The organism is Caballeronia sp. GACF4 (genome assembly GCF_023631025.1).
GTDB lineage: Bacteria > Pseudomonadota > Gammaproteobacteria > Burkholderiales > Burkholderiaceae > Caballeronia.
Window position 1 is genome coordinate 1 of record NZ_JALQDW010000012.1, and the last position, 55,636, is coordinate 55,636.

Consider the following 55,636-nt stretch of genomic DNA (forward strand, 5'->3'; position numbering starts at 1 on the left):
CGCCCCAACCCCGAAAGGTCGGAACCGCTCGCGCCATCAAGTGCCCACACTTATCGGCTGTTAGTTTTTAAAGAGCACATTCGCCAAGACTTCCCGCCAAGCGCACCAAGCATTTTGCTCAGCACCGCTTCGTCTTGCGTCGCTGCATCTGCAGCAGAGAAACGAGATTATGTACGTCGTTTCAGTTACTGTCAACAAGAATTTGAAGCTTTTCTTATTGACTTGCCTTTCAGCTTCTTCAGACCACTACGGAACATACAACCCGCTCAAACCAAACGGGTCGTGCGGACATCGCACGACCCGTCGACGTTAGTCTTGGTGCCGGCTGCAGGACTCGAACCCGCCACCTGATGATTACAAATCAACTGCTCTACCAGATGAGCTAAGCCGGCGAAGGACGGAATTCTACTTCATTTGACGACTTTGAGGTGCGATCGCCCAGATGATTTTGAAGCATCGTCATCCGAGCTTGCCGAAACATCGTCGCTCGACGAAGTCCCGTCGGCGTCGGACAGTTCCTCTACCGCGTCTTCCACGATACTTTCGTCTCGCTCGACCGGATGCGGCGCGGTGCTCGCGCCCGACGCGTCGATAGCCGTTTGCGATGAAGGCTCGACCGGGAACGCCATTCCCTGCCCGTTCTCTCGTGCATAGATGGCCAGCACGTTCGTAACCTGCACTTCGATCTTGTGTGACTTACCCGAGAAACGCGCGCTGAATTCGATCCATTCGTTGCCCATCTGAAGCTGGCTCGTCGCCTCGAAACTGATGTTCAGCACGATTTCGTCGTTACGCACGAACTGACGCGGCACCCGCGTGGCGCCGTCGACCCGCACCGCGATGTGTGGGGTGAACCCGTTATCCGTGCACCACTCATAGAGCGCGCGCAGCAGATACGGCTTGGTGGAAATCTCTTGCATCAACTTTCCTCTACAGGAGCGCGGCGGGCGAAATCCGCGCCGCCGCGCTCCGATGCCCGCAAACTATCGACGCATCACCTTTTCGGAAGGCGTCAGCGCTTCAATATAGGCCGGACGGCTGAAAATGCGTTCGGCGTACTTCATCAACGGCGCAGCATTCTTCGACAACTCGATGCCGTAATGGTCCAGACGCCACAACAGCGGCGCGATGGCCACGTCGAGCATCGAGAATTCTTCGCCGAGCATGTACTTGTTCTTCAGGAAAATAGGCGCGAGCTGCGTAAGACGATCACGGATTGCACTGCGCGCCTTCTCGTGGTTCTTCTCGGCGGCTTTGCCCTTCTCGTTTTCGAGCGTGCCGACGTGCACGAACAATTCTTTCTCGAAGTTCAGCAGGAACAGGCGCGCGCGGGCGCGTTGCACCGGATCGGCCGGCATGAGCTGCGGATGCGGGAACCGTTCGTCGATATATTCGTTGATGATGTTCGATTCATACAGGATCAGGTCGCGCTCGACAAGGATCGGCACCTGACCGTATGGGTTCATGACCGCGATGTCTTCCGGCTTGTTGAACAGATCGACGTCGCGAATCTCGAAATCCATGCCCTTTTCGAACAACACCAGCCGGCAGCGCTGGGAGAACGGGCAAGTAGTGCCGGAATACAGAACCATCATGTCTTTAAAGTTCCTTCAGTAAACTCGAAAGGCCGGCCGCGACGCTTCCCGGGGAAACGCCGTCGTGCCGACCCACGCCTTCTAGGGCGCGCTATTTAATATCTTTCCAGTATGCCGCGTTCAGGCGCCATGCGAGGAAACTCAACAACGCCAGGAACAGCAGGACCCATACGCCGAGGCGCTTGCGAGTCTGCTGGGCGGGTTCGGACATCCACGAGAGGTACGAAACCAGATCGGCCACAGCATTATCATAATCCACGGAGGACATGGAACCCGGGCTAACCGGAGTGTAACCCACGAATCTCTTTACCTTTTCGCCGGTGTGCTCGTCGGTTTCGGTTTCGAATTTTGCATCGCGGATACCCTGCATCGTCCACAGCACGTGCGGCATGCCGACATTCTCATACACGCGATTGTTCCAGCCGGTCGGCCGCGCCGGATCGCGATAAAACCCCCGCAAGTACGTGTACAACCAGTCCTTGCCACGCGCCCGCGCTTCGACCGACAGGTCCGGCGGCGACGCGCCGAACCACGCTTTCGCGTCTTCCGGGCGCATTGCAATGGACATCGTGTTGCCGATTTTGTCTGTCGAAAACAGCAGATTTTCCTGAACGTCCTGTGGCGTGATGCCGAGGTCGGTCAGCCGGTTGTACCGCATCAGATTGGCGCTGTGGCAATTCAGGCAGTAGTTTACAAAGATTTGGGCGCCGTGCTGCAACGAAGCAAAATTGTCCGCGTTATCGGGCGCGCGGTCGAGCACCGCTTCTTCCTGCGCGTACGCCGGCGCACTCGCGCCAAACGCGAACATTGCCGCGCCGATGATTGCCAGGGAACCGAGCCATTTTTTCATTGTGTTTGTCTCCGGACGAGTGCTCAGTGAGGTTTGAAAGTCACTCGCTCGGGCGGCGTCTTGAATCTGCCGCGCGGCGTCCAGAACGGCATGCCGAGGAAAAACGCGAAGTAGATCAGCGCGCAGACCTGCGCGACCAGCGTCCCCACCGGTGACGGCGGCCTCGTTCCCAAGAAGCCCAGCACCAGGAACACGACCACGAAAATGCCGTAGAACACTTTATGGAAAAACGGCCGGTAGCGAATGGACCTCACCGGACTGCGATCGAGCCAGGGCAGGAAAAAGAGCGATACGACCGCCGTGCCCATGACCACCACGCCCCAGAATTTCGACTCCGTCAGCGCCATGAAGACGATCACCGCGAGCGAGAGCACCGGCAAGCCGATCCGCCATTTGCCGCGCGCGCGTAACAGCGCAAAGAGGCCAAGCAGCGCGATGATGACCATCAGCACGATCTTGAACGGATCGGTGGTGGCGCGAAGCATCGCGTAGAAAGCCGTGAAGTACCAGACTGGCGCGATTTCGGGCGGCGTCTGCAACGGATTGGCCGGCACGAAGTTATTCGCTTCCAAAAAGTAGCCACCCATCTCCGGCGCGAAGAAAATGATCGCCGCGAAGATCAGCAGGAAGACCGACACGCCCAGGAAGTCGTGCACCGAATAGTACGGATGGAACGGAATGCCATCGATAGGAATGCCGTTCGCGTCCTTCTTCGCCTTGATCTCGATGCCGTCTGGGTTGTTCGAGCCGACTTCGTGCAGCGCGACCAGATGCGCCACGACGAGGCCAATCAGCACGAGCGGAATCGCGATCACATGGAACGCGAAGAACCGGTTCAGCGTGACGTCCGACACGACGTAATCGCCGCGAATCCAGAGCGACAGATCCGGGCCGATGAAGGGAATCGCCGAGAACAGATTCACGATCACCTGCGCGCCCCAGAACGACATCTGCCCCCACGGCAGAAGATAGCCAAAGAACGCCTCGGCCATGAGGCACAGGAAAATCGCGCAGCCGAAAATCCACACCAGTTCGCGCGGCTTGCGATACGAGCCGTACATCAGCCCGCGAAACATGTGCAGATAGACGACGACGAAGAACATCGAAGCGCCTGTCGAATGCATGTAGCGAATGAGCCAGCCCCACGGCACCTCGCGCATGATGTATTCGACCGATGCGAACGCGAGCGTCGCATCGGGCTTGTAGTTCATGACGAGAAAGATGCCCGTGACGATCTGAAGCACGAGCACGAGCAGCGCGAGCGAGCCGAAGAAGTACCAGAAGTTGAAGTTCTTCGGCGCGTAGTACTCGGAAACGTGCTGCTTCCACGTCGCGGTGAGCGGAAAGCGCCGGTCGATCCAGCCGATCAAGCCCGTCGTCTCCACATCCTTGTCTGCGGTCGCCATTAAGCCTCTCCCTTTTCGTCCTTGCCGATCACGAGTTGCGTCGCGGAAGTGAACATGTACGGAGGCACGTCCAGATTCTGCGGCGCGGGCTTGTTCTTGAAGACGCGGCCCGCCATGTCGTAGGTCGAGCCGTGGCACGGGCAGAGAAAACCGCCGGGCCAGTTATCGGGAAGATTGGGTTGGGCGCCTTCGGTGAAACGCGGGGTCGGCGTGCAGCCCAGATGCGTGCACACGGCCACCGCCACGAAAATGTTCTTGTGATCGGAGCGGGAACGGAACTCGTTGTTGCAGTACTCCGGCAACGGCATCGAGAATTCCATCTTCGATTTCGGATCGGCCACTTCGGTGTCGGCCTTCTTGACGTCCGAAAGCATTTCGTCGGTGCGGTTGACGATCCATACAGGCTTGCCGCGCCACGCGACGGTCATCATTTCGCCGGGCTTGAGTCCGCTGATATCGACCTCGACCGGCGCGCCTGCCGCCTTCGCCTTTTCCGACGGAGCGAACGACCCCACAAACGGAATTACTGTTGCTACACCTCCGACACCACCTGCTACGGTCGTCGCTATCAGCCAGGTACGGCGGCTACCGTCAACGCGCCCATCGTGCTTATCGTCCTTGTCTCGCATCACACGCCCCACTTCTGAGTTGGATTTATACCGTCACATCAGTGTTCCGTCGCTAGTGTGCGCGAATGGAGTTGGCATTTACAAGGCCCGAATAGGAAAAATCACTCCAAGTGATTGTTCTTTCCGGGTTTTCCCGCACGTTTTCGCGCCATCTTGTGAAGCAATCATTTAAGGCAACTGCAAGGCCGATTAAAACGATAATCGGCGCAAAACATTTATACCGGATTGTCGATATCGATAAACACATGCTCGATGTCGAATTCTTCCGACAGGTGATTACCCAGCGCCTGGACGCCGTAGCGCTCGGTCGCGTGATGGCCCGCCGCGATGTAGGCCACGCCCGATTCCGCCGCAATGTGCATGGTCTGCTCGGATACTTCGCCGCTGACGTAGACATCCGCGCCCGCCGCGATGGCTTCTTCGAAGTATCCTTGCGCGCCGCCCGTGCACCACGCGACGCGCCGCAGTTCGCGATCTGAATCGCCGAATACGAGCGGCTTGCGGCCGAGCGCGTTTTCGACCGTTGCAGTGAAATGTTCGAGCGAAAGCGGCATGGTAAGCGGCGCGATCCACCCGAGATCCTGGCCTGCAAAACGGCCGTCCGCGATCAAGCCGAGGCGCGCGCCGAGCTGCGCGTTGTTGCCGAACTCCGGATGCGAATCGAGCGGCAAATGATAGGCAAACAGGTTGATATCGTTGGCGATAAGCGTGCGGATTCGCTGATACTTGCGTCCCGTCAACTGCGGCGCCTCATTGCGCCAGAAGTAGCCGTGATGCACGAGTACCGTGTCCGCGCCCCACTCGAGCGCGGCTTCGAGAAAGGCGAGCGAGGCCGTCACGCCGGTTGCGATCTTCTGAACTCGGCGCGCGCCTTCCACCTGTAGACCGTTCGGGCAATAGTCCTTGAAGCGGCCGATTTCCAGCAGATTGTTCAGATACAATTCGAGTTCGATCCGATCCATGAATTCCTCTATCCCTTCAAATGCTTAGACGCTTCTGGCTATTTTTTGCCCAAGCGGTCACCGTGATTTTGGCCCTGATGTTCATCATCGCGACCTTGAAACCGCAGTGGCTTCAACGTCAGGGCCAATTCGGCAAGCAACTCGCCGAACCAATAGTCGCGCTGCAGGAAGTGGCGCCGAGCATAGGCTCGCGACCGCTTCAATCTTCCTATGCCGAAGGCGCGCAAAAGGCCATGCCCGCTGTGGTCAACGTCTTTTCCAGCAAGGACGGCAATTTGCCGCCGGACCCGCGCGCCAAAGACCCGCTGTTCCGCTACTTCTTCGGCGATAAAAACAAGCGCAAGAGCGATGAGCCGCCAGCGTCGAATCTCGGCTCGGGTGTCATCGTCAGCTCGGAAGGTTACATTCTAACGAACCAGCATGTCGTCGATGGCGCCGATCAAATCGAAGTTGCGCTTGCCGACGGCCGCACGTCCAGCGCGAAGGTAATCGGCGTCGATCCGGAAACCGATCTTGCCGTGCTCAAGATCAACATGACGAATCTGCCGACCATCACGCTCGGCCGCATGGACCAAACGCGCGTCGGCGATGTCGTGCTGGCTATCGGCAATCCGTTCGGCGTCGGGCAGACGGTAACCATGGGCATTGTGAGCGCGCTCGGGCGCAATCACCTCGGCATCAACACGTTCGAAAACTTCATTCAGACCGACGCGGCAATCAACCCCGGCAACTCGGGCGGCGCGCTCGTCGACGTGAACGGCAATCTGCTCGGCATCAACACGGCGATTTATTCGCGCAGCGGCGGCTCACTGGGAATCGGCTTTGCGATCCCGGTGTCGACGGCGCGCAGCGTGCTGGAGAGCATCATCACGACGGGCACGGTCACGCGCGGCTGGATTGGCGTGGAGCCGCAGGACGTGACGCCGGAGATCGCGGAATCGTTCGGGCTCGACCAAAAATCTGGCGCCATCGTGGCCGGGGTGCTGCAAGGCGGCCCGGCGGACAAGGCAGGCATCAAGCCGGGCGACATTCTCGTGAGCATCAACGACGACACCATCACCGACACCACGCGCCTCCTGAACGTGGTCGCGCAGATCAAACCGGGCACGTCGGTGAAGGTTCATTTAATGCGCAAGAACAAGGAACTCGATATCAACGTGACTATCGGCAAGCGCCCGGCTCAACCGCGCGCGCCACAGTTACCGGAAGACGAGGACCAAGGAAACGATCAGGGCGACGAATAAACTCGGTTCTCCGTTGAAAACAAAAAGGCAGCTTCGGTAATCGAAGCTGCCTTTTTTGCGCATCCGACATTTCACTGCCGCGGCAATACGCCGCACCTACTCAGCCGTTGCCTCTTCGCTTTTAATTGGCTGCTTTCCAACCACCAGCCGCGCCGCAATAATCCCCGCTTCGTAAAGAATGATGAGCGGAATGGCCAGGATCAGCTGCGAGAAAACGTCTGGCGGGGTAACGACCGCCGAAATGACGAACGCGCCGACAATCACATACGGGCGAATCTGCTTGAGCTTCTGGATGGACACGACACCCATGCGCGCCAGCAACACAACGACGATCGGCACCTCGAACGTTACGCCGAATGCGAGGAACATCGTGAGCACGAAGCTCAGGTAGTTGTCGATATCCGTGGTCATCTCCGCGCCGAGCGGCGCGTTGTAATGCGCCATCACGCGAAAGATGGTCGGAAACACGACGAAATACGCGAAAGCCATGCCGCAAAGAAAGAGTGCGTAGCTGCTGAACACGAGCGGCGCGACGAGCTTCTTCTCGTGCTGATACAAACCCGGCGCCACGAACGCCCAAAGCTGATACAGCACAAGCGGCAGCGCGATGACGAAGGCGACGAGCATGGTCACCTTCATGGGCACGAAGAACGAGCCGGTCACGTCGGTGACGATCATCTTGCCGTCGGCCGGCAGGTTCTGCATTAGCGGCCGGGCCAGTAACTTGAAGATGTCCGGCGCCCAGTACACCAGCGATACGAACACCACGATAACCGAAGCGCCCGCTTTAATGATGCGGTCACGCAATTCGACCAGATGCGAAATGAACGTCTCTTCGACGGGCTCGTCTTTATTTTGTAGCGGGTCGCTCACGCCGGCCCTCGGTATGGATCATCGATGAAAGGAAGTGGCCCGGATCAAAAAAACCGGGTCGGGCGGCGCAAGGTTTCGGGCGTGTGGCGCGCAACGCGAGCCGCGCCAGATTGAACCCGCGTGCGGCGCAGATTCGTTCGCTTGTACCAGTTGGGGATGGCGCTTTGTTTGACGCGCCAGTTCTTGCGCGCGGCGCGGATGCCCGATGTGCGCATCCACGGTTTGTCCGTGACCGCCGCGCTGCCGCCGATCGCCTCGGCCTCTTCTCTCGCGACACTCGGCGACACGGACGTGCCCTGACTCCACGCGTCGTTCAATTCGGCTTCGTGGCGCTTCAGGTTGTCGTGAATCGACGTTTCGACGTTCGACGCAGCGGTTTCGAAGTCAGTGCGCATCTTCTTCAGCTCGTCGAGTTCCATCTCGCGCGCCACTTCGGATTTGACGTCGTTGATATAGCGCTGCGCGCGCCCGAATAGTGCGCCGGCCGTGCGCGCAACCCCGGGCAGGCGCTCAGGCCCGAGCACCACGAGCGCCACGACGCCGATCAGCGCCATCTTGGTCAGACCGAGATCGAGCATTGAAGAGTGAGTGAAAGATTGCGGTCGATGACCGGATTAGCGATAGTCGCCCGAACGGGTCTTGTCCTTCGCTTCCACGTCAACCGCACCGTTGCGCGGCAGCTCGCGCGGATCGGTGGTCGAAGCCGGCTGCTCACCATCGCGCATGCCTTCCTTGAAGCCCTTGACCGCGCCGCCCAAATCGCCACCGATGTTGCGCAGTTTCTTCGTGCCGAAGACGAGCGCCACGATCAAAAGGACGATCAACCAATGCCAAATGCTCAACGAACCCATGAATGAAAATTCTCCGTAATTCCGCCGCAACGGCTTTGTGCGAACGGAAGATCGGCCTTGCGGCCCGCGCCGAAAAAGTCACTTCGGCTATGAATACCGATTCTGCGCGTCCAATATTGCAATGGAAAGGCGTTTGCCGACAAAATTTGCGGTTTTTCAGCCCATCCGGCGCCACGGACGCTCTCCTGCCAGCAAATGCGCGTGGATGTGATAAACCTCCTGTCCACCGCCCGGCCCCGTGTTGATCACCGTCCGGAATCCCGTCTCGCCACCCGTGTAGGAGACGCCGAGATCTTTTGCCAGACGACCAACGAGACTTACCATTCTACCAAGCAGCGGCGCGTCGCTTTCCGTGCAGTGCGACAGCGTTTCGATGTGCTTCCGGGGAATGACGAGCACGTGAACCGGCGCGGCCGGATTGATGTCGTTGAAGGCGACGAACTCGTCGTCCTCATAGAGCTTCGTGCTTGGCAGTTGTCCTGACGCAATCTTGCAGAAAATGCAGTTGTCTTGGCTCATGAAATTCCCGTGTCTCCTGTTGCCAGGCGTTGCCGTTCAAAACCACGCGCGTGGGTCGAACGTTTTTCCTTCATAAAGATACAGCCAACCTTTGATGACGCGATAAAGCGTCCAGATGCCGACCGCGAAAAGAATCACGAAGCCGATCCCGACGAAAATGAGCGCCGCGCCGACCAGATGTCCGAGGACAGCCCACCAGAACGTGCGGATCTGCCAGGTGAAATGGGCTTCGTAAGGCGTTCCGACGGTATCGCCGCGTTTCAGATAATTGATGATGATCGCGACGAGCACGGTCAACCCGCCCGTCAGCCAATAGAGCGCGTAAAGCGCATACAAGACATGCGTGAGCGTCTTGAGGCTGCTCAGCCGCTGCGGGTCGAGCTGATTCTGATACACCGGCGGCGGGTACTGTTCGTGAGGCGTATTCACGGGGCCCTCCTTCGCAATGGGCGTCTCGTCAGCTGCCGTTTTGCTCGCGCTCGCGCGTTTTGCGCAGCGCTTTTTCTTCGATACCCGACAAACCTTCGCGCCGTTCCAACTCGGCGATCACGTCGGCGGGGCTCAGGTCGAAATGCGACAGCATCACGAGACAATGGAACCACAGGTCGGCGACTTCCCCGACGAGCGCTTTCGGCGCGCCGCCGTGACGCGCATCCTTCGCGGCAAGCACGACTTCCGTCGCTTCCTCGCCGATCTTCTTCAGGATCGCGTCGTCACCTTTATGAAAGAGTCGCGAAACGTAGGATTGTTCCGGATCGCCGCCTTTTCGACCGTCGATAACCGCGGCGAGGCGCAGCAGCGTGTCCTGCGTGGTGGCTTGCGTCATTTGTAAATACTTTCGGGGTCTTTCAGAACCGGCTCGACTGCGACCCACGCGCCGTCTTGCGCCGTTCCTTCGAATTTCTGGAAAAAGCAGGAATGACGGCCGGTGTGGCACGCGATCCCCGATACCTGTTCGACTTTGAGCAGCACGACGTCTTCGTCGCAATCGAGCCGCACCTCGTGCACATGCTGAACGTGCCCCGATTCCTCGCCCTTGAACCACAGGCGCTGACGCGAACGCGAAAAATAGACGGCGCGCTTCAGTTCGATGGTTTTGGCGAGCGCCTCGCGATTCATCCAGGCGAACATGAGCACGTCGTTGCTCGACGCTTCCTGCGCGATCACCGGCACGAGGCCGTTCGCGTCCCAGTTCACCTTGTCGAGCCAATCGGCTTGATCCGTCACCGTCAATTCCTCACCGAAATGCCTTGCTCGGCCATGAAGCGCTTGGCTTCGCCGACCGTGTGTTCGCCATAGTGAAAAATGCTCGCGGCCAGAACGGCGTCGGCGCGGCCTTCCGTGATGCCATCCGCCAGATGCTTGAGCGTACCGACGCCGCCCGAAGCGATCACCGGCACGGGCACGGCGTCCGACACGGCGCGCGTGAGCGCGAGGTCGAAGCCGGACTTGGTGCCGTCGCGATCCATGCTGGTCAGCAGAATTTCGCCCGCGCCGAATTCAGCCATCTTGCGCGCCCATTCGATAGCGTCGATGCCCGTTGCCTTGCGCCCGCCGTGCGTGAACACTTCCCAGCGCGGCGGCTCGCCATCGGCGGAAACGCGCTTGGCGTCGATGGCAACGACGATGCATTGCGAACCGTGCTTGTCGGATGCATCGCGTACGAGTTGCGGATTCGCCACCGCCGACGAATTCATGCTGATCTTGTCCGCGCCGGCGTTGAGCAGGCGCCGCACGTCTTCGACGGCGCGCACGCCGCCACCGACGGTCAGCGGAATGAACACCTGAGACGCGACCGATTCGATGATCGGCAAAATGAGGTCGCGCTGGTCGGAAGTCGCGGTGATGTCGAGGAACGTGAGTTCGTCCGCGCCTTGGTCGTCGTAGCGTCGCGCGATCTCCACGGGATCGCCCGCGTCGCGCAGTTCGACGAAGTTGACCCCTTTGACGACGCGCCCGGCGGTCACGTCGAGACAGGGGATGATGCGTTTAGCGAGAGCCATGTTCCGCCACTGCAGGTCCAAAACGAATGAAGGGCGGCAAGAGCCGCCGCCCGGCGTGCTGCAACGTGCTCGCGCCCGAAAGAGCCTCAGGCACCGTCCGCTTCGCGCAACGCATCCGCGCGAGTTTGCGCCGAAGTGAAGTCCAGGTCGCCGGAATAGATGGCGCGACCGCAGATCACGCCTTCGATGCCTTCGCCCTCGACTTCGCAGAGCGACTCGATGTCCGCGATGCTCGACAGTCCGCCGCTCGCGATCACCGGAATCTTCACGGCTTGCGCGAGCCGCACGGTGGCGTCGATATTGATGCCCTGAAGCATGCCGTCGCGCCCGATGTCCGTGTAGATGATCGACTCGCAGCCGTAGTCTTCGAACTTGCGCCCGAGATCCACTACTTCGTGGCCGGTCAGTTTGCTCCAGCCGTCGGTGGCGACTTTGCCGTCCTTGGCGTCGAGCCCGACGATGATATGCCCCCCGAACGCGCTGCACGCATCCTGCAGGAAGCCGGGATTCTTCACCGCCGCCGTGCCGATGATGACGAACGAGAGACCGTCGTCGAGATAGCGCTCGATGGTGTTCAGGTCGCGAATGCCGCCGCCTAGTTGCACGGGAATCTCGCTACCCACTTCGTCGATGATTGCGCGGATAGCGTCGCCGTTCCTCGGCTTGCCCGCGAAGGCGCCGTTCAGATCGACGAGGTGTAGTCTGCGCGCCCCTCGGTCGACCCAGTGCCGGGCCATTGCCGCCGGATCTTCTGAAAAAATGGTCGCCTGGTCCATATCGCCTTGTTTGAGGCGCACGCACTGACCGTCTTTGAGATCGATGGCCGGAATGAGCAGCATAGGTATCGCGTATTTTCTGGATTGAGTTGATCGAAACGGCCGCGCGTGAGGTCTCGGTGCCTTACAGCGGGCCGCTTCGCTAGTGTAGTACAAGTATTGCAACGCCCGGTTGCGCGCTTTACGGGTTCCAGTGAACGAAGTTGCGATACAGCCGCAAGCCCGCGTCGGCGCTCTTCTCGGGGTGGAATTGCGTGGCGAAGATGTTGTCGCGCGCCACCGCCGATGTGAACGCGGAACCATAAACGGTTTCGCCCGAAGTGTGCGCCGGGTTGTCCGGCACGACGTAGTAACTATGCACGAAGTAGAAGAACGCGCCATCCGCCACGCCGTCCCACACCGGATGCGCTTGCGTCTGATGCACGCGGTTCCAGCCCATTTGCGGCACCTTGAAGCGCGAGCCGTCGTCCTGCAACTGGCCTTCGAGTTGAAAGCGCACGACCTTGCCGGGGAAAAGCCCGAGGCCCTTCGTGTCGCCTTCTTCGCTCCAGTCGAACAGCATCTGTTCGCCGACGCAAACGCCGAGCATCGGCTTGTTGCGCGACGCTTCGATCACCGCATCCTGCAAGCCCGACGCGCCCAGATGGCCCATGCAATCGCGCATCGCGCCTTGACCCGGCAGCACGATACGATCCGCCGCGCGAATGGCCTCGGGCTGATCGACGATCGCCACGTCGGCGTCGGGCGCGGCCTTCTTAAGCGCCTGATACACCGAGCGCAGGTTGCCCATTCCGTAATCAACAATCGCTATCGAAGTTTTCATTTTAAAGATGGCATCAAGGCCTTCAACCCGTTGACGATGAACTCCACCGCCAGCGCGGACAACATCAAACCCATGAGACGTGTGCCGATATTGATACCCGTGCGCCCGACCCAGCGCGCGATCGGCTCGGCCAGATTCAACGCGCCGAAACACAACGCCGCGATGATCGCGCCCAGCACGACGAGCCCGAAGCGGTCGTACCAGTGCTGCGCATTTGCAGCATAGACGATCACGGTGCTAATCGATCCCGGCCCGGTGAGCAGCGGAATCGCGAGCGGCACAACGGCAACGCTATTGCGCTCCTCGGCTTCCATGCGCTCTTCGACGGTCGAGCGCGCGTTGCCGACTTGCGCGTTCAACATGCTGATCGCCATGAGCAGCATGATGATCCCGCCGCCGACTTCGAACGAGCCGACCGAAATGCCGAAGAACGCGATGATCTGCTGCCCGAGCAGCGCGGTGATCGCGATTACGCAGAACACCGAGATCGATGCCACGCGGATGGTATTGCGCTTTTCGAGATCGGATTGTTGCGCGGTCAGGCTAAGAAAAAACGGTATCGCGCCGACCGGATTGATCAGCGCGAGCAAGGATATGAACGACTTGAAGAGATCCATCGCGGGCGAGCCTTTCGTGCGCGACGCATTGCTGCGTCGCTTGGAACGGGCTGATCAGAGACTGCCTTTGGTGGAAGGAATTTGTCCTGCGGCGCGTTCGTCGGCTTCGACGGCCATGCGCAACGCGCGGCCGAACGCCTTGAACACGGTCTCGACCTGATGATGCGCGTTGATGCCGCGCAGATTGTCGATGTGCAGTGTCACGCCCGCGTGATTCACGAAGCCACGGAAAAATTCGATGGTGAGATCGACATCGAACGTACCGATGCGCGCGCGCGTAAACGGCACATGGAATTCGAGGCCCGGACGGCCGGAGAAATCGATCACGACGCGCGACAGCGCTTCATCGAGCGGAACATACGAGTGGCCATAACGGCGAATGCCCTTGCGGTCGCCAATGGCTTTCGCCACCGCCTGACCCAGCGTGATACCGGTGTCTTCGACGGTGTGGTGATCGTCGATATGGAGGTCGCCATGCGCTTCGACTTCGAGATCGAACAGGCCGTGTCGCGCGATCTGATCGAGCATGTGATCCAGAAACGGCACGCCGGTGGCGAGCTTCTGCTTGCCGGTGCCATCCAGATCGAGCTTCACACGGATCTGCGTTTCGCTGGTGTTGCGAACGACTTCCGCAATGCGCATGGTGTTTCCTTGAGGCTTTCGAAGAGTGGAGATTTAGTTGAGCGCGAGCTTTTTGAGCGCCGCGACCATGTGCGCGTTTTCCTCGGCCGTGCCGACCGTCAAACGCACGCAATTTGCCAGCAAAGCATGCATTTTACTCACGTTTTTGACGAGAACCCGCGAAGTCAGCAGGGTTTCGAACGCGACGGCGGCATCCGGCACGCGCACGAGCAGAAAGTTGCCCGCGCTCGGATACACCGTCATGCCGGGCAGCGCGGCGACTTCGCGCGCGAGCACGGCGCGCTGCGCGCGCAGATCGGCGGCCTGGGCGTCGAGGACATCGAGATGATCCAGCAGGAAATCAGCGGTTGCCTGCGTTAGCACGTTGATGTTGTACGGCGGGCGCACCTTGTCGAATTGCATGGTCCACGCGGGCAGACCGACCAGATAACCAAGCCGGATGCCCGCCAGACCGAGCTTCGACACCGTGCGCATGACGACCACGTTGTCATACTCGGCCGCGCGCGGCAGCCACGTCTTTTCCGCGAACGGCTGATAAGCCTCGTCGATGACCACGAGACTCTTCTTCGCCGACGCGATCACGCGCTCGATATCGGCATCGGCGTAAAGCGTGCCGGTCGGATTGTTCGGGTACGCGAGATAAACGAGCGCGGGCTGATGTTCGTCGATAGCCGCGATGAGCGCGTTTGCGTCTAGCGTGAAGTCCGCGTTGAGCGGCACGCCGATGAATTCGAGCTGCGCGAACTTCGCCGACATCTGATACATCACGAAGCCCGGCACCGGCGCCACGACTTTCGCGCCGGGCGTGGCGCACGCCATCGACATCATGCTGATCAGTTCGTCCGAGCCGTTGCCGAGCAGCACGTCGCAGGCTTCCGGCACCTTCATTGCACGCTTGATCTTGGCGAGCAGATCCGCCGGACGCGGCGATGGATAACGGTTCAGCGCCACGCCCGCGAGATGTTCGCCAAGACGCTTGGCGAGATCGGCGGGCAAGGAGTACGGGTTTTCCATCGCGTCGAGCTTGATCAAGCCCGTGGAATCGGCCACGGGATAGCTCGTCATGGAAAGGACGTCGGGACGCAGGATGTCTTGAGGTGTGGTCATGATGTTGCCGACGTCTTTGCGCCGGACATATGGCGGCTCTCAGGCCGCCTTGGTCGTCTAAGCCGGCCAGATTCAGCCGACGTTTTTCATCCGATACTCCGCGCTCTTCGCATGCGCTTGCAAGCCTTCGCCGTAAGCCAGTTCCGCCGCGATCTCGCCGAGCGTCTGCGCGCCTTCCGCGCTCACTTCGATCACACTCGAACGCTTCATGAAATCGTACACGCCGAGCGGCGACGAGAAGCGCGCCGTGCGTGAAGTCGGCAACACGTGGTTCGGGCCCGCGCAGTAATCGCCGAGGCTTTCGCTCGTGTAGCGGCCGAGGAACATGGCGCCCGCGTTGTGGATCTGCGCAGCCCACTGATGCGGATCGAGCGCCGAAATCTCCAGATGCTCGGGCGCGATATCGTTCGCGATCGCGCACGCTTCGGCCATGTCCTTCACCTTGATGAGCGCGCCGCGGTCTTCGAGCGAGCGCTGAATGACTTCGCGGCGCGGCATGGCCGGCAGCAATTCGGCGATGGCTTCTTCGACGCGCCGAATGAACGTCGCGTCCGGACACAGCAGAATGGATTGCGCGAGTTCGTCGTGTTCGGCTTGCGAGAACAGGTCCATCGCGACCCAGCGCGGGTCGGTGGTGGCGTCGCAGATGACGAGAATCTCGGACGGCCCGGCGATCATGTCGATACCGACCGTGCCGAACACGCGCCGCTTCGCCGATGCGACATACGCGTTGCCCGGCCCGCAGATCTTGTCGACCGCCGGCACGGATTCGGTCCCGTACGCCAGCGCGCCAACCGCCTGTGCCCCGCCGATGGTGAACACGCGGTCCACGCCGCCGAGCAGCGCCGCCGCGAGCACGAGCGGGTTCTTGACGCCATCGGGCGTCGGCACGACCATCACGATTTCCTTGACGCCCGCGACGCGCGCCGGAATGGCGTTCATCAGCACGGACGACGGATACGCCGCCTTCCCGCCCGGCACGTAGATGCCCGCGCGATCGATCGGCGTCACCTTCTGGCCGAGCACCGTGCCGTCGGCTTCGGTGTAATGCCAGCTATGACTGCCGCATTCGATGCGTTGCTTCTCGTGATATCCGCGCACGCGAGCAGCCGCTGCTTCGAGCGCCGCGCGACGTTTCGGCTCCAGCCCTTCCAGCGCGGCTTCGAGTTCCGCCACGGGCAATTCGAGCGCCGCGACGCTGTGCGCCTTCAGACGATCGAACTGGTTGGTGTAGTCGAGCACGGCGGCGTCGCCGCGCGCTTTGACATCCGCGAGAATTTGCGCGACCGAGCGCTCTATTGCTTCGTCCTCGCTCGCCTCGAATGCGAGAACCGCGCGCAAAGCTTTCTGAAAACCGTCGGTGCTGGAATCGAGTTTGCGAATCTTGATAGACATGCTGGTTTTCCGTTTGCTGTGGCTCGCCGCGCGACTACGCGGCTGCCCTAATTATCCGTTCCTGCCGATGCGCGCTCGAAAGCGTCGAGATACGGCTTGAGCGCCGCGCGCTTCAGCTTGAGCGCGGCCTGATTCACGACGAGGCGCGACGAAATCTGCATGATCTCTTCAACCTCGACGAGATTATTCGCCCGCAGCGTGCCGCCCGAACTGACGAGATCGACGATGGCATCGGCCAGACCGACGAGCGGCGCCAGTTCCATCGAACCGTAAAGCTTGATCAGATCGACGTGCACGCCCTTCGCCGCAAAATGCTCACGCGCGGTTTCCGTGTACTTCGTCGCGACACGCAGACGCGCGCCCTGACGCACCGCGTTCGCGTAATCGAAGCCAGCTTTCACGGCCACCGACATCCGGCAGCGCGCAATGTTCAGATCAACCGGCTGATAAAGCCCGCTTCCGCCATGCTCGATCAACACGTCCTTGCCCGCCACGCCGAAATCGGCCGCGCCGTATTCGACGTAGGTAGGAACGTCGGTGGCCCGCACGATGATCACGCGCAAGTTCGGATTAGTCGTCGGCAAAATGAGCTTGCGCGAGCTTTCCGGATCTTCCACGACCTCCACGCCGGCAGCGGCGAGCAGCGGCACCGTCTCCTCGAAGATACGCCCTTTCGACAGCGCGAGCGTCAGCGGCGCATTGGCGGCAAGCGAGGACGACGTCTGCGGCAACGAACTCATTGTTCGCTCCCGCTGCCCTTGATACGGCTCACCCGCGCGCCGACCGCCGTCAGCTTCGACTCCATGCGGTCGTAGCCACGATCCAGGTGATAGATGCGGTCGATGAGCGTTTCGCCATCGGCGCACATTGCCGCGATCACGAGACTTGCCGACGCGCGCAGATCGGTCGCCATGACCTTCGCGCCCGACAGCATGTCCACGCCCGAGACGAGCGCCGTGTTGCCGTCGATGGTAATGCTCGCGCCAAGCCGGTTCAGTTCCTGCACGTGCATGAAGCGGTTTTCGAAGATCGTCTCGACGACTTGCGACGTGCCCTTGGCAATAGTGTTCAGCGCCATGAATTGCGCCTGCATGTCAGTGGGGAACGCCGGATATTCGGACGTGCGGATGTTGACCGCTTCGGGGCGCTTGTTCATGCGCACGCGCATCCAGTCGTCGCCTTCCTCGATGCTCACGCCCGCTTCGCGCAGCTTGGCGGTGACGGCATCGAGCAGCGACGGCGTGACGTTGCGCAGCGTGACATCGCCGCCCGCGGCCGCGACCGCGCACAGGAACGTGCCCGCTTCGATACGGTCCGGCACCACGCTATGCTTCGCGCCGTGCAGCTTCTCGACGCCCTCGATGACGAGCCGATCCGTGCCGATGCCATCGATCTTCGCGCCCATCTTCACGAGCAAATGCGCGAGGTCGGTAACTTCCGGCTCGCGCGCGGCATTTTCGATGACCGTCTCGCCGTCCGCGAGCACTGCCGCCATCAGCAGATTTTCGGTGCCGGTGACGGTAATCATGTCGGTGACGATGCGCGCGCCCTTCAGACGCTTCGCGCGCGCTTCGATGAAGCCGTGCTCGATATTGATCTCGGCGCCCATCGCCTGCAGACCCTTGATGTGCTGATCGACCGGACGCGCGCCGATTGCGCAGCCGCCGGGCAACGACACCTTCGCCTCGCCGAAGCGCGCGACGAGCGGACCGAGCACGAGGATCGACGCGCGCATGGTCTTGACCATTTCGTACGGCGCGACGAGGTTGTCTACTTTCGATGCGTTGAGCGTCACGCGGCCATCGCTCGACGCTTCGGAGTGCACGCCCATCTGGCGCAGCAATTTGAGCTTCGTGCGCGTGTCCTGCAAATTCGGCACATTCGACAGATGGACGTCGTCGGCCGTGAGAAGGCTTGCGCACAGAATCGGCAGAGCCGCGTTCTTCGCGCCCGATACGGTGATTTCGCCGGAGAGCTTCGCGCCCCCCGTGATGACCAGTTTATCCATGATGACGTGTCCTTCGACCGAGCGTCCTGCTGCGGAGCCGCTTTCGGCGCCGCGGTTGTCTTGAATGATTCGCACTGTTTCCTGCCGGTGTTGCCGGGTGTTACGGGATGTTGCGTGTTGCGTATTGCTACGAATGTCGCGTATTTACGCGGCTTTGAATTCGTCGGGCGTGAGCGTCTTCATGCTGAGCGCGTGAATTTCTTCGCGCATGCGCTCGCCAAGCGCCGCATAGACCAGTTGATGCCGCGCGATCAGCCGCTTGCCGACGAACGCGTCGCTCACGATGGTCGCGAAGAAGTGCTGGCCATCGCCTTCGACTTCGAGATGCTGGCAGGCGAGGCCGCCAGCAATGTAGTCCTTCACTTGCTCGGGAGTCGGCAACATGAAAGTCTCCTAAAGAATTAGTGACGAAGCTTGAAGCCGCTCGCGAGCAGACGCACGGCAATGAGTGCGAGCACGGCCAGAAATGCAGCGACGATACCCATGCTCACCAGCGGATTCACGTCCGAAAGACCGAAAAAGCCGTAGCGAAAACCGTCGATCATGTAGAAGAACGGATTCAGATGCGACACCGCGCGCCAGACCGGCGGCAACGTATGCGTCGAATAGAACACGCCGGAAAGGAACGTGAGCGGCATGATCAGGAAGTTCTGAAACGCGGCCAACTGGTCGAACTTGTCTGCCCAGATGCCGGCAATCAAACCCAACGTACCGAGGATTGCCGAACCGAGGATCGCGAACGCAATGATGTAGAACGGCGCGGAAAAAGACATCGGGACGAACCATATCGTCACGACGAAAACGCCAAGCCCGACACAAAGTCCACGCGCTACCGATGCCAAAACGTACGCAAAGAACATTTCCCAATGCGCAATGGGCGGCAACAGCACGAACACGAGATTGCCTGTGATCTTCGATTGAATCAGCGACGACGAGCTATTCGCAAACGCGTTCTGCAAAACGCTCATCATCACGAGGCCGGGCACGAGAAAGCTCGTATAACCAACGCCAGCATAAACTTGTACGTGCCCGGAAAGCGCGTGACCGAAGATGGTCAGGTACAACAACGCCGTGACAACCGGCGCGAGCACCGTTTGAAACGATACCTTCCAGAAGCGCAAAAGCTCCTTGTAGAACAACGTCTGAAAGCCGCTCATGAAAGTCCCTCGACCACGTCGGGTTCGTTCATGACTTGCACGAACACGTCTTCGAGATCGGCTTTGCGAACCTCGATTTCATCCAGCGCGCAACCGGCCGCGCGGCACTTCGCGAGAATCGGCTCGACATCGTCGTAGCTCGAAAGGCGCAGCAGATGCTGCATGCCGGACACCGCGTGCGGATCGACTTCCAGCGGACGCAGTTCCACAGGCAGCGAGCCGCTCGAAAAGCGCAGATAAAGTTGCAGACCGGAAAAGCGTTGCAGAAGCGTGCTCGTGCGCTCGAGCGCCACGACTTCACCACGGCGAAGCATGGCGAGACGATCACATAGCGCCTCGGCTTCTTCGAGGTAATGCGTGGTCAGCACGATAGTGTGCCCTTCGCGATTCAATCGCGAGATGAACTTCCAGAGCGTCTGACGAAGTTCGACATCGACGCCCGCCGTGGGCTCGTCGAGCACGATCACCGGCGGCCGATGCACCAGCGCCTGCGCCACCAGCACGCGTCGCTTCATGCCGCCCGAGAGCGCGCGCGTGTTGACGTCCGCTTTCTCGGTGAGATCGAGATTGGCCATGACTTCGTCGATCCAGTCGTCGTTCTTGCGCAAACCGAAATAGCCCGACTGAATTCGCAAAGCCTCGCGCACGGTGAAGAACGGATCGAACACCAGTTCTTGCGGCACCACGCCCAGCGCACGGCGCGCCGCGCGGAAGTCGCTCACGACATCGTGGCCGCGCACGGACACCGTGCCGCTATCGGCGCGCGCGAGTCCGGCAAGGATGCTGATCAGCGTGGTCTTGCCGGCACCGTTGGGGCCGAGCAAGCCGAAGAATTCGCCCTCTTCAACCGTGAGGCTCACGCCTTTGAGCGCCTGAAGCTGCTTGTAGCGCTTTCTGACGTTTCGGATTTCTATGGCTGACATTGACAGTGCGCGTGCCTCGTGTGGCCGCGCCTCGATTGTGCGGATAACGCTTGACGGACCCGGGCTCGATCGAAAAATTGCCGGGTGCGGGCCCGAAAAAGCATTTGATTATAGGGCAAACCGGATGGAGCCGACTTCGGAGCGATCCTGATCGCGGCAACGCAAGCCTGGTTGCCGCACCTGATATGGCGTCAGGACAGGATCAATGTCGGAAGGAGAGCAGCGTGTCGACGCCGTAAGCTTGCGCGAGACTGGCAAGCTTGGAAGGAACATTCACGACGCCAAGCGCCGTGCCGCGCTCGGTGGCGGCGCGCTGCCATGCAAGCAGTACGGCGAGCGCGGATGAATCGAAATGCGTGAGCGGCGCGCAGTCGACTTCGGTTGCACCCGCCGCGATACGCGACAAACCCGCGTCGAGCGCAGCCTTCGCGCTTTCGTGGGTCAGCGTGGCGGCCGTTTGGAAGCGGCCGCCCGCGACTTGCGCATTTGCCTGCGTGCTCACGATGCCTTGCCGTTCGCGAGTTGCTGATTACGCTGCGTGAGGAATTGCAGCAAGCCAGCCACGCCATTCTGCGAAATCTGCTCGTTGAACTGTTGCTGATACGCCTGGATCAGCCATGCGCCGAGCACGTTGATGTCATACACGCGCCAGCCTTGCGGCGTTTTGTACAGGCGGTAGTCGAGTTCGATCGGCGAGCCGTTGTTCATCACGACCGAGCGGACCACGACATCCGTGTCCTCCGGCGACGCGCGGAATGGCTTGTACTGTACCGTCTGATTACGAACCTGAGCGAGCGCGCCCGAATACGTGCGAATGAGCAGCATCTTGAATTGCTCGACGATCTGCTTTTGTTGCTCGGGCGTTGCCGTGTTCCAGTTGCGCCCCATCACGAGACGCGTGGTACGCGTGAAGTCCGTGTACGGCAGGATCTTCTGATTGACGAGTTCAGTGATGCGCTGGATGTCGCCCGACTGAATCTTGCTGTCGGACTTGATGTCGTCGAGCACTTGTTGCGTGACGGTCTTGATCATCACGTCGGGCGCGCTCGAGTCGACGGATTGCGCCGACGCCGCGCCGCAGAACGCGATCAGCATGGCGAAGATAGGAAGCAAAAAGATTTTTTTCATCGCAGATCCTGCAAAAAAAGGGGCTTGAGTTTGAGCGCGCCGGCTAGAACGAGTTCAGACCGCGCGCCTGTCAAACTGTAAAAAATGCTGCCAAGTATTTTACCGGCCGTTAGCGCCAGTCCGCTCAACGCAAGCGGAACGAAGGGAATCCAGGCGCGCGCGGCGGAACGTACTGATGTCCCGGAACCGTGTTGTTGCCCGTGTCGCTCGCTGCGCGCGGCGCGCCAGCGGCTCCAGAAGCAGGCGTCGCGCCCGATGCCGCTTCGGACGGAACCGCCGTCGCCGAAGCGCCCGCCGGAGTCGCGGCTTCCGCGCCTTCCGCATCGTAGTTTGGAAGCGGCGCTTCGCTGTAATCGGGCGAGGTGCCTTCGCCACCGGTAATCAGATATTGCCGCCGCTGCAGGTAAGCGTTACGAACGAAAGAGTATTTGTCGAGCGCGGCATCCGAAAGAATGTCGGATGCATCCAGCAGGTTTGCGCGCGTGTTCACGAGATTTACGCCGTACAAGGCCCAGCTCACGGAATCCGGCTGCACGTAACTCAGCGGATTACCGAAATAATCGACCGCGAGGCCGCCGGTATCGCGCACGGTGCTTGGTCCAAGGAGCGGCAGCACGACGTACGGGCCAGGCGGCACGCCGTAGTGGCCGAGCGTGAGACCGAAGTCGCCCGAATGCTTCGGCAGCTTGGCGATGGTCGCCACGTCGAACAGACCGCCCACGCCGAACACCGTGTTGATCGCGACGCGCATGATGTCAGACACGCCATCCGCGATTCTCAGTTGCAGAAGATTGTTCGCCGCGATGTAGACATCGCCGATATTCGAGAAGAAGTTCGTGACGCTGTTGCGCACGGGTTCCGGGACGGCCCAGACGTAAGCCTGCGCCACCGGCTTGAACGCGTATTGATCGACCTTGTCGTTGATCGTGAACATCGTCCGGTTGTAGCTCTCGAAGGGATCGCCCTTGGTCGGAGTGGTCACTGTCGCGCACCCGCCGAACATGCCCACCGTTGCCGCTAGAACGATTGCGCGCCGCATCCCTGTCGAGTGCATGTTGTTTCTCCTTATTGAGCCGTACCCGAGGCCGCGCTCGCGCCCATCGCGCTTGCCGCACCCGGAAATGCCGGTGCGGGAGCTGCCGTTGCCGCCGGCGCCGCCGAGGATTTCGACGCGCCGGAATCCGCTGCCTTGTTATAGAGGAACTGTCCGATCAGATTTTCCAGCACCACGGCGGACTGCGTCATCGTGATGGTGTCGCCATTCTTGAGCATCTGATCGTCGCCGCCCGGCTCCAGGCCGATGTACTGCTCGCCGAGCAGACCGGAAGTCAGAATCTTGGCGGACGAATCTTTCGGAAATTGATATTGCTTGTCGATGTCGATGGCGACCACCGCCTGATACGTATTTCCATCGAAGCTGATCGAGCCGACGCGCCCGACCGTCACGCCCGCGCTCTTGACCGGCGCGCGCGCCTTAAGGCCGCCGATGTTGTCGAACTTGAGCTTCACCGCGTAGGTCTGCTGGAACGACAGCGAACTCATGTTGCCCGCCTTCAGCGCAAGGAACAGCAGCGCCACGAAACCGAGCACCACGAAGAGGCCGACCCAAAAGTCGAGAGCAGTCTTTTTCATCGTCTTCCCAAAGAGAATCTTGTCGCAGAGCGCGTGTGAGGTCTGTGCCCTTCACAACGCCCACGCCCTCGCGGGCGTTTTGCATTTTGGTTCATTAGCTGGACATCAGCTGAACATCAACGCGGTCAGCAGGAAATCGAGGCCGAGCACCGCGAGCGACGCATACACGACCGTTTTCGTGGTCGCGCGCGACACGCCTTCCGGCGTAGGCCGTGCTTCGTAGCCCTGGAACAACGCGATGAACGTCACCGCGAAGCCGAACACAATGCTCTTGATGACGCCATTGCCGACATCGCGCCACACGTCCACGCCGCCTTGCATCTGCGACCAGAACGCGCCGGAATCCACGCCGATCAGCAACACGCCGACCACATACCCGCCGATGATGCCGACCGCGCTGAAAATGGCCGCCAGCACGGGCATGGCGATGATGCCCGCCCACATGCGCGGCGCGACCACCACTTTCATGGGATCGACGGCCATCATTTCCATTGCCGTGAGTTGTTCGCCCGCCTTCATCAAACCGATCTCGGCGGTCAGCGACGTACCCGCGCGGCCGGCGAACAACAGCGCCGTGACGACCGGCCCGAGCTCGCGCACGAGCGAAAGCGCGACGAGCAGTCCAAGCGCCTGCTCCGAACCATAGCGGTTCAGTGTGTAATAACCCTGCAGCCCGAGTACGAAGCCGACGAACAGGCCCGACACCGCGATGATGACAAGCGAATAATTGCCGACGAAGTGAATTTGCTTCGTGACGAGACGCGGCCGCCGCAAAAGCGGGAAGAATTCGAGTACGAGGCGCAACAGCATGCGCATTGCATAACCGGCGGTTCCGAAACCGTCGAGCACCCAGCGTCCGAGTGCGCTGATCATGCTTTCCCTCCGATGCCGAAATCCGCCGCGAGCGGCTGGCTCGCGTAATGAAACTTGAAGGGACCGTCCGGCGTGCCGTCGATGAACTGACGCACGGTCGGGTCTTCCGACGCGCGTAATTGCTCCGGCGTGCCTTCCGCGTGAATGCCGCCGTTCGCGACGAAGTACACGTAGTCCGCAATGGCGAACGACTCGGGCACATCGTGCGAAACGAGAATGGACGTGGCGCCGAGAGCGTCGTTGAGCGTGCGGATGAGTTGCGCGGTTATGCCGAGCGAGATGGGATCGAGACCGGCGAACGGCTCGTCGTACATCATCAGTTCGGGATCGAGCGCGATGGCGCGGGCAAGCGCGACGCGGCGCGCCATGCCGCCGGAAATCTCCGACGGCGCGAGATCGCGCGCGCCACGCAGGCCGACCGCGTTGAGCTTCATCAGGACGAGATCGCGGATGAGCTCCTCCGGCAGATCCGTGTGTTCCCGCAGCGGAAACGCGACGTTCTCGAACACGGTCTGGTCGGTGAACAGCGCGCCGAACTGAAACAGCATGCCCATCCGGCGGCGCAGCGCGTAAAGACCGTCGCGCGATTGCGTGCCGACGTCCTTGCCCGCGAACAGCACCTGACCGCGGCTGGCTTTCACCAGCCCGCCGATCAACCGTAAGGTTGTCGTCTTGCCGCAGCCGGAGCCACCCATGACCGCAACCACCTGACCACGCGTGAAACGCATGTTCAGGTTCGAGAGAACGGGCCGATTACCGTAACCGAAATCGACGTCGCGAAGCTCTAGCAGGGGCTCGGGGAAAGCTGGCACGAGGTAAGAAATTCCTTGGACGCAAGAGGCCGAATTATAGGGCCTGCGCGCAATCGGTGCTTTACCTACGCTCTACCCGATATGATTTTCAGAACATTTACCCTTGATTTGCAAAGCTTTGTTGTAGCGACTCGACGGCGGCTTCGGTGTCCGCCGCTTCTGTCACGGCACGCACGACAGCAGCGCTTCCTACGCTGGTCGCCAGCACCTCGGGCAATACCTTGCCGTCGATACCGCCGATCGCGACGAGCGGCACACGTCCTTTCAGAAGCTTTACGTAGCGTGTAAGCCGCGCCAGGCCTTGCGGTTTGGTGGGCATGACTTTCGTCGTGGTGGGAAACACCGCGCCGAGCGCGAGATAGCTCGGCCGGAAGTGCAGCGCGCGAAGCATCTCGTAATAGCCGTGCGTCGAAAGTCCGAGGCGCAACCCGGCTTGCGCGATTGCCTGCAGATCGGCGGTTTCGACATCTTCCTGACCGAGATGCACGCCGTAAGCGCGTGCGGCGATCGCTTCGCGCCAATGATCGTTGATGAAAAGCTGCGCCTGATGCCGCTGCCCCGCCACGACCGAACGCTCGATTTCGCCGTGAAGGTCCGCTGCGTCGGTGGTCTTGCGGCGCAACTGCGCCGTGCGCACTCCGAGGTCCAGCACGCGTTCGACCCAATTCGCGCTCGGCAAGACGGGGTAAAGACCGAGCTTGTCCGGGCAAGCGGGAAAAGCAGGTTCCGGCGCGGGTGGAAGATCGCCGACGCGCGGGAACGTGTCGAAGTCGCTTGGCCACGCGTCTTCTTTCTGTTCGTCGCCGGCGCGCCATGCCATTGCCAGGACGAGCGCATCGTGCGGTTCGAAATTGCAGTCGAGGAACGCCGCCAGCGCAGCCAGCCAGTCGTCGGAACGCTCGCCTTCGAGAACGTGGCGCGCGCCTGCATGCAGCAATATCACGCGATGTTCGTACGCTTCCAGCACCGTCGCATTGCCCGCGGCGTATGGCTCGTTGACGACGAGCAGATCCTGCGCACTTGGCGTATCCGGCACGGTCAGGCAGATGCGCCAGCGCGTTGGCGGCGCGGGCCACTCGCCGAGCCGCGCGCGGATACGTTCGGCGACTTCGGTCAACTCATCCGCCGGCGGCCAGAAAACTTCGTGTCCGAGCAAGCTCATGCAGCACCTCCGTCCTGATGCCAGAACGGCATGCCAACGACCGGCGTGCTGGCCTGCGCGCTGTCGCGCTCGGCCATCGGACCGGCGAGAAACGCCGTGCGTCCGGCTTCGACACCCAGCGCGAACGCGCGCGCCATCTGCGACGGAAAGGTCGCCTGCGACACGGCGGTGTTCAAGAGCACGCCGTCGAAACCCCACTCCATCACCTGGCACGCATGCGAGGGCACGCCGAGGCCTGCATCGACGATCAGCGGCACGTCTGGCAGCCGCTCGCGCAACGTGCGCAGACCGTAGGGATTGGTCACGCCCTTGCCGGTGCCGATGGGCGCGCCCCAGGGCATCAACGCCTCGCAGCCGGCGTCGAGCAGACGGCGGCCGATCACGAGATCCTCGGTGCAATAAGGCAGCACCTTGAAGCCGTCGCGCACGAGCTTGCCCGCCGCTTCGACGAGGCCGATCGGGTCGGGCTGCAACGTGTAGTCGTCGCCGATCAGTTCCAGCTTGATCCACGGCGTGTCGAAAACCTCGCGCGCCATGTAGGCGGTGGTCAGCACTTCATCGACGCTATGGCAGCCCGCCGTGTTTGGCAGCAGCGCGACGCCGTGACGCTTGAGGACATCGAAAAAACCGGCCTCGCCAGTCTCGGACTGACGGCGCAGCGCGACGGTCACCATGCCGGGCCGCGCGGCATCGATGGAATCCGAAAGCGATTGCAGCGACGGATAACGCGATGTGCCGAGCAGCACACGGCTCGGGAACGTCTGGCCGTAGAGCGTAAGACTATGGGCGGCGGTGTGTGAGGTCATGATTCGATCCTTCGGATTCGATAGATTCAGCCGCCCGCGACGGGCGACACGACGTCGAGCTTGTCGCCGGCTCGAAGCGTCTTCGTGCCGTGCTCGCCGCGCGCGACGAACTGTCCGTTGAGCGCGACCGCGAACGGCGGTTTGGCGCCGAATACGGCGAGCGCGTCGGTGACGGTGGCGGCATCGGTCAGACTGAATTCGCGCTGATTGATGTGGATGTTCATGGCTTTGACTTTCGATGACTAGAGCGCGGCCGCGATGGCCGGTTCGCTATGCAGAAGTTCGGACCAGCGCGCGCCGCCGCGATAATCCGCGAACGATGCGGCGTCCGCGACGGTTCCGCCCGCGATGGCTTGGGCGAGTGCGCAGGCGGCATCGGCGACTTCCGGCGCGATCATGAAGCCGTGCCGATACAGGCCGTTCACGCGCACGGTCCGCGCCCCGTCCCAGACGATGGCCGGCCGATGATCCGGCAGCGTCGGCCGGCACTGAGAATTGAGTTCGAGGATGCGCGCCTCGCCGAAACCCGGATGCACCGCGAACGCCGCACTCATCAGTTCCAGCGCCGAGCGCACGCTCACGGGTGACATGTCCTCGCCTTCGACTTCGGTCGCGCCGATCACGTAAAGATCGTCCTCTTTCGGCGCGATATACAGCGGATAACGCGGATGCAGCAGCCGCACCGGCCGCGACAACCCGATGCCCGGCGCATGCACGCGCGCCACTTCCCCGCGAATACCACGCAACGCGGGCCACGCCGTTTTGCCGCCCAGCCCACGGCAATCGATGATCCAGCGCGCGTCGGGCATGGCATCGACCGGAGAATTCCAGTGCGTGCGCACGCCGCGCGCCCCAAGTCCGGCCGCGAGCGCTCGAAGCGCCTGACGATTGTCGAGTTGACCTTCGTGCGGCAGCAGCCAGCCTTGCGCGAAACGCGTGCCGAGCGCGGGTTCTGCTTGCGCGACTTCCGCACCCGAGAGCTTGACGAAGCCGCCATCGAGCAAGCTTGCAGGCGCGTTGGCGCGCAACCTGCGTTCGAATAGCGGCGCTTCCGCGCGATCCGCGCCGTGCCAGACGACGAGCGTGCCGTTGCGCTGAAAGTAAACCGGCTCGGGCAAATCGGCGATGAGACCCGGCCAGCGTTCCAGCGACGCCGCGCCGAGTTCGACGACGAGCGGCTCCGCACTCGTCGCCTCGGCGAGCGGCGCGAGCATCGCGGCGGCCACCCACGCAGCCGACTGCGTGCCCGCCTCGTCGCCGCGCTCGTATAGCGCGACGCCGTGGCCCGCGCCCGCGAGTTGCCACGCCACGAGCCGCCCGACGAGTCCTCCGCCGATGACGGCGAAGTCTGGCCGGCGCGCGGCGGGCTGATCGATCGTGTTCACTTTTCCGATGTCTCCTGTCGATCGAAACGAGGCTGTGCGCCGCTCCGGTCTTATCCACGACTGATAACGCCGTGCAGCAAACGCACGAACGCGAAGACAAAACTTGCAGAGGAGAGACCGGCCCGGCAGCGGCAACGCAAACAACGCGCGCCAGGCGGAAATGAATGATGATGGAAGAACCTGGAGGAAAGGCGCGACGGCCGCGCGTTCTCCGGAAACTTCCCTCGCCGGTATTACCCGGATCGGGTGCAAAGGGTCTCTCTCAGCCTCGCCGCGCCAGCACACCGATAATTCGATGACATCGCGCGCGAAGCACCCCTGTTTCGTCGAAGATCATTAGACCATGAAAGCCAAAGCCGCTGCAAACCGGGATTCCCCGCCTTTGGTCGCCTCGGTCGGCACTCTGGCACAATGCCGCGAGCATGGTTCTCCGCATGGTTGTGCGAATGAGCACGGAATTAAGCGGCAGTTAAGGGAACCTCTGAACAATCTGCGGGACAGGAAAGAGGCTGCGCGTGCGAGTATCGCGGCGCGGTGCGTCCATTCGTAACTCGGACCGGCATATCATCAGGAAGGTCATGGCCAATTCTCAACCGGAAAACACGCAGCAACAAGCCGACACGGTCTCTGCGTGGAGCCTCATAAAGCCCTACTGGGTCTCGGAGGAGCGCGGCTTCGCGTGGGGTCTGCTCGTTGCCATCATCGCGATCAACATGACGGTCGTATGGATCAACGTGCGGCTCAACAGCTGGAGCGCGGCGTTCTACAACGCGCTGCAGAACAAGAACGTCCACGACTTTCCGCACCTGCTGCTGGTCTTCACCGGCCTCGCCTTCGCGTACATTCTGCTCGCGGTTTATGGGCGGTATCTGCGGCAGATGCTCGGCTTCCGCTGGCGCCAGTGGCTGACCAACAAGTATCTCGAACAGTGGTTCGGCGACCGCGCTTTTTACCGCATAGAACGCGACCGTCTTGCCGATAACCCCGACCAGCGGATCAGCGACGACCTGCAATCCTTCGCGACCACCACGCTGTCTCTGTCGCTCGATCTGCTTTCCACGCTCGTCACGCTCGTCACGTTCATCACCATTTTGTGGACGCTCGCGGGCGCGCTGACCATCACGGCATTCGGCACGCCGCTCGTCATTCCCGGCTACATGGTCTGGGCGGCGGCGCTTTACGCGATCATCGGCTCGGTCATCATCCAGAAGGTCGGGCATCCGCTGGTGTCGATCAACTACCAGCAACAGAAGGTCGAGGCCGATTTCCGCTTCGGGCTGATTCGCGTGCGCGAGAATGCCGAGCAGATCGCGTTTTACGATGGCATCGCCACCGAGACGGCCAACGCGAAGACCATTTTCCAGCGCATTCGCGACAACTGGTGGATGATCATGAAGTACACGAAGCGCATGACCTTCGTGCTCAGTTTCTACGGACAGATCGCCATCATCTTCCCGATCATGGTTGCCGCGCCGCGCTACTTCGCGGGCGCGTTCTCGTTCGGCGTCTTGATGCAGATTTCATCGGCGTTCGGCACGGTCAGCGATTCGTTCTCCTGGTTCATCAACAGTTACTCGACCTTGGTCGAATGGCGCGCCACGGTGAATCGTCTGCGCGAATTCAAGCGTGTGATGCGCTCGACGCATATCCGCGAGGAAACGTCGCCGGCAACGGCGCATGGCGGTATCAACCTGCATTACACGAGCACGAAAGCGCTGACGACCAAGGGGCTTGCGCTCGCGTTGCCGAATGGCACGCCGCTTTCGCGCGTGGGCGATGTGACGATAGAACCGGGATCGCGCTGGCTGATAGTCGGGCCGTCGGGCGCGGGCAAGAGCACGCTGATGCGGGCTCTGGCGGGCCTTTGGCCGTTTGGCGACGGTAGTATCGACGCACCCGTCGACGCGAAGATGCTGTTTATCCCGCAAGTGAGCTATCTGCCGATCGGCACGCTGCGCGCGGCGTTGAGCTATCCGTCGCCGGGTGGCACCTTCACCGACGAGGAATCGCGCGAGGCGCTGCGTCTGTGCAATCTGGCCGAGTATGGCGACCGCCTGGAAGAAAATGCGCACTGGGCGCGCAGCTTGTCGCCGGGCGAGCAACAGCGTCTTGCCGCCGCGCGCGTGCTGCTGCACGAGCCCGACTTCCTGTTCCTCGACGAAGCCACCAGCGCCCTCGATGCGGATAACGAACTGCATATCTACAACACGCTCGTCGAACGTTTGCCGAAGGCGGCGATTTTGAGCGTTGCGCACCGGGAGTCGGTGGCGCTGTTCCATGATTATCGGATCGAGATAGAGAGGACGATGGCGGAGGCTTGATTCCGTCTCTTGCTGAAGGAAGAACCGCATCCGCGAGCAATTGTGGGTGCGGTTTTTCTTATTTGTGGCGGTGAGTAACTTGCCCTGCGCGCGACGTCATAGACTTCGAAGCGTTACGGCACACAGTCACAAACAATCGATGGACTTCCTTCTACTGACAGACGACGATCTCGAATCGATGCGCCACGCGCCAAAATCCATCGTCAACAAGGGGGCGCGGTGGGTAACGAAAGGCGGTCACCGCGAAAAGAATTACGTGCTCCACGATGCACGCGATATGACACAGGTTTATCGGCTCTTTCTTCGCGTCTCGCTGACCAGAGCCAGTGCGTTTTCAGTCGGTCTCGCGCGTGTGTGGTCACCTGATGCAACCCTTGTGCTCGTGCGTTACAACGGTCCTTATCACGGGCACAGAAATGTTATCGAGCGCGTCAAGGTTCCCTTAGGCTGTCACAAGCATGTCGCCACCGAACGATACATCCGTGCCGGCCACGATCCGGACGGCTATGCTGAATCGGTCTACGACTACAATTCGGTTGAGGGAGCATTTGATTGTCTCTGCAGGGATTGCAGCGTCGACTTGCTTGACTACAACCCGTTTCAATCCGAGCTCGAGTTCTGACATGCTGCGCGACGCACCTGATACGGTTAAACGACTGCTCTGCGAGTCATGGTGTTCCGAGCTGGACGTGGCACAAGACGGTGATGCGCTTCGCTTGTCCATGCCGCTGCTGGAACCGGATGGCGACTACGTGACGGTCTGGCTTCGTCAAACGATGGGCGGCTGGCTCATCGAAGATGCGGGCACGACGTTGATGCGCATTTCCTACGACTCCGACGCTACTCTTCTCACGCGCGGTCCACGCCGTGTGCTGCTGGACAAGATGCTGGCGGAATACGGCGCGCGCCTTGGAGAAGATGGGCAGATCGTGTCCGAGTCAGACGAAACTTCACTCGGCATGTCTTTGCTTCGCTATGGTCAAGCCTTGGTGCGCGTCAACGACCTAAAGACATGGAGCAAGTCACGTGTCGCATCGACTTTTTCCGACGACCTGAAGCGTCATCTGATAGAGATTGTCGGAGTAGACAACGTGCTCGAGAACTATCTGGCGCCGCAAGTTCCCGACGCCGCTGACTACCCAATCGACTTCTCGCTCAGAGGCGGCCGCGCACCTCTTTTCGTATTCGGTGTCGCCACGCGGGAACGAGCGCGGCTGGCAACTATCGTCCTTCAGCATATCGATCAGCACATCGAGTCGTTCGATTCGATCGTGGTTTTTCAGGATGCCAGCGCGTTACCGAGCGGTGATTTACGTCGTTTAATGAACGCCGCCAACGACATGGTGGACTCGCTCGACGCGAAAGGCGCACTCGAAAAGAAAATCCGCCATCGCCTGAGAACGGCATAACCCCGCCAACAAAAAAGGGCGAACCCCAAAGGCCCGCCCTTTTCTCCCATCAACCCCGCTCTCTTATCGCGGCAATTCGCTACTGCCCATCAAATACGCATCCACCGACCGCGCGCACTGACGCCCTTCGCGAATCGCCCACACCACGAGCGACTGACCGCGCCGCATATCGCCTGCGGTGAACACCTTGTCCACCGACGTGTAATACGCTTTGTCACCTTCGGTCGAGGCGCGCACGTTACCGCGCGCGTCCTTGTCGACGCCAAACGCATCCAGCACCGGCGAAGCTGGCTGCGTGAAGCCCATGGCGAGCAGCACGAGGTCGGCCTTCAGCTCGAACTCGCTGTTCGGCACTTCCTGCATCTTGCCGTTCTTCCACTCGACGCGCACCGCGATCAGCTTCTCGACCTTGCCGTTCTTGCCTTCGAAACGCTTCGTCGCAACCGACCAGTCACGCTCGCAACCCTCTTCATGCGACGACGACGTACGCAGCTTGATCGGCCAGTAGGGCCACACGAGCGGCTTGTTCTCTTCCTCGGGCGGCTGCGCGAGCAGTTCGAACTGCACCACGCCCTTCGCGCCATGCCGGTTCGAGGTGCCGACGCAATCCGAACCCGTGTCGCCACCGCCGATCACGACGACATGCTTGCCCTTCGCGACCAGTTGCTCCGCGAGCTTGTCGCCTGCGTTGACCTTGTTCTGCTGCGGCAGGAATTCCATCGCGTAATAGATGCCTTCCAGCTCGCGCCCCGGCACCGGCAGATCGCGCGGCGTTTCCGAACCGCCCGCCACCACGACCGCATCGAACTGTTCTTTCAGTTCGTCCGGCGTGATGGTTTCCTTGGCCGTATTGCCGATGTGCCCCGGCAGCGCGTCCTTGCCGATGAACACGTTGGTGCGGAACGACACGCCTTCCGCTTCCATCTGGCGCATGCGGCGGTCGATCAGCCACTTCTCCAGCTTGAAGTCGGGAATGCCATAACGCAGCAAACCACCAATGCGATCGTTCTTTTCGAACACGACCACGTCGTGACCGGCGCGTCCCAGTTGCTGCGCGACCGCGAGCCCGGCGGGACCGGAGCCGACCACCGCAACCTTCTTGCCGGTCTTGTGTTTGGGCGGCTGCGGCGCGACCCAGCCTTCGGTCCACGCCTTGTCGATGATCGCGTGCTCGATCGACTTGATTCCCACCGGATCGTCATTGATGCCGAGCGTGCAAGCCGACTCGCACGGCGCCGGACAAATGCGTCCCGTGAACTCGGGGAAGTTGTTGGTCGAATGCAGCACTTCGATCGCGCTCTTCCAGTCCTGACGGAACACGAGATCGTTGAAGTCCGGAATGATGTTGTTCACCGGACAACCGTTGTTGCAGAACGGAATGCCGCAGTCCATGCAGCGCGCGCCCTGAACCTTGGCGTCTTCATCGGTCAGCGCGGCGACGAATTCCTTGTAATGCTTGACGCGGGTCAGCGGTGCTTCGTACGCCTCGTGGCGGCGTTCGAACTCGAGAAAACCGGTTGCCTTGCCCATGTGGTTCTCTTCTTTCTCTGTATTTAGTGAGGAACTCGCTCTCCGGCGTACCGGAGAGCTCTTCTATAGTGAGACCGCTCAGGCCGCGAGTGCGTCCTTTGCCTTCTTCGCGCCGATCTCGCCGAGCGCGCGCTTGTAGTCGGTCGGGAACACCTTCACGAACTGACGGCGCGACGCATCCCAGTTTTCGAGCAGCGCCTTGGCACGCGGCGATCCGGTGAACTGGAAGTGACGCTCGATCAAACCCTTGAGCAGCGCTTCGTCGGTCTTGCCGGCATGCCACAGCGCGCGATCCACCGTGCGCTCCTGTTCGGCCTGTTGCAGCACCGGATCGAGGGCCACCATGGTCTTGTTGCACTTGGCGCCGAATGTGCCGTCCGGATCGAACACGAACGCGACGCCGCCCGACATGCCCGCCGCGAAGTTACGGCCCGTCTCGCCGAGCACGACCACCGTGCCGCCCGTCATGTATTCGCAGCCGTGATCGCCCGTGCCTTCGACGACTGCCGTCGCGCCCGAGTTACGCACGCAGAAGCGCTCGCCCGCGACGCCACGGAAGTACGACTCGCCTTCGATAGCGCCGTACATCACCGTGTTGCCGCAGATGATGTTCTCCTCGGACTTGCCACGGAAGTCGTTGGTCGGGCGAATGATGATGCGCCCGCCCGACATGCCCTTGCCGACATAGTCGTTACCGTCGCCGACGAGGTCGAGCGTCACGCCCTTGGCGAGGAACGCGCCGAAGCTCTGACCCGCCGTGCCCTTCAACTGGATATGGATGGAGTCGTCGGGCAAACCGTCGTGGCCGTACTTCTTCGCAATCAACCCGGACAGCATGGCGCCGACCGTGCGGTTCACGTTGCGCACCGGCTGGATGAACGAAACGTGCTCGCCCTTCTCGATCGCCGCCTTCGACTTCTCGATCAACACGTGATCGAGCGCCTTGTCCAGACCGTGGTCCTGCACATCGACGTGCTTGCGCGCGACTTCCGCGCCCACCGGCACTTGATAGAACACGCGCGAAAAGTCGAGACCCTTCGCCTTCCAGTGTTCGACGCCCTTCTTCGTGTCGAGCAGTTCGGCGTGGCCGATCAGATCCTCGAACTTGCGGATACCCAGTTGCGCCATGATCTCGCGCACTTCTTCCGCAATGAAGAAGAAGAAGTTGACGACGTGTTCCGGCTGGCCAGTGAACTTTGCGCGCAGCACCGGATCTTGCGTCGCGACGCCGACCGGGCACGTGTTCAGATGGCACTTGCGCATCATGATGCAGCCTTCGACGACGAGCGGCGCCGTCGCGAAGCCGAATTCATCCGCGCCGAGCAGCGCGCCGATCACGACATCGCGGCCGGTTTTCATCTGGCCGTCGGCCTGCACGCGAATACGGCCGCGCAGACGGTTCAGCACCAACGTCTGCTGCGTTTCGGCAAGACCGAGTTCCCACGGCGTGCCCGCGTGCTTGAGCGACGACAAGGGCGATGCACCCGTGCCGCCATCATGACCCGCGATCACGACGTGATCCGCCTTTGCCTTCGCCACACCCGCAGCGATGGTGCCGACGCCCACTTCGGACACCAGTTTCACCGAAATGCTCGCCGCGGAATTCACGTTCTTGAGATCGTGAATGAGCTGCGCCAAGTCTTCGATCGAATAGATATCGTGGTGCGGCGGCGGTGAAATGAGACCGACGCCCGGCACCGAGTAACGCAGCTTGCCGATATAGTCGGAAACCTTGTGGCCCGGCAGTTGACCGCCTTCGCCCGGCTTCGCGCCTTGCGCCATCTTGATCTGAATCTGATCCGCCGACGACAGATATTCCGCCGTCACGCCGAAGCGGCCCGATGCAACCTGCTTGATCTTCGAGCGCAGCGAATCGCCGTCTTTCAACGCGACGTCGGTGACGATTTCATCGCCGATCAGGGACTTGAGCGTGTCGCCGGTCTTGATCGGAATGCCGCGCAGTTCGTTCCGGTAGCGCTTCTCGTCCTCGCCGCCTTCGCCCGTGTTCGACTTGCCGCCGATACGGTTCATGGCAACCGCGAGCGTGGCGTGCGCTTCCGTGCTGATGGAGCCGAGCGACATGGCGCCGGTCGCAAAACGCTTCACGATGTCCTTCGCCGGCTCCACTTCGTCTAGCGGAATGGCCTTCGACGGGTCGAGCTTGAACTCGAACAGACCACGGAACGTCATGTGACGCTTCGTCTGGTCGTTGATCAGATGCGCGTATTCCTTATACGTCTGATACGAGTTGCTGCGCGCCGAGTGTTGCAGCTTGGCGATGGCATCCGGCGTCCACATATGCTCTTCGCCGCGCACGCGATAAGCGTATTCGCCGCCCGCATCGAGCATGTTCGCGAGAACCGGGTTGTCGCCGAAGGCATCGCGATGCAGGCGAATGGCTTCTTCCGCCACGTCGAAGATGCCGATGCCGCCAACCTTGGACGCCGTGCCACGGAAATACTTCTCCACGAGCTCCGAGGACAAGCCGACCGCTTCGAAAATCTGTGCGCCGGTGTAGGACATGTAAGTGGAAATGCCCATCTTCGACATGACCTTGTACAAGCCCTTGCCGACCGCCTTCGTGAAGTTGTAGATGACCTTCTCGGCCGACAGATCGCCCTTGAAGCCTTCCGCCATGTTGGCGAGCGTTTCCAGCGCGAGGTACGGGTGAACGGCTTCCGCGCCGTACGCCGCGAGCAGCGCGAAGTGATGCGTCTCGCGCGCCGACCCGGTTTCGACGACGAGACCCGTGCTCGTGCGCAGACCATGCTGCACGAGATGCGAGTGGATGGCCGACGTGGCGAGCAGCGCCGGAATCGCGACATTGTCGCGGTCCATCTTGCGGTCGGACACGATCAGCATGTTGTAACCGGACTTCACGGCATCGACGGCTTCGGCGCACAACGACGCAATGCATGCTTCCACGCCTTCCTTGCCCCAAGCCACCGGATAGCAGATGTTCAGTTCGTACGAGCTGAACTTGCCGCCGGTGTATTTGTCGATGGCGCGAATCTTCGCGATGTCTTTGAAGTCGAGCACGGGCTGCGACACTTCGAGACGCATCGTCGGGTTGATGTTGGTCGTGTCTAGCAGATTCGGCTTAGGACCGACGAACGAGACCAGCGACATCACCATGTTCTCGCGGATCGGATCGATCGGCGGGTTGGTCACTTGCGCGAACAACTGCTTGAAGTAGTGATAGAGCGTCTTGTTCTTGCCGGACATGACCGCGAGCGGCGAGTCGTTGCCCATCGAGCCCACGGCCTCTTCGCCCGACTGCGCCATGGGCGCCATCAGAAACTTGAGGTCTTCCTGCGTATAGCCGAACGCCTGCTGACGGTCGAGCAGCGCGGCGGCTTCGCGACGCTGCGTTTCGACGTCTTCCGCCTTCGGCTCGATTTCGTCGAGCTTGATACGCACGGCGTCGATCCAGCTCTTGTACGGCTTCGCGTTCGCGAGGTTGTCCTTGAGCTCCTTGTCCTCGATGATGCGGCCTTGTTCCATGTCGATCAGGAACATCTTGCCCGGCTGCAGACGCCACTTCTTGACGATCTTCGATTCCGGGATAGGCAGCACGCCCGATTCCGACGCGAGGATCACGAGGTCGTCGTCGGTGATGAGATAGCGCGCCGGACGCAGGCCGTTACGGTCGAGCGTGGCGCCGATCTGGCGGCCGTCCGTGAACGCGATGGCGGCGGGACCGTCCCACGGCTCCATCATCGCTGCGTGATACTCGTAGAACGCGCGGCGGTTGTCGTCCATGAGCGTGTGCTGTTCCCATGCCTCGGGAATCATCATCATCATGGCGTGGACGAGCGGATAGCCCGCCATCACGAGCAGTTCGAGACAGTTGTCGAACGAAGCCGTGTCCGACTGGCCGGGATAAATCAGCGGCCAGAGCTTGGGCAGATCGTCGCCGAGCACATAGGAGGCGATCGCGCCGGTGCGCGCGTTCAGCCAGTTGACGTTGCCCTTCACGGTGTTGATTTCACCGTTGTGCGCAATCATGCGATACGGGTGAGCCAGTTCCCACGCCGGGAACGTGTTGGTCGAGAAGCGCTGGTGCACGAGCGCGAGCGCCGAGACCACGCGCTCGTCCTGCAGGTCGCGGTAATACACGCCGACCTGACCGGCCAGAAGCAGGCCCTTGTACACGACCGTGCGCGACGACATGGACGGCACGAAGTATTCCTTGCCGTGCTTGAGCTTGAGCGCCTGAATGCGGTGGCTCGCCGTCTTGCGGATGATGTAGAGCTTCCGCTCGAGCGCATCCGTCACGACGATGTCCTTGCCGCGCCCGATGAAGATCATGCGGATGAGCGGCTCACTCGCCTTCACGGTCGGAGAAATAGGCATGTTGCCGTCGACCGGGACGTCGCGCCAACCGAGCACGACCTGGCCTTCCGCCTTCACCGTGCGTTCCAGTTCCTGTTCGCACGCGAGCCGCGAAGCATGTTCCTTCGGCAGGAAGATCATGCCGACGCCGTATTCGCCGGCAGGCGGCAAAGTCACGCCTTGCTTGGCCATCTCTTCGCGATAGAAGCCGTCCGGAACCTGAATCAGAATGCCCGCGCCGTCGCCCATGAGCGGATCGGCGCCGACGGCGCCACGGTGATCGAGATTCTCGAGGATCTTGAGACCCTGCTGAATGATCTCGTGGCTCTTTTTCCCCTTGATATGGGCAACGAAACCGACGCCGCAAGCGTCATGTTCGTTGGCAGGGTCATACATGCCCTGCGCGGCGGGAGGCGAACCGACTGCCGGTTGCTGATGATCGTTCATGGGGACACCGTCTCTACTGTGAGGGGCCGACTCGGCCGTTGAACCATTTTTTATGTCGCCCGCGACGTTTATTTCGACTTGGAAGCCGCGAAGCCGGTCGTGCAACGGGCGCGCTGCGCCGCAAAAACCGCCGGAAATCGAAATATACGCGACCAATCAAAGAGATGGCAAATAAAATATGATGATGCGTCACTAATTATCGATATGGTGCACGCATGCCCCAAAATATTGGTTCCATATCGATATTGGGCAAAAATAAACGGCGCGCCCGAATCTTCGTGCCGCCGTCCTTTTCAAGCGTCGTTTTCCGCGATGCCCGTGGTTATTGAGATTGGGGCGTCTCGCGCACTTTACGCGGCCGTCCGCGCGGCAATGGCGACACGCGCCGGTTCGCCGCACGCGATGCCCAATCGCGGTACGCATCGCTGCCGAGCACCCAGCCTTTCAGTGTGGCTTGCAGGAGACGATTAGCCTCACGCTCGTCGAGCGGCTGATCGCACAACTCCTTGTATGCATGCTGGCGTTCGAACGGCGTGTTGCCGAGCGACCAGAAAAGCGGATGGTCGGTGATCAGTCCGTCGAGCGTCAGCCCGATATGGTGCCGAAAACTCGACCACTTGTAGTCCTGCGGCACGGCAACCAGACCCGCGCGAACCGGCGCGGTTTCAACCACGCGCGTGGCAAGCAGGAAATAACGTTCACCCTCGATGACCGTTGCGCGATATCGCCCTTCCCACAACGTCCCGCGCCGCGTGTAACGGCGATTGAAATGCGCCACGTAACGACGCCCGACTGCCTGCATCGCCTTCGGAAGGCTCGATTCGTCGCGCGGCGTGACAAGCAGATGCACCGCCTGCGGCATCAACGCATATGCATGAATGGAAAGATGATGATCACGTGATGCAGTTCTCAAGCAGTCGATGAAAAGCTCGTAGTCCTGGTCGTCGACGAAGGCAGGTTGCTGGTCGAGACCGCGCAGGATGACATGCTGCGGCTGATCGGGAACATAAAGTCGTGCAAGCCGTGCCATTCTGGATATTCCATTGGTCGCGTTTGTGTTACCCCAATCGGGGACCTTGTGGAGATGTTGAGGCAGCGTGGACGAAACACATGCAAATGCCATGCAACACGATTCCAACGCCGCACACGTCTTAGGGAAAATGCTCTACGGCGACGCTATGGTTACTTTGAAATCTTATGCTCATAATGAGCGTGCTTTTCTGGAGGAGCACAAATTGAAAATAAAACAAGTCATGGTGGGAGCAGCGGCATTTGCGTGTGTAGCCAGCGCGGCGCACGCACAGTCGGCGGGTTCCTTCTACGCAACCGCTGGCTGGTTTCACTTCGCCCCGCAAGACAGCAGCGGCCCGCTCAAAGAGACAAGTGTAGGCGGATCTCCCGTCAATATCGACGTACAGGGCACGGGCGCCGGCATTTCAAGCGCGGATACGGCAGGCTTCACGCTTGGTTACTTTGCCACCGACCACATTGCGGCGGAATTCGAAATGGGCATTCCGCCCTCCTTCGACCTCGAAGGCACAGGCTCGTTCTCGCAATACGGCAAGCTCGGCAGCGCGAAACAATGGAGCCCAACGCTGCTTTTCAAATACTTCTTTAATGCTCCTCAAGCGAAGTTTCGTCCATTCGTCGGCATTGGCGTAACGCGCACCTGGTTCACCGACGCCAAGATCACGAACTCATCGTTCGAAGGCAACGTCCTGCATGGTCCGACCTCCGTCGACACGGATAGTTCGTGGGCGCCGGTGTTCAACGTGGGCGCCGTCTATAACTTCACGGAGCATTGGTTCGCGGGTTTTTCCGTGTCGTTCATTCCGTTGAAGGCAACGGCGACTTTGAACTCGCAAGCGCAGACGCCGGTTGGCACGTTGAACGTGCAGTCGAAAGCGAAGATCACGTTGAATCCCATCGTGACTTATTTGCGTGTCGGCTATCGTTTCTAAGAACGCTGGATTAACCACGGCGTTCCCGAAATTTTATTTGCGGGCATGCAAATAAAAGCGCCGCCATGCATGAAGCGTGGCGGCATTTGATTTTACCGGCTCTTGTAAATGTGACCCGCGCATTTGCGGAGCTTGCGCATTTATTACGCTGTCGCAACGCCGTTCACCGACAGTCTTGCTGGTGACACGACCGTGCGCGCCCATGGGCATCGAATTTGCTGCATCATCGATTTCCCGCTCTTCGCGAGCGGTGTGGTCATCCATCCACGATTCATCCATCGACGGAGCGATCTATGAACGCATTGCCTAACACGCGAGACGCCATCGGAGATTCCTGGAGCAGCACCAACCGCCGTGCGCGCCGTATGGCGCGTCATGGCCGTGATGCCGCCGAGGACATCAGCGGCGAGTTGCGCGCGCTGCTTTCCGATCTCGAAGAAACGCTGTCGAACGGCGCATCGGCCGATGCCGCCATCTTGCGCAAGCAAATCAGTTCGCAACTGGACGGCGCACGTTCCCGTTTGAACGACACGCACGCCGCGCTCCGACAACGCGCCGGCGCTGCTATAGACGACGCCGATGCGTATCTGCACGAAAAGCCCTGGCAGACGATTGCACTTGTCGGCGGCCTGGCGCTCGTCGCGGGCGTTTTGCTGGCCCGCGCTCGCTGACCGAACGAGCGGCGCGAGTATCAATGGCGCCGCGCGCGTCGTTCAACTTCCCGCGAGAAAATCCGCACCAATGATATCGATGCGATCCGTGCAGATCGCATCGACTCCCCATTGGGCGAGCAACTTCACGCGCTCAGGTTCATTCGGTGTGTAGGCAAGTACGCGCAACCCCGCGTCCTTGATTTCGCGAACGAGTGCTTCGCTCAAATGCCGGTAACTCGCATGCAGCGACACGCATGCGAGTGCCGACGTTTGCTCGCGCCAGTCGACCGGAACTTCCTCGTACAGCATGCCGCGAGGAAGCTCTGGTGCCGCGTCACGCGCGGCCTCCAGCGCCTCGTATGAAAACGACGACAGCAACGGCGCTGGTTCCGCACTCGCCCACAAGCGCGCCGTCTCACGCGCGACAAGCTCACCCGTCTCGACTTCGCGTCCAGGACACGGCTTGATTTCCACGTTTGCCGCCATGTCGAGTTCCGTGCAACGCGCGTGTACTTCAGCGAGCGTCGGCATATGCGCGCCCGCGAATGGCTTGCCGAACCACGAGCCCGCATCGAGTGCACGGATCTGTGCGTAAGTCATCGAGCGTGCGGGTCCATGACCGTTCGACGTGCGATCGACGTCATCGTCGTGCAGCAGAAAAACCACATTGTCGGCCGAGAGCTTCGCATCGAATTCGATCATGCGCAGACCGCGCCGCGCGCCTTCGTCGATGCCTTCGAGCGTGTTCTCGGGCGCGAGCTTGCCGCCGCCGCGATGCGCGACGATTGCGGGATAAGGCCAGGTTCTCATCGCGGATACTCCCTTCAGTTGACGCGCCGACCGCTCGCCGGATCGAAGAAATGCAGTTGTTGCGGCGGCACGGACACCGCCAGCTTTTCGCCACGCTGCGGCCGGTGCGTATGCGGCAAACGCGCCGCCACGTCGTGCTTGCCCCATTTGCCGTGCGCGAGATTGTCGGCGCCGAGCAGCTCGGTGGAATCGACATCGAGCGTCGCGCTCGCCGCGCCGACGATGCCCGGTGTCATATGCTCGGGACGAAGGCCGATGATCCACTCGCGGCCGTGCATCGTGCCGTTCAAACCGGCAGCGCCCGCAACCGGCAGCTTCGGTCCGCCGTCCGCCACCTCGAACGTCGAGCCGTTTTCCGACAAGCGCCCTTCGAGCAGATTCATCGCGGGCGAGCCGATGAAGCTCGCGACGAACACCGTCGCCGGCCGCTCGTAGACTTCGGTCGGCGCGCCGATCTGCTCGGCGTGTCCCTTGTTCATGACGATGACGCGTTGCGCGAGCGTCATCGCTTCGATCTGGTCGTGCGTAACGTAAAGGCTCGTGGTTGCGAGTCGCGCGTGAAGGCGTTGAATCTCGAGGCGCATTTGCACGCGCAGTTTCGCGTCGAGATTCGAGAGCGGTTCGTCGAAGAGGAACACAGCCGGTTCGCGCACGATCGCGCGGCCCATGGCAACGCGCTGGCGCTGCCCGCCCGACAGTTCGCGCGGCTTGCGCGCGAGCAGCGGTTCGAGTTCGAGAATGCGCGCCGCATTCGCCACGCGGCTCTCGATAGTCGCGCGATCCGCGCCGCCGATCTTGAGCGCGTAAGCCATGTTCTGCGCGACGCTCATATGCGGATAGAGCGCGTAGTTCTGGAACACCATCGCGATGTCGCGATCCTTTGGCTCCAGCTTGTTGACGACCTTGCCGCCGATCTGGATCTCGCCCTCGGACACGCTTTCGAGCCCCGCGACCATGCGCAGCAACGTCGATTTTCCGCAGCCCGAAGGACCGACCATGACGACGAACTCGCCATCCGCGATTGCCACGTCGATGCCATGCAGCACGAAGTTCTTGCCGTCGTAGCTTTTCCTGACCGCCTTGAGATTCAACGCAGCCATCGATCAGTCCCGCAGCGCGCCGCACACCGTCGCGAAATGCGCGACCGCGATGCCCGGCTCATAGAAGCGATGCAGCAGCGCGCGCCATTGCTGGTAACCCGCCGATTGCCGAAAGCCCGGATCGTGCGCCGCGACCGAATCCCAACGCACGAGCAACACGTATTGCGAGCCGTTGCCGGCGTCCGCCCCGCGCACGAGCTCATGCGAACGATAGCCCGGCTGCGCCGCGATGATCTTCTGCGCTTCGTCGAAAGCGGCTTCGAATGCGCTTTCCTCGCCGGCCATGACCGGCAACTGCGCGATTTCGAGAATCATGTTTGAAGTCTCCCGTTTGAGCCCGAGCGGACGCTTTCTGTTCTCGGGCGTCATGCCAAGGTAATTGGGTTATTTTTCCGAATCGACGAGGCCGCGCACGAACCAGCGCTGCATCGTCAGGACGACCGCGAGCGGCGGCAACATGGCGAGCAAGGTCGCGGTCATGACGAGATGCCACTCGGTCGCGGTATCGCCCGATGCGATCATGCTCTTGATGCCCACCACCGCGGTTTGCAGCGACTGCTCGTTGGTGATGAGAATCGGCCACAGATACTGATTCCAGCCGTAGATGAACGTGATGACGAAGAGCGCCGCGATGTTCGTCTTCGACAGCGGCAGCACGACATCCCAGAAGAAACGCAGCGGCCCCGCGCCGTCGATGCGCGCCGCTTCCATCAGTTCGTCCGGCAGCGTCATGAAGAACTGGCGGAACAGAAAGGTAGCGGTCGCCGATGCAATGAGCGGCAGCGTCAGCCCGGCGTACGTGTTCGACAGATGCATCGACGACACGACCTGCACCGTCGGGAAGATACGCACCTCCACCGGCAGCATGAGCGTGACGAAGATCAACCAGAACGCTAAGTTCTTGAACGGAAAGCGGAAGAACACGATCGCATACGCCGAGATGATCGACACCGCGATCTTGCCGATGGAGATCACGAGCGCCATCACGAGGCTGTTGATCAGCATGCGTCCGAAAGGCGCCGCCGCGTTGCCGCTGCCGTGCGTCCAGATGTTCGCCACGTTTTCGAAGAGATGCGTGCTCGGCACGAGCGAGAGCGGCACGGTGAAGACTTCCTTCGAATTCATCGTGGCCGCGCAGAACGCGACATACACCGGAAACACGATCAGCGCGACGCCTACGAGCAGCACCGCGTGACAGAAGATATCGAAGCCGCGTCGGTTCTCGATCATGAATATTGCACCCTGCGTTCGACGAAGCGGAACTGCACGATGGTCAACGCAACGACGATCACCATCAGCACGACCGATTGCGCGCCCGAACTACCGATGTCGAGACCCTGAAAGCCTTCCGCGAAAATCTTGTAGATGAGTGTCTTGGTCGACTGCGCCGGGCCGCCGCCGGTGGCGGCGTCGATCACGGGGAAGGTGTCGAAGAATGCATAGACCAGATTCACGACGAGCAGGAAGAAACTCGTCGGCGAAAGCAGCGGCAGCGCAATGCCGAAAAAGCGTCGCACGGGACCGGCTCCGTCGATGGCCGCGGCTTCGATCAGCGACTGCGGAATTGCCTGAAGTCCCGCATAGAAGAACAGGAAGTTGTAGCTGACCTGCTTCCACACCGACGCGAGCACGACGAGAAACATGGCTTGCGTGCCGTTCAGCGCGTGGTTCCACACGATGCCCTGCTTCGCGAGCGCATATGTCACGAGCCCGATGCTCGGGTTGAACAGAAACGACCACAACACCGCCGCAATCGCGGGCGCGACGGCATATGGCCAGATGAGCAGCGTCTGATACGCTTTCGCGCCGCGCGTCACGCGGTCGGCGCACGCGGCGAGCAGCAGCGAGATCACGAGTCCCGACACGGTAACGAGCGCGCAGAAGATCATCGTCGTATTGAACGACGACAGATAAAGCGGGTCCGCGAAAAGCTGCTTGAAGTTCGCGAGGCCGACGAATTCGCTCGACGTGCCGAACGCGTCCTGACTCTGCGTGGATTGCCAGAGCGCTTCGCCCGCCGGCCACAGAAAGAACAGCGCGGTAATCGCGAGCTGAGGCGCAACGAGCAGATACGGCAGGACGCTCGTATCGAAACGAGACCGTTTTTCCATCGATGTATCCTGAAACGGCGCCCGCGAGAAACACGCGGGCGCGCTGCGTCATGGGCGCTTAACCACCGCTCTTTTCGAAGCGGCGCAGCAGTTCGTCACCGCGCGAAACCGAAGAATCGAGCGCCTGTTGCGGCGTCTTCTTCTCCGCCCAGACCTGCTCCAGTTCTTCATCGACAACGGTGCGAATCTGCGGCATGTTGCCAAGACGCAAACCCTTGGTGAAGGCGAGCGGCGGCTTGTTCAGCATCTGCTTGATGGCGATATCCGCGCCGGGATTCTTGTCGTAGAACCCCTGCTTCTGCGTGAGTTCGTAAGCCGCTTGCGTGACCGGCAGATAGCCCGTGTCTTGATGCCACTTCGCCGCGACCGGCGGCGAGGTCAGATAAGCGAGAAACTTCGCGACGCCCTTGTACACGGCCGGGTCCTTGCCCGACAGCACCCAGAGACTCGCGCCGCCGATGATCGCGTTCTGCGGCGCGCCCTTCACGCTCGCGTCGTAAGGCATCATGCCGACGCCGTATTCGAACTTCGCGAACTTGTTGATGGTCGCGCGCGAGCCCGACGAGTTCGTGATAATGCCGCAATCGCCGCTATAGAACTTCGAGACCGGCTCGTCCTTGCGGCCCACGTAGGTGAAGTTGCCTTCTTTCGCCATCTTCTGCAGGAAGGCGATATGCGCGACTTGCAGCGGCTTGTTGATGTCGAGCTTGGCGTCGAGCCCGTCGAAGCCGTTGTTCTTCGTCGCGAACGGCGCTGCATGCCACGCGCTGTAGTTTTCGAGCTGAATCCAGCTTTGCCAGCCCGACGAATAACCGCACGAGTAACCGGCGGCCTTGATCTTCTTTGCGTCGGTTTCGACATCGGCCCAGGTCTTCGGCGGCTGGTTCGGGTCGAGTCCCGCCTTCTTGAAGGCGTCCTTGTTGTAGTACAGAACCGGCGTGGAGCTGTTGAACGGCATAGAGATGAGATGGCCGGTCTTCGCGTCGCTGTAGTAACCGGAGATGGTCGGCACGAAGGCCTTCTCGTCGAGCGGCACGCCTGCCTGCTTGAAGACGTCGTAGACCGGAACGACGGCTTTCTTGCCCTGCATCATCGTTGCCGTGCCGACTTCGTAGACTTGCAGGATCGCGGGCGCGTTGCCGCTGCGAAACGCCGCGATGCCCGCCGCGAGCGTCTGATCATACGTACCCTTGAACACGGGGACGATCTTGTAATCGCTCTGCGACGCGTTGAAGTCGTTGGCGATGTCGTTGACGCGCTCGCCGAGCGCGGCTTCCATGGCGTGCCAAAACTGGATTTCCGTCGCGGCCTGCGCTGCGGTGCTGCCGGCGAACGCGAGCACGGCAGCTGCTGCGATCGAGCGGAACGAGGGCATGCGTCTCATCGAGAAAGTCTCCTTGAATTGATTCTTGCGCGTTGAAACGCGCGATATTAGTTGTTGTCGATGACAAACAGGCGTTGATACTCCTTCAGTGCATAGCGGTCGGTCATGCCCGCGATGTAATGCGCGACGAGCCGCGCCTGCGAGCTGTCGTGCCCGGTTGAACTCGCGTCGTTGGCCGACTCCTCCACCGCAGCCTGACGCGCCTGATAAGCGGGCGGCAACAGGCGCGGGTCGTCGGTGAACGCGTCGAAGAGACCCGTCACGACGCGCTTCGCCTTGTTTGCCATGCGCATCACGCGATAGTGCCGGTACAGGTTCCTGAACAGAAAACGCTTGAGCGCGGCAGCTTGCGCGGCAATTTCATCGCTATGCGCGACGAGCGGCGGCGCGTTGCGGATATCGTCGATGGACTTCGGCGCCACGCGCGTGAGATTGCGGCTCGTCGCCTCGATCAGATCGACGATCAGGGTGTTGATGATGCTGCGAATGGTCTCGTGAATCAGCCTGCGTCCGCCGATGTCCGGATACGCGGCGCGCGCCACATCGAAATGCGTATGCCAGAGGCTGACTTCGGAAAGCTGTTCAAGCGTGATGAAGCCGGAGCGCAAGCCGTCGTCGACATCGTGATTGTTGTAGGCGATTTCGTCGGCGACATTGGCGATCTGCGCTTCGAGCGACGGCTGCTTGCCCGTGAGAAAGCGTTCGCCGAGATCGCCGAGCTTGCGCGCATTTTCACGCGAGCAATGCTTGAGAATGCCCTCGCGCGTCTCGAAGCAGAGGTTGAGGCCGTCGAATGCGCCGTAATGCTCTTCGAGCTGATCCACCACCGCGAGGCTTTGCAGATTGTGCTCGAAGCCGCCGTGATCGCGCATGCATTCGTTGAGCGCGTCCTGGCCCGCGTGACCGAACGGCGTGTGGCCGAGATCGTGCGCAAGCGAAATCGCTTCGACCAGATCTTCGTTCAAATTCAGATTGCGAGCGACCGAACGCGCGATCTGCGCGACTTCGAGACTATGCGTGAGACGCGTGCGAAAGAGGTCGCCTTCGTGATTGACGAACACCTGCGTCTTGTATTCGAGCCGCCGGAACGCAGTGGAGTGCACGATGCGGTCGCGGTCGCGCTGGAATTCGGTACGGGCGGCAGGCGGCGCTTCGGCATACCGGCGTCCGCGCGACAACGCCGAATGCGCCGCGTACGGCGCGAGATACGCTTCGAACGAGCCCGATGGCGGCCCGCTCGACGGAAGTAGACTTTCTATTTCGCTCACCGGCTGCTCCGCTCAAGTCGTGGTTCCGGTTGTCTCCGGCATTGCCGCCAGGTCGGCGCCGATCCAATACTCAGACGCTTGCGGCGAGCGTCTCGCGCACGGCGTGGTCGGGCGCCTTTGCTATTTCGACCTCGCCGAAGCGGGTCAGCAAAATGAACTTGATCTCGCCGGCTTCGGCTTTCTTGTCGACCTTCATCAGATCGATATAACGCGCCGCGCCGAGCGTGGGCGCCACGACCGGCAGCTTCGCGGCTTCGATCACGCGCACGAGACGCTTGCGCGCGGGCTCATCCAGTTTGCCGAGGCGCACGGAAAGATCCGCCGCCATCACCATGCCGCAACCCACCGCTTCGCCGTGCAGCCATTCGCCGTAGCCCAGGCCCGCTTCGATGGCATGCCCGAAGGTATGACCGAAGTTGAGAATTGCGCGGCGTCCGCCTTCGCGTTCGTCCGATGCCACCACCGACGCCTTGATCTCGCACGAACGCTTGACCGCGTGAGCAAGCGCTTCTTCGTCGCGGTCGTTCAGCTTCGCGATGTTCGCTTCGATCCACTCGAAGAACTCGGCGTCCGCGATTGCCGCCGTCTTGATGACTTCCGCGAGTCCCGCAGCGAGTTCACGGTCCGGCAGCGTGCGCAAAGCGCCGATGTCCGCGATCACCGCTTGCGGCTGATAGAACGCGCCGATCATGTTCTTGCCGAGCGGATGATTGATGCCCGTCTTGCCGCCCACCGATGAATCCACTTGCGAGAGCAAAGTGGTCGGCACTTGAATGAACGGCACGCCGCGCATATACGATGCCGCCGCGAAGCCGGTCATGTCGCCCACCACGCCGCCGCCGAGTGCGATCAGCGTGGTCTTGCGGTCGGAGCGTTCGCTGAGGAGCGCGTCGAAGATCGTGTTGAGCGTTTCCCAGTTCTTGTGCGCTTCGCCATCCGGCAGCACGACGGTCGTTACCTTTTTGCCGAGCGTGGCGAGTGCGGCACGGAGCTCGTCGCCGTAGAGCGGATTAACGGTGGAGTTGGTGACGATGGCGACCGACGCGCCCTTGACATGCGGCGCGAAAAGTTCCGTGCGACCGATGAGGCCCGCACCGATATGAATGGGATAGGCGCGTTCGCCCAGTTCGACGTCGACGGTAATCGAGGGGGAAATCCTGACGGACATTATGACTGAGCCGGTTTGATGACGCCGGCCACCTCCAGTTGCATCAGGACCATGTTGACGAGCGCGTTGACGGTAGGTCGGCCGGTTTCCACGACGAAATGCGCGCACTCGTTGTAGAGCGGATCACGCGTCTGAAAGAGCGCTTCCAGCTTGCCGCGCGGATCGTCGGTCTGCAAAAGCGGCCGATTCTTGTCGCGCCGCGTGCGCTGCCAGAGATCGTGCGGATTTGCACGCAGATAGATGACGACGCCGCGATTCTTCAGATGTTCGCGATTCTCCGGACGCAGCACCGCACCGCCGCCCGTAGCGAGCACGATACCGCTCTTTTGCGACAGCTCGTCGATAACGTTGGCTTCGCGCTGACGAAAACCCGCCTCGCCTTCGAGCTCCCAGATCACCGGGATGCGCGCGCCGGTGCGCGCCTCGATTTCCTGATCCGAATCGATAAATGAGCGCTGCAAGCGGCGCGCAACCGCGCGGCCCACGGTGGTTTTACCCGCCCCCATGAGTCCGACGAAAAAGATGTTCGCGTTCGCGTGCCCTTCCTGCAACTCGGTTTCCTTCAAGTCAATCGAATTTTGTTCGTGCGGCAGCTTAAGGGCAAATAGCCCGCTTTGTCGAGTCGGGCCGCCCGCTCGCGGCCCCGCTTTCCGCTTCTTTCCGCCTTCATCCACTCGAAGCAATGACGTGCGGCGTAATCAGGATCACCAGCTCGTTGCGCGAGCTGCGGCGCGCGTCATGGCGAAACAGCCAGCCGAGCCACGGCAGCTTCGACAGTCCGGGCACGCCCGTGACGTCGTTGCGCTCGTCTTCCGAGTAGATGCCGCCGATCGCCACCGTGCCGCCGTCCTCGACCTCCACGCGCGTCTGGACGTGCTTGGTGTTGATGGCCGGTCCCGCGTCGGTCTGCTCGCCGACGCTGTCTTTCGCGACATCGAGATCAAGAATGACATGCCCGTGCGGGGTAATCTGCGGCTCGACCTCCAGTTTGAGCGCCGCGCGCCGAAACTGCACGCCGGAAACGCCGTTGCCCACTTTCGCCTGATACGGCAGCTCCGTGCCCTGCTCGACCAGCGCCTTCGCGCGGTCAGCCGTCACCACACGCGGCCGGGAGACGATCTGACCGCGTCCCTCGGCTTCGAGCGCGCTCAGTTCGATGTTCAGAAGCCGCGTGGCCTGAGCCGCGAACAGCGTGAGTCCGGCCGTGGCGGCGTCGAAACCGTTGATCGGCCGCGCCGATAAATCGTACACGACACCGTCCTTTCCGCCCGAGAGACCGCGCGCCGGGTCGTTCACGCCCGCGACGCCCAGCTTGACGCCAAGCGTGCGCGAAATGCCCGCCTCGCCTTCCAGGATCTTCGCTTCTATCACGACTTGCGGCGTGGGCTTGTCGATCTGCGCGACGAGTTCGGCGATTTGCTTCACGCGCGCGTCGAGGTCCGTCACGAAGAGCAGATTGGTGCGCGTGTCGGCCATGGCGGAGCCGCGTTTGGACAGCACGCGCTGGCTCCCGGAGCCTGTCAGCAGCTTGCGGACGTCTTCCGCGCGCGGATAGCGCAGCACGAACGTGCGGCTTGCGAGCGGTTCGAGATCGGCGGCGCGCGCGTGCGTCTCGTAGCGCAGCTTCTCGCGTGCGGCGAGTTCCGCGAGCGGCGCGACCCAGATCACGTTGCCGTGCTGCTCCATGGCGAGGCCGTTCACGTCGAGCAGCGTGTCGAACGCGCGGCGCCACGGCACGGCGACGAGATTGATCGACACCTGGCCGCGCACCTTGTCGCTCGCGATGATATTGAGCCCGCTGAAGCGGGCAAACGCATGCAGCGCGGCGCCCAGGTCGGCGTTCTTGAGATCGAGCGTGATCGGCTTGCCGTCGTCGGCGCTGCCGGGCGATTGCGTGCTCAGACGTTCGGGCTGCGGCATCGGCACGGGCGGGCCTTCGAGCGCCTCGCTCGTTTCCGTCGATGACTTCGCGGCAGCCACGGGCTCCGCACTCGCCGCAACGGGCGGCGACAAGAGCGCGGGCGGCGCGCTCGTATCGATGGCGAACTGGTCGGTCGGCAAAGTCTCGTAGCCCGCGGGCAACGGCGGCAAAGGCGCAATGGGTTCGCTTTGATCGGCTTCGGCCCAGACCGCGTGCGACGCGAAAAGGAGCGCCAGCGCCAGAACGAGCCTCTTGAGACGAAAAGTTGGCGGCGCGATCACTTGCGGTCCTCCACGAAACTCAGCGTGCGCGAAGCGCCGTCGTCACTCGCGAGCTCGACCACGCGCGGCCGCACGCGTCCGAGCCATTCGTCTCCGATCTTCTCGCCGGGCCGGAAGTCGCCAACGCCCTCGCTGCTCTGCATCAGCGCCATCGCGCGATGACGTCCGAGAAGCGTCCCGACGAGCAGCAAGTCCGCGCTGCGCGAAAAGCCACCGGCGCTTTCCTTGCCGAACGGATCGATGACGAAGGCGTTCGTGCGCGCCGGTTCGGGCAGCGGCACGGCCGGAAGATCATCGTGGATGCGCAAGGTCGTATCGATGGAAAGTACACCCGTCTGCCGCCGGATTTGCACGCCTTCCGGTATGACGAGACGCGGCAAACCCGCGAGCGCCTCGATGAACCGCTTCATCTCGGCAAAGCCGCCTTCCGCGCGAAACCGGAGCGCGCGCGGTGCCTGGACCTCGGCGAGTTTCGTCTGAAGCGGCTCGATCTCCGTCACGTGCAACCCGCTTTGCGCGGCGAGACTGGCTACGGCGTGCAGCGCATCGGCGGCAGTCCAGTGTTCAGGGTTCAGACCGCCCGCCGCCACGCGTTTGCGCAGATCGGGCAATTGCGCCTCGATACCGCGCAGTTGGCCCGCTTTCTCCTGCGCGGCGGAGAGCGCCGCGTGGCTTGCATCGAGATCGATCAGACCGGCCGCGCGCCAGCCCTGCACGCCGATGACGCAGATGATCGCCGCGAGAAGCATCGCGCCGCAGAGCGTCCATCGAAGCGGCCATTCATGGAAGGCCGCGACTGAGCGCAGACGGCCGGCATCGTTGAAGGACATCGTGTTCATTGACTGCTCCCGTGAGCGGTGTTGGTCGTGCGGCGGACGGCGAGCGCGGGTTGCGCGGTCTTTGCCGCCGCCGCGATTTTGCGTGCGTAGCGCACCAGCGCCGTGAATTCGTAGCGTTCGACGTTCGATACGGCATCGCGCCTCGCCGGCGCCGGCGTGGTTGGCCGCCGCTTCATCTCGATCACTTCCACCGACTGCACGTCGCGCACGTCCTCCAGACGCTTGAGCCAGTTCGCCGCCGCTTGCGAATCGGGTGCGAGCGCCGCGAGTTCGACTTCGTCGGTCCGTTGCGAGACGCGTTGCAGCTCGACGCCGGGTTGCCGGGGCGCGTCAGCCAGCGCGTCGAGAAGCGCGAGAAAACGGTCGCGCGGCGCGGCAAGCGGTTGCGCGTTTTGGCGCGCGCGCCGCCGGTCGGCTTCGGCACGCGTGAGCCGTGCGTGCTCTTCGAGCTGCGCGCCCGATGTCCGTAGCGACGCTTCCAGCGCGAGACGCCGTTCATCCAGACGCGCGCGCTGCAAGGCATCCCAGCCCGCGACCGCGCCGACCGCCGCGCATCCGGCAAGACTCGCCGCCGCGAGAATCGCGAGCCGCTGACGGCGCATCTCGCGCCGCTTGCGCAAGCGGTAAGGAAGCAGGTTGAAACCTTCGACCACGCTCGCGCCGCTCATTGCAGCACCTCGCGCAACGCCAGACCGAACGCCACCGCGAAGAGCGGCGAATGTTTGAGCGACGCATCGATGCCCGCCACGCCATTGCAATACGGCGCGCACTCGAACGGCAGCGCCGGGCAGCCGAACATCTTCGCCAGCGCGGGAAGTGGCAGCGCGGCCTGCGCCATCAGGTCCGCTTCGCCGCCGACGTACACGCAGTCGAGCGGCGCATCGGTGCCAGCGAGATCGCGGAGCGCGTCGGCGAGACATGAATGCTCGGGCGCCGGATACCGCACTTCGGACTCGACACCGTGAGCGCCGGCGACCCAGCCGTGCAGCCCCGTTTTTTCGAGCCAGCAAAACATGAAGCGCGCATCCGGACCGAGCTCCACCTTGCCGGAATGACGCATTGCGCGCATGGCGGCCGCCGGTTCGCCGTCGATGGCGGACAGCGCGATTCCCGCCGCAGCCGCCGTTTCGACGCGCGCCTCGACATGCCGGCGCGCAGTGGCGGCAATCGCGACTTGCGCGCGGCCGTCCTCCTGCGTTTCGACTGACCAGTCCACCGCGAGCGCGCCGCGTTCGATGCCCGAGATGCGCTCGGCCTCCGCGAGCACGGCGGGTTCGAGCACGCCGCGCGGATCGCCGTCCGCCACGAGCGCGGGCGCATCGCGCGTCTCCAGCAACGCGGTGAGCGGCACGCGCGTGGTGAGCGTCGCGGACGACGGCAAGCCCATTGCGCAACGCAGCGCGCGCGACACGCCGTTCTGCGGCAAGCGCTCGACGGTATCGCAGAGCGCCGCGATCACGGCGGCGCGATCGACGAACTCGCCGTCGATCACCGCGCCCGGTTCGAGCGCCACCCAATCGATATGCTCGACGCACACCGCCGACGGCGAACGCACGCGCTTGCTGAGCACCACTATTCGCACCGCGCTTTCGCTCACATCGATACCCGCTGCAAAGCGGCGCGTAACTGTCAATAAGGCCTTGTTCATGACTCACTCCATCGTCTCTTGCGCGCCGAACCTTTCGAGCGCTTGCACGAGAAGAATTGTGGTGAGCCGCGCGTCTTTCGAACATTCAGCCAAATGGCTAACGCGTGTGTTTGGCGCGTTTCAGAGGTGCTTATCCGCACGATCCCGCGTATCTTGAAGGGACGAAGTTCCGAAGCAGGAGAAACGGGACCGAAGCACGCCCGCGGTTCGTCGCAAGTCTTAAGAAAGGCTCGAAACCCGGACGGCTATAATCCCGAGACCGTTTTTTGGTGGTGCCATGCAATCCTCTTCCCCGACCAACCCGCCATCCAAACCGCCCGAAGGTCAGACGACCAGGCGACCGTGGTATTTGCGGCTGCTTTCCGCGCTTGTCATCAGCTTTTTCGCGCTAATCGTTTGCGCGGCGCTCGTGCTCGGGTATGCGCTCGTCGTCGCGATGCCGAACCTGCCTTCGCTCGATGCGCTCACTGACTACAAGCCGAAGGTGCCGCTGCGCATCTATACGGCGGATCACGTGCTGATCGGCGAGTTCGGCGAAGAGCGGCGCAGCGTCGTGCGCATTCGCGACGTGCCGGACCATCTCAAGAAAGCGGTGCTCGCCATCGAGGACTCGCGTTTCTACGACCACGGCGGCGTCGATCTCACCGGCATCCTGCGCGCGGGCACGGTGGCGCTGTCGAACGGTCACGCGTCACAGGGCGCAAGCACGATCACCATGCAGGTCGCGCGCAACTTCTTCCTGTCGAGCGAGAAGACCTACACGCGCAAGATCTACGAGATGCTGCTCGCTTACAAGATCGAGCGCGCGCTGACGAAAGATCAGATTCTCGAGGTCTATATGAATCAGATCTATCTCGGACAGCGCGCGTATGGTTTTGCGAGCGCCGCCCGGGTGTACTTCGGCAAGGATCTGAAGGACATCTCGCTCGCGGAAGCCGCCATGCTCGCCGGTCTGCCGAAGGCGCCGTCGGCCTATAACCCGGTCGTGAATCCGAAGCGCGCGAAGGTGAGGCAGGAGTACATCCTTCAGCGCATGCGCGAACTCAACTTCATCACGCAGGACGAATACGACCAGGCGAAGAATCAGCCGCTCGTCGTGAAGGGACAAGGCCGCGAGTTCAGCGTGCACGCCGAATACGTCGCGGAAATGGTGCGGCAGATGATGTACGCGCAGTACAAGGAAGAGGCGTACACGCGCGGTCTCAATGTCGTGACCACGATCGATTCCGCCGATCAGGACGCCGCCTACCGCGCGGTACGCAAGGGGCTGATGGACTACGAACGCCGGCATGGATATCGCGGGCCCGAGGGTTTCATCGATCTGCCCGCGAATGCGGACGACCGCGAGCAGGCTATCGACGACGCGCTTGCCGAGCATCCGGACAACGGCGAGATCGTCGCGGCGGTGGTCACGTCGGCGAGCACGAAGGAAGTGAAGGCGAGCTTCATCGACGGCAACGTGGCGACCATCAACGGCGCCGATCTGCGCTTCGTCTCCAATGCGCTCTCCACGCGCGCACAGCCCAATGCCCGCATTCGTCCTGGCGCGATCGTGCGGCTCATGAAGAACGACGACGGCGAGTGGATCATCACGCAATTGCCGCAAGTGGAAGGCGCGCTGATCTCGCTCGTGCCGCAGGACGGCGCCATTCGCGCGCTCGTGGGCGGTTTCGACTTCAACAAGAACAAGTTCAATCACGTGACGCAAGCGTGGCGTCAGCCGGGATCGAGCTTCAAGCCGTTCATCTATTCGGCGTCGCTGGAAAAAGGCTTGTCGCCCGCGACCATCATCAACGATGGTCCGCTCTTCTTCACCGCCGCCGAAACCGGCGGTCAGGCGTGGGAGCCGAAGAACTACGGCGGCGGCTTCGACGGACCCATGACCATGCGCTCCGCGCTGCAGAGATCGAAGAACATGGTGTCCATCCGCATTTTGAACACCATCGGCACGAAGTACGCGCAGCAGTACATCACGCGCTTCGGCTTCGACGCGGACCGGCACCCCGCGTATTTGCCGATGGCGCTCGGCGCGGGTCTCGTCACGCCGCTGCAGATGGCGACGGGCTACGCGGTGTTCGCCAATGGCGGGTATCGCGTGAATCCGTATCTGATCGCCGATATCACCGACCCATACGGCGCGGTCGTTTCGCATCCGCAACCGCTCGTCGCGCAGCAAAGCGCGCCGCTTGCCATCACGCCGCGCAACGCGTTCGTGATGAATAGCCTTTTGCAAAGCGTCGCGCAGCACGGCACGGCGGCCAAGACGAATCAG

General features: G+C 61.7%; 59 protein-coding genes, 1 tRNA gene, 1 pseudogene and 1 riboswitch (1 of these 62 cut by a window edge). Of the genes and pseudogenes, 8 read left to right on the top strand and 53 right to left on the bottom strand.

Translation table 11 applies throughout. The annotated features are described in order from the left end of the window. The coding region (locus NCR40_RS11920; RefSeq protein WP_250509552.1) for a hypothetical protein at nt 1-351 on the top strand (351 nt) is incomplete at its 5' end. On the opposite strand, the gene NCR40_RS11925 is transcribed toward NCR40_RS11920, so the two are convergent. The 7 genes from NCR40_RS11925 to NCR40_RS11955 all read right to left on the bottom strand — a co-directional run bounded on the left by NCR40_RS11925 (nt 317) and on the right by NCR40_RS11955 (nt 5,442). After that, nucleotides 317-392 (bottom strand) — tRNA-Thr (locus tag NCR40_RS11925). The two genes, NCR40_RS11920 and NCR40_RS11925, sit on opposite strands and share 35 nt — an antisense overlap. An 18-nt stretch (nt 393-410) precedes the next feature. Then, entirely contained in the window at nt 411-920 is a 510-nt protein-coding gene (locus NCR40_RS11930) for a ClpXP protease specificity-enhancing factor (protein ID WP_250509553.1), read from the bottom strand. A gap of 63 nt (nt 921-983) precedes the next feature. Next, complete coding sequence (locus tag NCR40_RS11935; protein ID WP_008344155.1) at nt 984-1,595, bottom strand: glutathione S-transferase N-terminal domain-containing protein; 612 nt, start codon at nt 1,593-1,595, stop codon at nt 984-986. Between the two features lie 91 nt (nt 1,596-1,686). Continuing rightward, complete coding sequence (locus NCR40_RS11940; protein ID WP_250509554.1) at nt 1,687-2,445, bottom strand: cytochrome c1; 759 nt, start codon at nt 2,443-2,445, stop codon at nt 1,687-1,689. A 23-nt stretch (nt 2,446-2,468) separates the two neighbouring features. Further along, on the bottom strand, nt 2,469-3,851 hold the full coding sequence (locus tag NCR40_RS11945) for a cytochrome b (protein WP_250509555.1): 1,383 nt from the start codon (nt 3,849-3,851) through the stop codon (nt 2,469-2,471). After that, complete coding sequence (gene petA / locus NCR40_RS11950) at nt 3,851-4,480, bottom strand: ubiquinol-cytochrome c reductase iron-sulfur subunit (protein ID WP_250509556.1); 630 nt, start codon at nt 4,478-4,480, stop codon at nt 3,851-3,853. Before petA ends, NCR40_RS11945 begins: the two co-directional genes overlap by 1 nt. A 215-nt stretch (nt 4,481-4,695) precedes the next feature. Then, nucleotides 4,696-5,442 carry a Nif3-like dinuclear metal center hexameric protein gene (locus NCR40_RS11955; protein ID WP_250465803.1) on the bottom strand — a complete coding sequence of 249 codons (747 nt, stop codon included), beginning with the start codon at nt 5,440-5,442 and terminating at the stop codon, nt 4,696-4,698. A gap of 20 nt (nt 5,443-5,462) precedes the next feature. On the opposite strand from NCR40_RS11955, the gene NCR40_RS11960 reads away from it, so the two are divergent. Next, nucleotides 5,463-6,686, top strand: coding sequence for a S1C family serine protease (locus NCR40_RS11960; RefSeq protein WP_244826361.1), 1,224 nt, complete (start codon nt 5,463-5,465; stop codon nt 6,684-6,686). Nucleotides 6,687-6,782: 96 nt separating this feature from the next. Here NCR40_RS11960 and tatC read toward each other — a convergent pair whose 3' ends face one another. From tatC to NCR40_RS12105, 29 genes are all read right to left on the bottom strand, one after another. Then, nucleotides 6,783-7,559 carry a twin-arginine translocase subunit TatC gene (tatC, locus tag NCR40_RS11965; RefSeq protein ID WP_244826362.1) on the bottom strand — a complete coding sequence of 259 codons (777 nt, stop codon included), beginning with the start codon at nt 7,557-7,559 and terminating at the stop codon, nt 6,783-6,785. Nucleotides 7,560-7,603: 44 nt separating this feature from the next. Next, nucleotides 7,604-8,137, bottom strand: coding sequence for a Sec-independent protein translocase protein TatB (gene tatB / locus NCR40_RS11970; RefSeq protein WP_244826363.1), 534 nt, complete (start codon nt 8,135-8,137; stop codon nt 7,604-7,606). Nucleotides 8,138-8,173: 36 nt separating this feature from the next. After that, the gene (gene tatA / locus NCR40_RS11975) at nt 8,174-8,410 is read right to left on the bottom strand and encodes a Sec-independent protein translocase subunit TatA (RefSeq protein ID WP_250465805.1); all 237 of its coding nucleotides are present in this window, start codon (nt 8,408-8,410) and stop codon (nt 8,174-8,176) included. A gap of 156 nt (nt 8,411-8,566) precedes the next feature. Continuing rightward, complete coding sequence (locus NCR40_RS11980; RefSeq protein WP_250509557.1) at nt 8,567-8,929, bottom strand: histidine triad nucleotide-binding protein; 363 nt, start codon at nt 8,927-8,929, stop codon at nt 8,567-8,569. A gap of 36 nt (nt 8,930-8,965) precedes the next feature. Further along, nucleotides 8,966-9,358, bottom strand: a complete 393-nt coding sequence (locus NCR40_RS11985) for a DUF4870 family protein (protein WP_244826366.1) — start codon at nt 9,356-9,358, stop codon at nt 8,966-8,968. A gap of 28 nt (nt 9,359-9,386) precedes the next feature. Then, entirely contained in the window at nt 9,387-9,755 is a 369-nt protein-coding gene (locus tag NCR40_RS11990) for a phosphoribosyl-ATP diphosphatase (RefSeq protein WP_250509558.1), read from the bottom strand. Further along, a complete protein-coding gene (gene hisI, locus NCR40_RS11995; RefSeq protein ID WP_244826368.1) occupies nt 9,752-10,156 on the bottom strand; it encodes a phosphoribosyl-AMP cyclohydrolase in 405 nt (134 codons plus the stop codon). The genes NCR40_RS11990 and hisI overlap by 4 nt, the downstream gene beginning before the upstream one ends. Nucleotides 10,157-10,158: 2 nt before the next feature. Further along, nucleotides 10,159-10,932, bottom strand: coding sequence for an imidazole glycerol phosphate synthase subunit HisF (gene hisF, locus NCR40_RS12000; RefSeq protein ID WP_244826369.1), 774 nt, complete (start codon nt 10,930-10,932; stop codon nt 10,159-10,161). 86 nt (nt 10,933-11,018) lie between these two features. Then, a complete protein-coding gene (gene hisA / locus NCR40_RS12005; protein WP_244826370.1) occupies nt 11,019-11,771 on the bottom strand; it encodes a 1-(5-phosphoribosyl)-5-[(5-phosphoribosylamino)methylideneamino]imidazole-4-carboxamide isomerase in 753 nt (250 codons plus the stop codon). Nucleotides 11,772-11,889: 118 nt separating this feature from the next. Continuing rightward, nucleotides 11,890-12,531, bottom strand: a complete 642-nt coding sequence (hisH, locus tag NCR40_RS12010) for an imidazole glycerol phosphate synthase subunit HisH (protein WP_250509559.1) — start codon at nt 12,529-12,531, stop codon at nt 11,890-11,892. Continuing rightward, complete coding sequence (locus NCR40_RS12015) at nt 12,528-13,148, bottom strand: MarC family protein (protein ID WP_244826372.1); 621 nt, start codon at nt 13,146-13,148, stop codon at nt 12,528-12,530. The genes hisH and NCR40_RS12015 overlap by 4 nt, the downstream gene beginning before the upstream one ends. Before the next feature lie 54 nt (nt 13,149-13,202). Beyond that, nucleotides 13,203-13,790 carry an imidazoleglycerol-phosphate dehydratase HisB gene (gene hisB / locus NCR40_RS12020; RefSeq protein WP_244826373.1) on the bottom strand — a complete coding sequence of 196 codons (588 nt, stop codon included), beginning with the start codon at nt 13,788-13,790 and terminating at the stop codon, nt 13,203-13,205. 33 nt (nt 13,791-13,823) lie between these two features. Next, nucleotides 13,824-14,897 (bottom strand): histidinol-phosphate transaminase, encoded by a 1,074-nt coding sequence (hisC, locus tag NCR40_RS12025; protein WP_244826374.1) that lies wholly within the window; start codon nt 14,895-14,897, stop codon nt 13,824-13,826. 72 nt (nt 14,898-14,969) lie between these two features. Then, nucleotides 14,970-16,292 (bottom strand): histidinol dehydrogenase, encoded by a 1,323-nt coding sequence (hisD, locus tag NCR40_RS12030; protein WP_250509560.1) that lies wholly within the window; start codon nt 16,290-16,292, stop codon nt 14,970-14,972. A 47-nt stretch (nt 16,293-16,339) separates the two neighbouring features. Next, nucleotides 16,340-17,032, bottom strand: a complete 693-nt coding sequence (gene hisG / locus NCR40_RS12035) for an ATP phosphoribosyltransferase (RefSeq protein ID WP_244826376.1) — start codon at nt 17,030-17,032, stop codon at nt 16,340-16,342. Then, nucleotides 17,029-18,300, bottom strand: coding sequence for a UDP-N-acetylglucosamine 1-carboxyvinyltransferase (gene murA, locus NCR40_RS12040; protein WP_244826377.1), 1,272 nt, complete (start codon nt 18,298-18,300; stop codon nt 17,029-17,031). Before murA ends, hisG begins: the two co-directional genes overlap by 4 nt. A 144-nt stretch (nt 18,301-18,444) precedes the next feature. After that, entirely contained in the window at nt 18,445-18,684 is a 240-nt protein-coding gene (locus NCR40_RS12045; protein ID WP_244826378.1) for a BolA family protein, read from the bottom strand. A gap of 17 nt (nt 18,685-18,701) precedes the next feature. Continuing rightward, the gene (locus tag NCR40_RS12050; protein ID WP_244826379.1) at nt 18,702-19,457 is read right to left on the bottom strand and encodes an ABC transporter permease; all 756 of its coding nucleotides are present in this window, start codon (nt 19,455-19,457) and stop codon (nt 18,702-18,704) included. Then, entirely contained in the window at nt 19,454-20,380 is a 927-nt protein-coding gene (locus tag NCR40_RS12055) for an ABC transporter ATP-binding protein (RefSeq protein ID WP_244826380.1), read from the bottom strand. Before NCR40_RS12055 ends, NCR40_RS12050 begins: the two co-directional genes overlap by 4 nt. A gap of 202 nt (nt 20,381-20,582) precedes the next feature. Then, nucleotides 20,583-20,882 carry an STAS domain-containing protein gene (locus NCR40_RS12060; RefSeq protein ID WP_250509561.1) on the bottom strand — a complete coding sequence of 100 codons (300 nt, stop codon included), beginning with the start codon at nt 20,880-20,882 and terminating at the stop codon, nt 20,583-20,585. Next, nucleotides 20,879-21,508 (bottom strand): MlaC/ttg2D family ABC transporter substrate-binding protein, encoded by a 630-nt coding sequence (locus NCR40_RS12065; RefSeq protein WP_244826382.1) that lies wholly within the window; start codon nt 21,506-21,508, stop codon nt 20,879-20,881. Before NCR40_RS12065 ends, NCR40_RS12060 begins: the two co-directional genes overlap by 4 nt. A gap of 124 nt (nt 21,509-21,632) precedes the next feature. Continuing rightward, complete coding sequence (locus NCR40_RS12070; RefSeq protein WP_250509562.1) at nt 21,633-22,562, bottom strand: MlaA family lipoprotein; 930 nt, start codon at nt 22,560-22,562, stop codon at nt 21,633-21,635. Between the two features lie 11 nt (nt 22,563-22,573). Then, entirely contained in the window at nt 22,574-23,140 is a 567-nt protein-coding gene (mlaD, locus tag NCR40_RS12075; RefSeq protein ID WP_244826384.1) for an outer membrane lipid asymmetry maintenance protein MlaD, read from the bottom strand. A gap of 105 nt (nt 23,141-23,245) precedes the next feature. Next, nucleotides 23,246-24,013 carry a lipid asymmetry maintenance ABC transporter permease subunit MlaE gene (gene mlaE, locus NCR40_RS12080; protein ID WP_244826385.1) on the bottom strand — a complete coding sequence of 256 codons (768 nt, stop codon included), beginning with the start codon at nt 24,011-24,013 and terminating at the stop codon, nt 23,246-23,248. Further along, nucleotides 24,010-24,825 (bottom strand): ABC transporter ATP-binding protein, encoded by an 816-nt coding sequence (locus NCR40_RS12085; protein WP_244826386.1) that lies wholly within the window; start codon nt 24,823-24,825, stop codon nt 24,010-24,012. The genes mlaE and NCR40_RS12085 overlap by 4 nt, the downstream gene beginning before the upstream one ends. Nucleotides 24,826-24,922: 97 nt before the next feature. Next, nucleotides 24,923-25,987, bottom strand: coding sequence for a thiamine phosphate synthase (gene thiE, locus NCR40_RS12090; RefSeq protein WP_250509563.1), 1,065 nt, complete (start codon nt 25,985-25,987; stop codon nt 24,923-24,925). After that, on the bottom strand, nt 25,984-26,793 hold the full coding sequence (locus NCR40_RS12095) for a thiazole synthase (protein WP_250509564.1): 810 nt from the start codon (nt 26,791-26,793) through the stop codon (nt 25,984-25,986). Before NCR40_RS12095 ends, thiE begins: the two co-directional genes overlap by 4 nt. A 26-nt stretch (nt 26,794-26,819) precedes the next feature. Further along, a complete protein-coding gene (gene thiS, locus NCR40_RS12100; protein WP_250509565.1) occupies nt 26,820-27,017 on the bottom strand; it encodes a sulfur carrier protein ThiS in 198 nt (65 codons plus the stop codon). Nucleotides 27,018-27,035: 18 nt separating this feature from the next. Beyond that, entirely contained in the window at nt 27,036-28,178 is a 1,143-nt protein-coding gene (locus NCR40_RS12105; RefSeq protein WP_250509566.1) for an FAD-dependent oxidoreductase, read from the bottom strand. 202 nt (nt 28,179-28,380) lie between these two features. Then, a riboswitch (TPP riboswitch) is annotated at nt 28,381-28,508 on the bottom strand. 248 nt (nt 28,509-28,756) lie between these two features. Between NCR40_RS12105 and NCR40_RS12110 the strand changes: the two genes are divergently transcribed. From NCR40_RS12110 to NCR40_RS12120, 3 genes are all read left to right on the top strand, one after another. Continuing rightward, nucleotides 28,757-30,499: an ABC transporter ATP-binding protein/permease gene (locus NCR40_RS12110; RefSeq protein WP_250509567.1), complete on the top strand. Its 1,743-nt coding sequence runs from the start codon at nt 28,757-28,759 to the stop codon at nt 30,497-30,499. A gap of 139 nt (nt 30,500-30,638) precedes the next feature. After that, complete coding sequence (locus NCR40_RS12115; protein ID WP_244826392.1) at nt 30,639-31,121, top strand: hypothetical protein; 483 nt, start codon at nt 30,639-30,641, stop codon at nt 31,119-31,121. A 1-nt stretch (nt 31,122) separates the two neighbouring features. Next, nucleotides 31,123-31,908: a DUF1828 domain-containing protein gene (locus NCR40_RS12120; RefSeq protein ID WP_244826393.1), complete on the top strand. Its 786-nt coding sequence runs from the start codon at nt 31,123-31,125 to the stop codon at nt 31,906-31,908. 63 nt (nt 31,909-31,971) lie between these two features. Here NCR40_RS12120 and NCR40_RS12125 read toward each other — a convergent pair whose 3' ends face one another. The 3 genes from NCR40_RS12125 to NCR40_RS12135 form a co-directional block, all read right to left on the bottom strand. Then, on the bottom strand, nt 31,972-33,438 hold the full coding sequence (locus NCR40_RS12125) for a glutamate synthase subunit beta (protein ID WP_250465834.1): 1,467 nt from the start codon (nt 33,436-33,438) through the stop codon (nt 31,972-31,974). 78 nt (nt 33,439-33,516) lie between these two features. Then, nucleotides 33,517-38,220, bottom strand: a complete 4,704-nt coding sequence (locus NCR40_RS12130) for a glutamate synthase-related protein (protein WP_244826395.1) — start codon at nt 38,218-38,220, stop codon at nt 33,517-33,519. A gap of 322 nt (nt 38,221-38,542) precedes the next feature. Then, complete coding sequence (locus NCR40_RS12135) at nt 38,543-39,250, bottom strand: transposase (RefSeq protein ID WP_250509568.1); 708 nt, start codon at nt 39,248-39,250, stop codon at nt 38,543-38,545. A gap of 223 nt (nt 39,251-39,473) precedes the next feature. On the opposite strand from NCR40_RS12135, the gene NCR40_RS12140 reads away from it, so the two are divergent. After that, entirely contained in the window at nt 39,474-40,181 is a 708-nt protein-coding gene (locus tag NCR40_RS12140) for an OmpW/AlkL family protein (RefSeq protein WP_370652139.1), read from the top strand. Nucleotides 40,182-40,214: 33 nt separating this feature from the next. Here NCR40_RS12140 and NCR40_RS12145 read toward each other — a convergent pair whose 3' ends face one another. Next, nucleotides 40,215-40,445, bottom strand: a complete 231-nt coding sequence (locus NCR40_RS12145) for a hypothetical protein (RefSeq protein ID WP_250465837.1) — start codon at nt 40,443-40,445, stop codon at nt 40,215-40,217. A gap of 29 nt (nt 40,446-40,474) precedes the next feature. Between NCR40_RS12145 and NCR40_RS12150 the strand changes: the two genes are divergently transcribed. Next, a complete protein-coding gene (locus tag NCR40_RS12150; protein ID WP_250509569.1) occupies nt 40,475-40,852 on the top strand; it encodes an ElaB/YgaM/YqjD family protein in 378 nt (125 codons plus the stop codon). A 42-nt stretch (nt 40,853-40,894) separates the two neighbouring features. Here the strand turns inward: NCR40_RS12150 and ugpQ are convergent, their stop codons facing one another. The 13 genes and pseudogenes from ugpQ to pilM form a co-directional block, all read right to left on the bottom strand. Beyond that, nucleotides 40,895-41,644, bottom strand: a complete 750-nt coding sequence (ugpQ, locus tag NCR40_RS12155; RefSeq protein ID WP_250509570.1) for a glycerophosphodiester phosphodiesterase — start codon at nt 41,642-41,644, stop codon at nt 40,895-40,897. Between the two features lie 14 nt (nt 41,645-41,658). Next, a complete protein-coding gene (locus tag NCR40_RS12160; protein WP_250465841.1) occupies nt 41,659-42,744 on the bottom strand; it encodes a sn-glycerol-3-phosphate import ATP-binding protein UgpC in 1,086 nt (361 codons plus the stop codon). Nucleotides 42,745-42,747: 3 nt separating this feature from the next. Next, a complete protein-coding gene (locus tag NCR40_RS12165) occupies nt 42,748-43,059 on the bottom strand; it encodes an antibiotic biosynthesis monooxygenase family protein (protein WP_244826402.1) in 312 nt (103 codons plus the stop codon). Between the two features lie 69 nt (nt 43,060-43,128). Beyond that, nucleotides 43,129-43,974, bottom strand: a complete 846-nt coding sequence (gene ugpE, locus NCR40_RS12170) for a sn-glycerol-3-phosphate ABC transporter permease UgpE (RefSeq protein WP_244826403.1) — start codon at nt 43,972-43,974, stop codon at nt 43,129-43,131. Then, nucleotides 43,971-44,855, bottom strand: coding sequence for a sn-glycerol-3-phosphate ABC transporter permease UgpA (ugpA, locus tag NCR40_RS12175; protein ID WP_244826404.1), 885 nt, complete (start codon nt 44,853-44,855; stop codon nt 43,971-43,973). The genes ugpE and ugpA overlap by 4 nt, the downstream gene beginning before the upstream one ends. Nucleotides 44,856-44,913: 58 nt before the next feature. Further along, nucleotides 44,914-46,239 carry a sn-glycerol-3-phosphate ABC transporter substrate-binding protein UgpB gene (gene ugpB, locus NCR40_RS12180; protein WP_250509571.1) on the bottom strand — a complete coding sequence of 442 codons (1,326 nt, stop codon included), beginning with the start codon at nt 46,237-46,239 and terminating at the stop codon, nt 44,914-44,916. Nucleotides 46,240-46,286: 47 nt separating this feature from the next. After that, nucleotides 46,287-47,453 (bottom strand): annotated as a pseudogene (locus tag NCR40_RS12185) (deoxyguanosinetriphosphate triphosphohydrolase); the annotation flags it as partial. A 124-nt stretch (nt 47,454-47,577) separates the two neighbouring features. Continuing rightward, a complete protein-coding gene (gene aroB, locus NCR40_RS12190) occupies nt 47,578-48,675 on the bottom strand; it encodes a 3-dehydroquinate synthase (RefSeq protein WP_250509572.1) in 1,098 nt (365 codons plus the stop codon). Further along, on the bottom strand, nt 48,675-49,181 hold the full coding sequence (locus NCR40_RS12195) for a shikimate kinase (protein ID WP_244828131.1): 507 nt from the start codon (nt 49,179-49,181) through the stop codon (nt 48,675-48,677). The genes aroB and NCR40_RS12195 overlap by 1 nt, the downstream gene beginning before the upstream one ends. Before the next feature lie 160 nt (nt 49,182-49,341). Then, nucleotides 49,342-50,877 carry a type IV pilus secretin PilQ gene (locus NCR40_RS12200; RefSeq protein ID WP_250509573.1) on the bottom strand — a complete coding sequence of 512 codons (1,536 nt, stop codon included), beginning with the start codon at nt 50,875-50,877 and terminating at the stop codon, nt 49,342-49,344. Then, entirely contained in the window at nt 50,874-51,716 is an 843-nt protein-coding gene (locus NCR40_RS12205) for a type 4a pilus biogenesis protein PilO (RefSeq protein ID WP_250509574.1), read from the bottom strand. Before NCR40_RS12205 ends, NCR40_RS12200 begins: the two co-directional genes overlap by 4 nt. Further along, nucleotides 51,713-52,384 (bottom strand): PilN domain-containing protein, encoded by a 672-nt coding sequence (locus tag NCR40_RS12210; RefSeq protein WP_250509575.1) that lies wholly within the window; start codon nt 52,382-52,384, stop codon nt 51,713-51,715. Before NCR40_RS12210 ends, NCR40_RS12205 begins: the two co-directional genes overlap by 4 nt. Beyond that, nucleotides 52,381-53,364, bottom strand: a complete 984-nt coding sequence (gene pilM / locus NCR40_RS12215; protein WP_250509576.1) for a pilus assembly protein PilM — start codon at nt 53,362-53,364, stop codon at nt 52,381-52,383. The genes NCR40_RS12210 and pilM overlap by 4 nt, the downstream gene beginning before the upstream one ends. A gap of 277 nt (nt 53,365-53,641) precedes the next feature. Between pilM and NCR40_RS12220 the strand changes: the two genes are divergently transcribed. Then, nucleotides 53,642-55,636 carry the 5' portion of a penicillin-binding protein 1A gene (locus NCR40_RS12220; RefSeq protein WP_250509577.1) on the top strand. Its footprint extends 411 nt past the window's final position, so the window shows 1,995 of its 2,406 coding nt (coding positions 1-1,995); the start codon lies at nt 53,642-53,644; its stop codon lies off the right edge, out of view.

What these genes read in the sequence shown, in the direction of transcription:
- NCR40_RS11930 (WP_250509553.1), bottom strand. Translation starts at nt 920, where the DNA reads ATGCAAGAGATTTCCACCAAGCCGTATCTGCTGCGCGCGCTCTATGAG.
- NCR40_RS11935 (WP_008344155.1), bottom strand. Translation starts at nt 1,595, where the DNA reads ATGATGGTTCTGTATTCCGGCACTACTTGCCCGTTCTCCCAGCGCTGC.
- NCR40_RS11940 (WP_250509554.1), bottom strand. Translation starts at nt 2,445, where the DNA reads ATGAAAAAATGGCTCGGTTCCCTGGCAATCATCGGCGCGGCAATGTTC.
- NCR40_RS11945 (WP_250509555.1), bottom strand. Translation starts at nt 3,851, where the DNA reads ATGGCGACCGCAGACAAGGATGTGGAGACGACGGGCTTGATCGGCTGG.
- petA (WP_250509556.1), bottom strand. Translation starts at nt 4,480, where the DNA reads ATGCGAGACAAGGACGATAAGCACGATGGGCGCGTTGACGGTAGCCGC.
- NCR40_RS11955 (WP_250465803.1), bottom strand. Translation starts at nt 5,442, where the DNA reads ATGGATCGGATCGAACTCGAATTGTATCTGAACAATCTGCTGGAAATC.
- NCR40_RS11960 (WP_244826361.1), top strand. Translation starts at nt 5,463, where the DNA reads ATGCTTAGACGCTTCTGGCTATTTTTTGCCCAAGCGGTCACCGTGATT.
- tatB (WP_244826363.1), bottom strand. Translation starts at nt 8,137, where the DNA reads ATGCTCGATCTCGGTCTGACCAAGATGGCGCTGATCGGCGTCGTGGCG.
- tatA (WP_250465805.1), bottom strand. Translation starts at nt 8,410, where the DNA reads ATGGGTTCGTTGAGCATTTGGCATTGGTTGATCGTCCTTTTGATCGTG.
- NCR40_RS11980 (WP_250509557.1), bottom strand. Translation starts at nt 8,929, where the DNA reads ATGAGCCAAGACAACTGCATTTTCTGCAAGATTGCGTCAGGACAACTG.
- NCR40_RS11990 (WP_250509558.1), bottom strand. Translation starts at nt 9,755, where the DNA reads ATGACGCAAGCCACCACGCAGGACACGCTGCTGCGCCTCGCCGCGGTT.
- hisF (WP_244826369.1), bottom strand. Translation starts at nt 10,932, where the DNA reads ATGGCTCTCGCTAAACGCATCATCCCCTGTCTCGACGTGACCGCCGGG.
- hisA (WP_244826370.1), bottom strand. Translation starts at nt 11,771, where the DNA reads ATGCTGCTCATTCCGGCCATCGATCTCAAAGACGGTCAGTGCGTGCGC.
- hisH (WP_250509559.1), bottom strand. Translation starts at nt 12,531, where the DNA reads ATGAAAACTTCGATAGCGATTGTTGATTACGGAATGGGCAACCTGCGC.
- NCR40_RS12015 (WP_244826372.1), bottom strand. Translation starts at nt 13,148, where the DNA reads ATGGATCTCTTCAAGTCGTTCATATCCTTGCTCGCGCTGATCAATCCG.
- hisB (WP_244826373.1), bottom strand. Translation starts at nt 13,790, where the DNA reads ATGCGCATTGCGGAAGTCGTTCGCAACACCAGCGAAACGCAGATCCGT.
- hisC (WP_244826374.1), bottom strand. Translation starts at nt 14,897, where the DNA reads ATGACCACACCTCAAGACATCCTGCGTCCCGACGTCCTTTCCATGACG.
- hisD (WP_250509560.1), bottom strand. Translation starts at nt 16,292, where the DNA reads ATGTCTATCAAGATTCGCAAACTCGATTCCAGCACCGACGGTTTTCAG.
- hisG (WP_244826376.1), bottom strand. Translation starts at nt 17,032, where the DNA reads ATGAGTTCGTTGCCGCAGACGTCGTCCTCGCTTGCCGCCAATGCGCCG.
- murA (WP_244826377.1), bottom strand. Translation starts at nt 18,300, where the DNA reads ATGGATAAACTGGTCATCACGGGGGGCGCGAAGCTCTCCGGCGAAATC.
- NCR40_RS12045 (WP_244826378.1), bottom strand. Translation starts at nt 18,684, where the DNA reads ATGTTGCCGACTCCCGAGCAAGTGAAGGACTACATTGCTGGCGGCCTC.
- NCR40_RS12050 (WP_244826379.1), bottom strand. Translation starts at nt 19,457, where the DNA reads ATGAGCGGCTTTCAGACGTTGTTCTACAAGGAGCTTTTGCGCTTCTGG.
- NCR40_RS12055 (WP_244826380.1), bottom strand. Translation starts at nt 20,380, where the DNA reads ATGTCAGCCATAGAAATCCGAAACGTCAGAAAGCGCTACAAGCAGCTT.
- NCR40_RS12065 (WP_244826382.1), bottom strand. Translation starts at nt 21,508, where the DNA reads ATGAAAAAAATCTTTTTGCTTCCTATCTTCGCCATGCTGATCGCGTTC.
- NCR40_RS12070 (WP_250509562.1), bottom strand. Translation starts at nt 22,562, where the DNA reads ATGCACTCGACAGGGATGCGGCGCGCAATCGTTCTAGCGGCAACGGTG.
- mlaD (WP_244826384.1), bottom strand. Translation starts at nt 23,140, where the DNA reads ATGAAAAAGACTGCTCTCGACTTTTGGGTCGGCCTCTTCGTGGTGCTC.
- mlaE (WP_244826385.1), bottom strand. Translation starts at nt 24,013, where the DNA reads ATGATCAGCGCACTCGGACGCTGGGTGCTCGACGGTTTCGGAACCGCC.
- thiE (WP_250509563.1), bottom strand. Translation starts at nt 25,987, where the DNA reads ATGAGCTTGCTCGGACACGAAGTTTTCTGGCCGCCGGCGGATGAGTTG.
- NCR40_RS12095 (WP_250509564.1), bottom strand. Translation starts at nt 26,793, where the DNA reads ATGACCTCACACACCGCCGCCCATAGTCTTACGCTCTACGGCCAGACG.
- thiS (WP_250509565.1), bottom strand. Translation starts at nt 27,017, where the DNA reads ATGAACATCCACATCAATCAGCGCGAATTCAGTCTGACCGATGCCGCC.
- NCR40_RS12110 (WP_250509567.1), top strand. Translation starts at nt 28,757, where the DNA reads ATGGCCAATTCTCAACCGGAAAACACGCAGCAACAAGCCGACACGGTC.
- NCR40_RS12115 (WP_244826392.1), top strand. Translation starts at nt 30,639, where the DNA reads ATGGACTTCCTTCTACTGACAGACGACGATCTCGAATCGATGCGCCAC.
- NCR40_RS12120 (WP_244826393.1), top strand. Translation starts at nt 31,123, where the DNA reads ATGCTGCGCGACGCACCTGATACGGTTAAACGACTGCTCTGCGAGTCA.
- NCR40_RS12125 (WP_250465834.1), bottom strand. Translation starts at nt 33,438, where the DNA reads ATGGGCAAGGCAACCGGTTTTCTCGAGTTCGAACGCCGCCACGAGGCG.
- NCR40_RS12130 (WP_244826395.1), bottom strand. Translation starts at nt 38,220, where the DNA reads ATGAACGATCATCAGCAACCGGCAGTCGGTTCGCCTCCCGCCGCGCAG.
- NCR40_RS12135 (WP_250509568.1), bottom strand. Translation starts at nt 39,250, where the DNA reads ATGGCACGGCTTGCACGACTTTATGTTCCCGATCAGCCGCAGCATGTC.
- NCR40_RS12140 (WP_370652139.1), top strand. Translation starts at nt 39,474, where the DNA reads ATGGTGGGAGCAGCGGCATTTGCGTGTGTAGCCAGCGCGGCGCACGCA.
- NCR40_RS12145 (WP_250465837.1), bottom strand. Translation starts at nt 40,445, where the DNA reads ATGGATGACCACACCGCTCGCGAAGAGCGGGAAATCGATGATGCAGCA.
- NCR40_RS12150 (WP_250509569.1), top strand. Translation starts at nt 40,475, where the DNA reads ATGAACGCATTGCCTAACACGCGAGACGCCATCGGAGATTCCTGGAGC.
- ugpQ (WP_250509570.1), bottom strand. Translation starts at nt 41,644, where the DNA reads ATGAGAACCTGGCCTTATCCCGCAATCGTCGCGCATCGCGGCGGCGGC.
- NCR40_RS12160 (WP_250465841.1), bottom strand. Translation starts at nt 42,744, where the DNA reads ATGGCTGCGTTGAATCTCAAGGCGGTCAGGAAAAGCTACGACGGCAAG.
- NCR40_RS12165 (WP_244826402.1), bottom strand. Translation starts at nt 43,059, where the DNA reads ATGATTCTCGAAATCGCGCAGTTGCCGGTCATGGCCGGCGAGGAAAGC.
- ugpE (WP_244826403.1), bottom strand. Translation starts at nt 43,974, where the DNA reads ATGATCGAGAACCGACGCGGCTTCGATATCTTCTGTCACGCGGTGCTG.
- ugpA (WP_244826404.1), bottom strand. Translation starts at nt 44,855, where the DNA reads ATGGAAAAACGGTCTCGTTTCGATACGAGCGTCCTGCCGTATCTGCTC.
- ugpB (WP_250509571.1), bottom strand. Translation starts at nt 46,239, where the DNA reads ATGAGACGCATGCCCTCGTTCCGCTCGATCGCAGCAGCTGCCGTGCTC.
- aroB (WP_250509572.1), bottom strand. Translation starts at nt 48,675, where the DNA reads ATGTCCGTCAGGATTTCCCCCTCGATTACCGTCGACGTCGAACTGGGC.
- NCR40_RS12195 (WP_244828131.1), bottom strand. Translation starts at nt 49,181, where the DNA reads ATGGGGGCGGGTAAAACCACCGTGGGCCGCGCGGTTGCGCGCCGCTTG.
- NCR40_RS12205 (WP_250509574.1), bottom strand. Translation starts at nt 51,716, where the DNA reads ATGAACACGATGTCCTTCAACGATGCCGGCCGTCTGCGCTCAGTCGCG.
- NCR40_RS12210 (WP_250509575.1), bottom strand. Translation starts at nt 52,384, where the DNA reads ATGAGCGGCGCGAGCGTGGTCGAAGGTTTCAACCTGCTTCCTTACCGC.
- pilM (WP_250509576.1), bottom strand. Translation starts at nt 53,364, where the DNA reads ATGAACAAGGCCTTATTGACAGTTACGCGCCGCTTTGCAGCGGGTATC.